The sequence below is a fragment of the Streptomyces sp. col6 genome (assembly GCF_008042035.1).
Lineage (GTDB): Bacteria > Actinomycetota > Actinomycetes > Streptomycetales > Streptomycetaceae > Streptomyces.
This window is the reverse complement of the sequence record NZ_RDBL01000013.1, coordinates 750,865-808,535: the sequence shown is the minus strand read 5'-3', so window position 1 is coordinate 808,535 and position 57,671 is coordinate 750,865. Positions and strand designations below refer to the sequence as shown.

Sequence of the window (57,671 nt, the reverse complement as noted above, 5' to 3'; positions counted from 1 at the left end):
GCCCCGAGCAGGGCGTCCCGCACCCGGCCGGGGTCGTGCTGGGCGAGCAGACGGGCGGCGGTGAGCAGGGTCGCGTGGGCGTCGGGGACGGGTCCGTCGCGCAGGGCGAGCAGGCCCCGGACGAGGTGGGCGGCGGCGTGCTGGGGGTGGCGGTCGTGTCCGGGGCGCCCGGGGTTCTGCCCCGCGTACACGTCGTCGCCGGCACACGCGTCGCAACCGGCACACCCGGGGTGGCGGACGTGTTCGGCGTGAGCGCGGCCCTGCCCCGCGTGCACGGCTTCCCCGGCACACGCGTCGCAACCGGCACACCCGGGGTGGCGGACGTGTTCGGCGTGAGCGCGGCCCTGCCCCGCGTGCACGGCTTCCCCCGCACACGCGGCACCCCGCCCCGCCTGAACTCCGGCCCGCGCCAGCAGGCCGCGGGCCCGCCCCGGCTCCCCCGCGAGCCGCGTCTGCTCCGCCGCCGCCACGTACCGGGCGGCCCGCTCCGCGCCGTCCGGCGTCAGCGCGGCGGCCCGCACGAGGGCGGCGGCGCGCTCCGCGTGCGGGCGGGGCCGTAAGGCGGCGGCCTCCAGCGCGGCGGCGAGCCGGGCATCGGGGCCGGACGCCGCGCAGGCCCGCTGGACGAGGGCGGCGAGGCCGTCCGGGCCGGCCGCCAGACGGTCGGCGAGCAGGTTGTGCACGGCGCGGCGGTGGTGCGGGGGCGCCCGGTGCAGCAGGGCATGGCGCAGCAGCGGGTGGGTGAAGTGGACGCGGTCGCCCGCCCGTTGGAGGACGCCCGCAGCGAGCGGAGCCGGGACGGGAGCGGCCGATGCGGCGGCGCCGCGTACGAGGGCGAGGTCCGCGCCGGTGCCCTCCGGCTCGTGCTCATGGGCGGCGGCGGCGATCAGGAGGAGGGTGCGGGTGCCGGCGGGAAGGTGGCCGACGCCGGCCGCGTGCGCGGCGAGGACGTCGTCGGCGCCGGGCAGCGGGTGCGGCAGCGGAGTCCGTCCGGCGAGCTGGCCGGAGGTGAGCCGGGCGGTGAGATCGGTGAGCAGCCGGGGGTTTCCGGCCGCCTCCCGGATCAGCTCGCCCCGCACCACGGGATCGACCGCCTCGCCCCGCACCACGGGGTCGACGCCTCGGCGCGCACCACCGTCGCCCCCGTGCCCCGTGATCCGGTCGAGCAGCGCGGCGGCCGCGTCGTCGTCGAGGGGCCCGAGCCGCAGCGCGGGCAGCCCGGCGAAGCTCGTCTCGTCCCCGGCACCGATCAGCACGGCGGCCCGGCCGCCCGGCCCGAGCCGGCGGGCGGCGAAGGCAAGGGCGGCACGGGAGTCGGGGTCCCAGAGGTGGGCGTCGTCCACGCAGACCAACAGGGGCCGGCCGGCGCCGAGCCGGCGCAGGAGGCCGAGGAGGGCGGCGGGCGCGAGTCCGTCCCGCAGCACCCGGTCGGGGCCGCCGGGCACCGCCCCTTCCGGCGCCGCGCACAGCAACGCGTGCAGTCCGCTGTACGGCACCCACCGTTCGGCCGGGACACCGGCCGTGTGGAGGACGGGCCCCGCGCCCGGCGAGCGGTGTGCCGCGACGGCGTGGTCCAGGAGGGCGGTGCGGCCGGTGCCGGGCGGGGCGGTCAGGACCAGGGCCCCGCCGTCACCGCGTCGGAGGCGTGTCAGCAGGCTGTCGAGGACGGCGAGTTCGCCGCTGCGGCCGTACGGCCGGAGCGGACGGTGCACGGTCGTGGGGGACGTCACGCCCGGCACGCTAGGCCGGACCCCCCGGGCCCGGAAGGCACGGGTACGGCGAGGGGGCGCCCTCCCAGGGAAGGGCGCCCCCTGTCTGTGCACGCGCACAACCGGGCGTTCAGCGCACCGGGTGTCCGGCCTCCGCGAGCGCGCCCTTGACCTCGGAGATCCGCAGGTCGCCGAAGTGGAAGACGGACGCGGCCAGGACCGCGTCGGCCCCGGCGTCGATGGCCGGCGCGAAGTCCGCGAGCCGGCCGGCGCCGCCGGAGGCGATGACGGGGACGCGGACGTGCTTGCGGACGGCGGCGATCATCTCGGTGTCGTAGCCGTCCTTCGTCCCGTCGGCGTCCATCGAGTTGAGCAGGATCTCGCCCGCGCCCAGCTCGGCGGCGCGGTGGGCCCACTCGACGGCGTCGATGCCGGTGCCCCGGCGGCCGCCGTGCGTGGTGACCTCGAACGAGCCGTCCGGGGTGCGCCGGGCGTCCACGGAGAGCACCAGGACCTGGCGGCCGAAGCGCTCGGCGATCTCCCGGATCAGCTCCGGGCGGGTGATCGCCGCGGTGTTGACGCCGACCTTGTCCGCGCCGGCCCGCAGCAGCTTGTCGACGTCGTCCGGGGTGCGGACGCCGCCGCCGACGGTGAGCGGGATGAAGACCTGCTCGGCGGTGCGGCGCACGATGTCGTAGGTGGTCTCCCGGTCACCGCTGGAGGCGGTGATGTCCAGGAAGGTCAGCTCGTCGGCGCCCTCGGCGTCGTACAGCTTCGCCATCTCGACGGGGTCGCCCGCGTCGCGCAGGTTCTTGAAGTTGACACCCTTGACGACCCGGCCGTCGTCCACGTCGAGGCAGGGGATGACACGTACGGCGAGACTCATCGCGCACCCGCCCGGTAGGCCTCGACCTCGACCTCGACGACCAGGCCCGGGTCGACGAAACCGGAGACCACGACCATGGTGGCGGCGGGGCGCACCGCGTCGAACAGCTCCTTGTGGGCGCGGCCGACCTCGTCGGTGTCCCGGGCGTGCATGACGTACATCCGGGTGCGGACGACGTCCTCGCGGCCCAGGCCCAGCTCCTTCAACGCGTCGAGGGCGACGCCGAAGGCGGTGACGGTCTGCTCGTACGGGCCGCCCGCGGCGATCTCGCCGCCGACCACCGACGTACAACCGGACACCAGCACCAGGCCGTTGGGGAGCTCGACCGCGCGGGAGTAGCCGAACTTCTCCTCCCAGGGGGCGCCGGAGGAGACGCGGCGCACGGATGCGGATCCGGTCATACGGAGACCGCCTCCAGCGCCTCTTCGAGGGTGAACGCCTTCGCGTACAGGGCCTTGCCGACGATCGCGCCCTCGACGCCCGCCGGGACCAGCGAGGCGATGGCCCGCAGGTCGTCCAGCGAGGAGACGCCGCCGGAGGCGACGACGGGCTTGTCGGTGGCGGCGCAGACGTTCTTCAGGAGCTCCAGGTTGGGGCCCTGGAGCGTGCCGTCCTTGGCGATGTCGGTGACGACGTAGCGGGCGCAGCCCTCGGAGTCGAGGCGGGCCAGCGTCTCGTAGAGGTCGCCGCCGTCGCGGGTCCAGCCCCGGCCGCGCAGGGTGGTACCGCGCACGTCGAGGCCGACGGCGATCTTGTCGCCGTGCTCGGCGATGACCTTGGCGACCCACTCGGGGGTCTCCAGGGCGGCGGTGCCGAGGTTGACCCGGCGGCAGCCGGTGGCGAGGGCGGCGGCGAGCGAGGCGTCGTCGCGGATGCCGCCGGACAGCTCGACCTTGATGTCCATGGCACCGGCCACCTCGGCGATGAGGGCGCGGTTGTCACCGGTGCCGAAGGCGGCGTCCAGGTCGACGAGGTGCAGCCACTCGGCGCCGGCGCGCTGCCAGGCGAGTGCGGCCTCCAGCGGGGAGCCGTAGGAGGTCTCGGAGCCGGACTCGCCGTGCACCAGGCGGACCGCCTGGCCGTCGCGGACGTCTACGGCGGGGAGCAGTTCAAGCTTCGGCATTACAGCGTCTCGATCCAGTTGGTCAGCAGCTGGGCGCCGGCATCGCCGGACTTCTCGGGGTGGAACTGGGTGGCCCACAGCGCGCCGTTCTCCACGGCCGCCACGAACCGTTCGCCGTGCGTGGCCCAGGTGACCTTGGGGGCACGGATCTTCGCGTTGGTGACTTCGAGGCTCCAGTCGTGCGCCGCGTAGGAGTGCACGAAGTAGTACCGCGCCTCGGGGTCGAGTCCGGCGAACAGCTGGGAGTCCTCGGGGGCTTCGACGGTGTTCCAGCCCATGTGCGGGACGACATCGGCCTTGAGCGGGCCGACCGTGCCGGGCCACTCGTCGAGCCCCTCGGTCTCCACGCCGTGCTCGATTCCGCGCTCGAACAGGATCTGCATGCCGACGCAGATGCCCATCACGGGGCGTCCGCCGGCCAGCCTGCGGCCGATGACCCACTCGCCGCGGGCCTTCTTCAGTCCCTCCATGCATGCGGAGAACGCGCCGACGCCGGGCACCAGCAGCCCGTCGGCGTTCATCGCCGCGTCGAAGTCGCGGGTGATCTCGACGTCCGCGCCGACGTGGGCGAGGGCGCGCTCGGCGGAGCGGACGTTGCCGAAGCCGTAGTCGAAGACGACGACCTTCTTCTTCGTATCCACGATGTCGCTCCTAGTCCCAGAGTCCCTGGATGCGCAGGACGCCCGCCACCAGGCACATCAGCGACGCGATGGCGAGCAGGACGACGACGCCCTTGGGCATGCCCTGCTTGGCGAAGGAGTAGACCCCGCCGGCCAGGAACAGGCCGACCAGGATCAGGATGGTGTTGAGGCCGGTCACAGGGCGCCCTTCGTGGACGGGAGGATGCCGGCCGCGCGCGGGTCGTGCTCGCTGGCGTAGCGCAGGGCGCGGGCGAGCGCCTTGAACTGGCACTCCACGATGTGGTGCGCGTTGCGTCCGTACGGGACGTGGACGTGCAGGGCGATCTGCGCCTGCGCGACGAAGGACTCCAGGATGTGGCGGGTCATCGTCGTGTCGTACGCGCCGATCATCGGCGCCATGTTCTCGGGCTCGGTGTGCACCAGGTACGGCCGGCCGGAGAGGTCGACGGTGACCTGGGCGAGCGACTCGTCCAGCGGGACGGTGCAGTTGCCGAAGCGGTAGATGCCGACCTTGTCGCCGAGCGCCTGCTTGAAGGCGGCGCCGAGCGCGAGGGCGGTGTCCTCGATGGTGTGGTGCGAGTCGATGTGCAGGTCGCCGTCGGTCTTGACCGTGAGGTCGAAGAGGCCGTGCCGGCCGAGCTGGTCGAGCATGTGGTCGTAGAAGCCGACCCCGGTCGCGACATCGACCTTTCCGGTGCCGTCGAGGTTGATCTCGACCAGCACGGACGTTTCCTTCGTGGTGCGTTCCACGCGGCCTACGCGGGGGCTCATGCGTCGTGCTCCTTCTTCATTTCGCGAACCGCGTCGAGGAACGCGTCGTTCTCTTCCGGGGTCCCCGCGGAGACCCGCAGCCATCCCGGTACGCCGTTGTCCCGGACCAGGACGCCCCGGTCGAGGATCCGCCGCCAGGCGGTGTGGCTGTCGGCGAAGCGGCCGAACTGGACGAAGTTGGCGTCCGATTCGGTGACGTCGAAGCCGGCGGCACGCAGCTCGGTGACGATCCGGTCGCGCTCGCTCTTGAGCTGCGCCACGTACCCGAGGAGCGTATCGGTGTGCTCCAGGGCGGCGAGCGCGGTGGCCTGGGTGACGGAGGACAGGTGGTACGGCAGCCGGACCAGCTGGACCGCGTCGACCACGGCGGGGTCGGCGGCGAGGTACCCGAGGCGGAGACCGGCGGCGCCGAACGCCTTCGACATGGTGCGCGAGAGCACCAGGTGGGGCCGGCCCTCGATCAGCGGGAGCAGCGAGGGGTGGTGGCTGAACTCGCCGTACGCCTCGTCCACGACGACCATCGACGGCTTCGCGGCCTGCGCGGCGTCGTACAGCGCGAGGACGGTGTCCGCGTCGACGGCGGTGCCGGTGGGGTTGTTGGGCGAGGTGATGAAGACGACGTCGGGGCGGCGCTCGGCGATGACCGCGCGGGCGGCGTCGACGTCGATGGTGAAGTCCTCGTTGCGCGGCCCGGAGATCCAGCCGGTCCCGGTGCCCCGGGCGATGAGGGCGTGCATCGAGTACGAGGGCTCGAAGCCGATCGCCGTGCGGCCGGGCCCGCCGAAGGTCTGGAGCAGCTGCTGCAGGACCTCGTTGGAGCCGTTGGCGGCCCAGACGTTGGCGGCCTCGACCCAGTGCCCGGCGGTGCGGGTGAGGTAGCGGGCGAGCTCGGTGCGCAGTTCGACGGCGTTGCGGTCGGGGTAGCGGTTGAGGTCGCGGGCGGCCTCGCGGACCCGTTCGGCGATGCGGTCGACGAGCGCGTCGGGCAGCGGGTAGGGGTTCTCGTTGGTGTTGAGGCGTACGGGGACGTCGAGCTGGGGCGCTCCGTACGGGGACTGGCCGCGCAGTTCGTCGCGCAGGGGCAGGGCGTCCCACGGGTTGGCCGTGGGTCCGCCGGCGTTGCTGTTCGTCACTGCTGGGGAACCTTCCACCCGAACCTGGCCTTGAGCGCGGCGCCGTGGGCGGGGAGGTCCTCCGCCTCGGCGAGGGTCACCACGTGGTGGGTGACCTCGGCGAGCGCGTCGCGCGTGTAGTCGACGATGTGGATGCCGCGCAGGAAGGACTGCACGGACAGGCCCGAGGAGTGGCAGGCGCAGCCGCCGGTGGGCAGGACGTGGTTGGACCCGGCGCAGTAGTCGCCGAGCGAGACCGGCGACCAGGGGCCGACGAAGACCGCGCCGGCGTTGCGGACACGGTCGGCGACGGCGGCGGCGTCGGCGGTCTGGATCTCCAGGTGCTCGGCGGCGTACGCGTTGACGACGGTGAGGCCGTCCTCCAGGTCGTTGACCAGGACGATCGCGGACTGCCGGCCGGCCAGCGCGGGCTCGATGCGGTCCTTGACGTGCTTGGTCGCGGCGACCTGGGGGGCCAGCTCGGCCTCGGTGGCGGCGGCCAGCTCCTCGGAGTCGGTGACCAGCACGGCGGCGGCCATCGGGTCGTGCTCGGCCTGGCTGATCAGGTCGGCGGCGACGTGCACCGGGTCGGCGGTGGCGTCGGCCAGGATGGCGATCTCGGTGGGTCCGGCCTCGGCGTCGATGCCGATCCGGCCCTTGAGGAGGCGCTTGGCGGCGGCGACGTAGATGTTGCCGGGCCCGGTGACCAGGTCGACGGGCAGGCAGTCCTCGGTGCCGTACGCGAACATCGCGACGGCCTGGGCGCCGCCGGCCGCGTACACCTCGTCGACGCCGAGCAGGGCGCAGGCGGCCAGGATCGTGGGGTGCGGCAGGCCGCCGAAGTCCTTCTGCGGCGGCGAGGACACGGCGAGGCCGCGGACGCCCGCCTCCTGGGCCGGGACGACGTTCATCACGACGGAGGACGGGTAGACCGCGCGGCCGCCCGGCACGTAGAGCCCGACGCGGTCGACGGGCACCCACTTCTCGGTGACGGTGCCGCCGGGGACGACCTGGGTGGTGTGCGTGGTGCGGCGCTGGGCGCGGTGGACGAGACGGGCGCGGCGGACGGACTCCTCCAGGGCGGCACGGACGGCCGGATCCAGCTCCTCCAGCGCCCGCGCGAGGACGTCGGCGGACACCCGGACCGACTCGTTCCGGACGCCGTCGAGCTTCTCCCCCCAGTCGATCACTGCCGCCGAGCCACGATGGCGTACGTCCTCGCAGATGGGCCGCACCGTCTCCAGGGCGGCTTCCACGTCGAACTCGGCACGGGGCAGCAGGTCGCGCAGGGCGCCACCCTCGGGGAGGGCATCGCCGCGCAGATCGATTCGAGAGATCACACCGCAATTCTCGCAGACCGCCACGCGCGCCCGGACGGCCGTATCACTGGCTGATACATGCCGCCGCTGTGACGGCTGACTATGTGCGTTCATCCGGTCACTCAGAGGGAATAACGGGAACACGCCTCCGAACGAAAGGGGCACCGGTGACGGAGCGGCACGACGATGATCTCCCGGACGGCCTCAGCGCGGCGGAGCTGGGCATGTGGCAGTCCTTCCGGAACGGCACCACCTACGACCTGCGGGCCCGCGACCGGGTCCGCGACGATCCCTTCGCCCCGCACGAGTGGGGACCCGAGCGCAGCGTGGAGGCCCGGGTCGTCGCCCGGCTGCTGCTGAGCGGCCCGCCGGCCCGGCCGGGCCGGGTGACGGCGCTGAAGCTCTGGGGCGTACGGATCACCGGAAAGCTGGACCTGGCGGGCGGGCGCGTCGATCCGTACGTGGAGCTGACCGGCTGCCGGTTCGACGAGGAGGTGGCCTTCCCGGAGTGCCACTTCACGACCCTGCGGCTGGTGGGCTGCGCGCTGCCGCGGCTGGAGGCGGCGCGGCTGCGCACCGAGGGCGATCTGCATCTGCCGCGCTGCCGGGTGGAGCGGGGCCTCCGGCTGACGGACGCGCAGATCGGCACGGACCTGCTGATCAACCAGATCGAGGCCGGCCCGGACCGGCAGGGCCGGGCCCTGCTCGGGGACGGGCTCACGGTGGCCCAGGACCTCCAGGCCGAGATGGCCGACCTGCTCGGCGAGCTGAGTCTGCGCGGCGCGAAGGTGGGCGGTTCGCTGAGCCTGCGCGGCAGCCGGCTGCGGGCGGTCCAGGGCCGCCGCGCGCTGAACGCCCCGCAGCTCAGCGTGGAGCGGACGCTGTACATGAGCGAGGCGTGGGTCAGCGTGGACACGGGGAACCAGGGCACCACTCCCCCGTACGGCATCGCCACCTCGCCGACCCCGGCGCACGGCACCCGGGCGCAGGTCTTCCGCTGCCGGGGCGGGGTGCGGCTGGACGACGGCAGGTTCGGTGACGCGGTGGACCTGCACAAGGCGGTGTTCGTGCTGGACGCGCACGAGGAGCTGTCGCTGCGCCGGACGGTCACCCCGGAGCTGCGGTTCAACCCGGAGCGCCCGGCGCGCGGCCGGGTGGTGCTCAACGGCGCGAAGGTCGTCACGCTGATCGACGTGTCGACGAGCTGGCCGGGCCCCGGCGGCCTGGCGATGGGCGGGTTCGTGTACGAGAACCTCGTCCCGTACGGGCACTTCCCGCTCTCCCGGCGCCTGGAGTGGGTGGCGGCGGCGACCCCGGAGTACGTGCCGGAGCCGTACGAGCGCCTGGCGGCCGTGCTCCGGGGCAGCGGGGAGGACGCGGACGCCCGGGAGGTGCTGCTCGCCAAGCAGCGCCGCCGTCGCGAGACGCTGCCGCCCGCCGGGAAGCTCTGGGGCTACCTCCAGGACTGGACGGTGGCGTACGGCTACCGGCCGGGGCGGGCCGCGGTGTGGATGGCAGTGCTGTGGGCGGCGGGCACGCTGGCGTTCTCGCGGTACGACCCGGCGTCGATCAAGGGCGGGGAGCATCCCCGGTGGAACGCGGCGCTGTACGCCCTGGATCTGCTCATCCCGGTGATCGATCTCGGCCAGGACGGCTACTGGCGGATGGAGGGCGGCTGGCAGTGGCTGGCGGCCGCGCTGGTCCTGCTGGGGTGGATACTGGCCACCACGGTCGCGGCGGGCGCCTCCCGGCTGCTGCGCCGCGGCTGAGGCGTACACCGCGACGCGAACGGGGTACGCCCCGGCGCACCGGGCCGTTCAGGACCCCGCGGGCGTCGGGGCAGACCACGGACCTTCTGCCCAGCACCCATGAGAATCAGCCAGAATCCGCGCTTTCCTTTACTTCACCTTGACCGACGGCCGGGCAACCCATCCACTCGGCACCAAAGCTTCACAGCACCCCTCTTGGCGCCGCCTCCACCAGCGCTTTTCAATGGTCTGCACCATGCCTTTCCTCCGCGCTCTGCTCCGAACCGCGCGCGTGATCCGGCACACCCCGGCGCTGTCCACCGGGTTGCCCGCGGACCACGCGGTGCTGCTCGACGCCCCCGACGAACGGCTGTCCCCCGCGCTGGTGGCCGCCGCCGCCGGGGAGTACGAACCGGCCGCGAAGCTCCTGGCGACCACCCGGGACGCCGCCGAGTGGGAGAGCCGGGACCGCTATCTGAGACGGCTTGTCGCGTTCGCCCGCAACCGGGACGGCTGGCTGGCGGACTGGCTGGCCGCCGCCCCGCACGACCCGGACGCCCTGCTCGTCAAGGCGCAGCTCGCGGTCGACCGCGCCTGGGAGTCGCCGGCACGGGCGGAGCAGTTGCGCGAGGTGGGGCCGCTGATCACGGCGGCCGCGCTCAGCGATCCGAGGGACCCGGTGCCCTGGCGCCTCGCGCTGGACCACGCCCGGGGCACGCAGGCCACGCACACCACGTTCGAGGAGCTGTGGGAGCAGGCCCTCCAGCGCTCCACGCACCACTACGGCTGCCATGTCGCCGCCCTGCAGTACCTCTCGGCCGCCTGGTACGGCTCGCACCGCGAGTGCTTCGACTTCGCCGAGCGGGCCGCCGAGGACTCGGTCCCCAGCTCCCTGGTCCAGGCGCTGCCGCTGCGCGCGGCCTTCGCGATGCTGACCGAGAGCGCGTGGGACGCCCGGTCGACCTCGGTGCAGGAGGAGCGGATCGACGCGGCGGCGGATCTGGCGATCTCGCTGTCGGCCGCCTTCGCCCCCGGCGACCCGTGGCCGGCCGAGGTCCGCAACCTGCTCGCGTACGTGCTGGTGGTACGGGGCCGGTGGGCCGAGGCGCTGGAGCAGTTCGGCCGGATCGGCCCGCACGCGTCCTCGTTCCCGTGGGCGTCGGTGTCCGGCGATCCGCTGGGCCGCTTCCTCGACGCGCGGGACGGCGCGCGGCTCCGGGTGGCCTCCGCGACGCCGCTGCGACAAGGCTCCGGACGAGGACGGGCGCACGGCCATTACGCTTGACCGCTGTGACCACCGCTCGCCTGCCCCTGTTTCCGCTGAACGCGGTGCTGTTCCCGGGCCTCGTGCTGCCCCTCAACGTCTTCGAGGAGCGCTATCGCGCCATGATGCGCGAGCTTCTGACCATCGACGAGGACGAACCGCGCCGGTTCGCCGTGGTCGCCATCCGTGACGGCCGCGAGACCGCCGTCACGGGTCTCGGCATGCCGGAGGCGGTCCGTACGCCCGTCGAACGCGGCCCGGCGGACGGCTTCGGCGCCGACCCCGCCCAGGCCCTGCACCGGGTGGGCTGCGTCGCCGACGCCGCGACCGTCCGGGAGCGCGCGGACGGCAGCTTCGAGGTCCTGGCCACCGGCACCACCCGGGTCCGGATCCTGTCCGTGGACGCGAGCGGCCCGTTCCTCATGGCCGAGCTGGAGGAGCTGGAGGAGGAGCCGGGCGAGGAGGCGGGCCCGCTCGCCGAGGGCGTCCTGCGCGCCTTCCGCGCCTACCAGAAGCGGCTGGCCGGTGCGAGCGAGCGCTCCCTGACCACGGGCGCGGACCTGCCGGACGACCCGTCGGTCGTCTCGTACCTGGTCGCCTCCACGGTGGTCCTCGACATTCCCGCCAAGCAGCGCCTCCTCCAGGCCCCGGACACCGCGACCCGGCTCCGCGAGGAGCTGCGCATCCTGCGCTCGGAGACCGCGGTCATCCGCCACCTGCCCTCGCTCCCGGCGGTCGACCTGACCGTCGGCCCGACGCACCCCAACTGAGGCCATGGCGAAGAAGCAGAAGAAGTCCCCGTCCGGCGGCACCCCCGCCACGGTCGCCCTGACGACGGCGGGCACGGAGTTCACCGTGCACGCGTACGAGCACGACCCCGCGTCGCCCTCCTACGGCGAGGAGGCGGCCCAGGCCCTGGGCGTCTCCCCCGACCGCGTCTTCAAGACCCTGGTCGCCGACGTGGACGGCCGCCTCACCGTCGCGGTGGTCCCGGTCGCCGGCTCCCTGGACCTGAAGGCCCTGGCCTCGGCGGCCGGCGGCAAACGCGCCACGATGGCGGACCCGGCCGCGGCGGAACGCACCACGGGCTACGTCCGGGGCGGCATCTCCCCCCTGGGCCAGCGCAAGCGCCTCCCCACGGTCCTGGACGCGTCGGCCCGCACCCACCCCACGATCTGCGTCTCGGCGGGCCGCCGGGGCCTGGAGGTGGAACTGTCCCCGGAGGACCTGGCCACCCTGACGGGAGCGGTGTTCGCGGACATCGGACGCGGCTGAGGGGCCGGTCCCTGGCCGGCACGCCGAAACCCAGCCCCGCCGAAACCAAGCCCCGCCGAAAATCCAGCCCCGCCGGCGTTTGAGGCGCGGGGTCCGGGGCGGAGCCCCGGTTTCGGGAAGGGGCGGGGACCCCCACTCCCCCTCGAAGTCCCGCGGCCCCCAAGCCGCGGTGAGCGCCAGATGCACCACCATCGCCGCCAGCCCCCAGGCCAGCAGCACCCCGTGCGCGTGCATCTCCAGCGGCGCGTCGAACACAACCCCCTTGCCGACCTCCCGCGCATGCGCCACCACGTCGTCCGTCGGCCCCAGCCGCGTACCGAGCTGCCACGCCAGCAGCGAACCGAGCACGCTGCCGACCGCGAGGCCCACCGTCAGCCAGATCCCGCCGCGCCGGTGGAACCAGAAGACCAGGCCCGCCGAGACCGCCCCGAACGCCAGCCCGAGCAGGGCGAATGTGCCGTCGGCGCCGATGGCCTGCTCGCCCTCGCTGTTGCTGAGGAAGACCGCCGTGCTGTCGGAGACGAGCGGCACCCTGGGCGCCAGCCACAGCCACAGGAACCCCATCAGGACGCCCGCGACGGTCACCACCGCGGCGACGACGCCCGCCCGGCGCAGATCCGCACGCAGTTCGCCCCGGTCCGTCTCCCGCGCCGGGACCCAGTGGGAGCCCTGGGGGCCGGGGGTCCCGGCGGGCTCACCCCCCGCCGGCGACTTCTGCCAGTCGTGGTGGTCGTCCGATGAGGGCCGGTGCGGCGGCGTCAGAGGTGCGGTCACCGTGCCATCGTGCCAGGCGCCCGCGAGCCGCGCCTCACCGGACCGCCGCCCTGCGGTAGGCCCAGGTGGCCACGGCGAGCGAGACCACTCCGACGACGGCGCAGACCGCCAGGTCGAGGGCGACGACCGCCCAGTCGGGGTGGGCGCCGAAGGACCGGGACAGCGCCTCGACCCCGTACGTGGACGGCAGCAGATCGCGCGCCCAGCCGATCGGCTCCGGCAGCCGGTCGGCCGGCAGGACGCCCAGCAGCAGCGCCGCGGACATGCCCAGCTGCCCGAGCAGCGTGGCGAGTTCCTGGCGCGGGGCGAGGAGGCCGAGCGCGGCCCCGAGGCCGGAGAGCGCCGCCCCGGAGAGGGGCACGACGGCCACGAGGACCCACAGGTGCACCATCGGCAGCCCGAACAGCACGCTGCCGGTCACCGCGGTGACGACGGTGCCGGGCACGGTGAACGAGGCGTACGCCCCGGCCGCGCCGAGCACCACGGCGGCGGGCGGCACGGGCAGGGTGGCGTAGTGGTCGAGCCCGCCGCCCGCCCGGAGCTGGCCGAAGTACTGGGCGAGCAGGTTCAGGGCGACGAAGGCGACGACCAGGACGCTGGACCCGGCGACGACGGCCCGCGCCTCGGAGCCGCCGTCCACCACACCGCGCATCAGGATCATGATCCCGATGGACTGGAAGGTCGCCACGAACAGCAGCGGGATGCGGGCCACCCTGGCCCGGGAGAGCTGGGCGCGGTAGACGGCCGCGAGGGAGGGGAACAGCCGGGCCCGGGGCGCGAGCGTCGCGGCCGCCCCTGGCACCGCACCGATTCCGCTCATGCCTTCACCAGTCCCTTGGTCGCGCCGCCGCCGAGCGCGAGGTAGACGTCCTCCAGGCTCGGCGTCGCCAGGCTGAAGTCGTCGAGCGCGGCGAAGGCCGCGCCGCCGGTCACCGCGGCGACCGCCGCCCGCGCCTCGTCGGGCGCGAGCCGCAGCACCCAGCGGCGCCCGGACTCCTGCGCGACCGCGCGCAGGGCCGCGACCTCGGGCAGCTCCAGCGGGGCGCGCTCGCGCCACACCAGCTCGACCCGGACCTCCCCGGCGACGCGCTCCTTGAGCCCGGCGGGGGTGTCGCAGGCGATGACCTTGCCGCGTTCGATGACGGCGACCCGGTCGAGGACGGTCTCGGCCTCGATGACGTTGTGGGTGACGAGCAGGACCGTCGCGCCGCGCTCGGCGCGCCGCCGGTCGACGGCGGCCCAGACGGCGCGCCGGGCCACCGGGTCCATGCCGGTCGTCGGCTCGTCCAGGACGAGCACCGGCCGCTCCCCGACGAGCGCGGCGGCGACGCAGGCGAGCCGCCGCTGGCCGCCGGAGAGCTTCTTCAGGGGCCGCCCCGCGAGGTCGGCGAGACCGAGTTCGTCCAGGACGGCGTCCCGCTCGGCGCGCGCCTCGCGCACGGGAAGGCCGCGCAGCCGCCCGGTGGTCTCGGCGGCCAGCGCGACGGTCAGCTCGTCGAGCGCGGTGGACTCCTGCCCGAGGTAGCCGATCAGCCGGGAGGCCCGCTCGGGGTGGCGTACGAGGTCGTGGCCGAGCATGTCGACACTGCCGGAATCGGGCCGCATCAGACCGGTGAGCTGCCGTACGAGGGTGGACTTTCCGGCACCGTTGGGCCCGAGCAGTCCGAAGATCTCACCGCAGCGGATGTCGAGGCTGATGCCGTCGGTGGCGCGTACTTCCGGGGTCGCGGGCGTGCCTCGGCGGCCCCGGGCCGGGGGGTAGGTCTTCACCAGATCACGCACCGCGCACACGGTGCCGCTCGCCGTCGGCGCCTGTGCTGTCCCCGTACTCACGAGGTACGAGGGTACGGGGTCCGGGGACCGGCATTACGCCCGGGGCCGCACCGATCGGACATCAACGCGGCAAACGGCGGGCGGGTTGAGCGGCCCTCGGCCGAATGTGGCCTCAGTCTCCGGCCGGGCCCGTTCTCCCGGCCTTCTCCGCCGCCCGCTCGGCCGCCGGGGCGTGGTCGGCCGCGGCCCGTACGTCGATCTCGCGCCAGAAGCCCGCCCGGATCGCGTACCGGTCGTGCTCGTCGATCTGGTCGTCCTTGTGGGCGAGGAGGCCGAAGCGGGCCGCGTACCGCAGCAGCTCGCCGTCGATGCGGTGCGGGATGCGCGGGTAGAGGGTGGAGAGCTTCGGCAGGTGGCCGGCCTCCGGGAGCCGTTCCATCCAGCGCCGGGCGAAGACCTGGCCCACCTCGAAGGGGTCGCCGCCGACCGTGGTGATGTCCTCCTCGCGGTCGGCCCAACGCTGTTCGGCGCTGGTGAGCTGGGCGAGCGTGGGCAGGGACGCGGTCTCCGGGGGTTCGCCGAGCGGGCCGCCGCGCTCCACCCAGCCCCGGTCGGAGGACCAGCGCAGGGTCGCCGCGGGCTGCGGGGCGGGGGGCCGCTCGGTCTGCCCGGCGGGGCCGCGCAGGGTGCCGGCGAGGTCCTTCGGGGTGGGGACGCCCTTGCCGCCGTGGCCGTGCGCGGGCTGGGCGGTGCTCTCGCCGGCCCGGGGGGCCGCCTCCTCACCGGTGTCGGCGGCCTCGGCCTGCGCGGCGGCCCGGGAAGCGCGCTCGGCGGAGGCGGCGAGGGCCGACTCGGGCAGCGGGGCGGAGAGGATCGCGGCGATCTCGGGGCGCGTGGCGGGCGCCGGGGCGCAGGCGCCGCCGGTCTCCTTGGCGCGGACGGCCTGGGTGATCCAGGCCCGGTCCAGGACGCGGCGCTCGTCGGCCTCCGCGACCAGGTCCTCGGACTGGTTGTAGTCGCCGTCGGCGGCCTGGACGGCCCAGAGGTGGACGGCGACGCCGTGCTCCTTGGCGGACATCAGACCGGGCAGCAGGTCGCCGTCGCCGGTCACCAGGACCACGTCGGAGCAGGCGCGGTTGCGGGCCAGCTCGGTGAGCTCGGCGTGCATCGCCGCGTCGACGCCCTTCTGCGCCCAGCGCCCGTCACTGCGGGTGAGGGCTCCCAGGCGGACCGTGACCCGGGGCATGACGCGCAGCCTGCGGTGCTCGGGCTGCGGGACGCGGTCGGGGGCGCCGTCGAACCAGTAGATCCGCAACAGCGGCTGCTCGGTGTCGGCCTCGGCGCGTTCGCGCAGCTGCTGGATGAGGGCCGCGTGGTCGACGGTGATGCGGGACCGGGCGGGCTCTCCTGCCAGCAGACTCGCGGCCGCACCCAGCAGATAGCCGGCGTCCACCAGGACGACGCAACGGTCCACGCACTCCACCCTCTTCCAGGCATTCGGGATCGGGTTTTCTCAAGGTTCCTTCGAGTCTGCCCGACCGCGCCGGGGTTGACGGCCGGAACTCGATCATCGGCGTGGCGGATCACCAAAAGCGCGCATCATACCCCGTCACTACGCACGGTAATGATCCGACATGCGATGTTTATCCGATTATGTGAATCTGACGGTGGTCCTGGCCCCGAGAGTCCTTATAGGAGGAACACCATGGCCAAGAACAAGAACCGCAAGCAGGGCAGCCAGCAGGATCGTGCTTCGCAGGCGGAGCGCGCTTCCGAGCAGTCGCGCTCGACGGCCGCCGAGGCCCAGAGCTCGATGCAGTCGCAGGCCCAGGGCAGCCCTGCCGATGTTGCGCGCAAGCATCAGCGGCGCTTCGGCCACAACTGACCGGACTCCCGGTAAGGCCGGCACACCGAGAGGGGCGACCCCGCGCAGGCGGAGCCGCCCCTCTCGTACGCGTACCGGGACTCAGCCCGCCAGGCAGGACGGGCCGAGCAGCACCTTCAGGTCGCCGAAGAGCGCCGGGTCGGGCTTCACCCGGTGCCGGTCGAGCCGGAGCACCGTGGTCTTGCGGGGCCCCTGGAGCCTGATGCGTACCTCGGTGTCGCCCCGGTGGCTGTTCAGTACCTCGCCGAGCCGGCTGACCATCGGCGGGGTGACCCGGACCGTGGGGATGGTCAGGACGACGGGCGCGTTGGTCCCCGCGTTGGAGATGTCGGGGACCTGCATCTCCATGGCGACCAGGCGCGGCACGTCCTCGCGCTTGTCGAGGCGCCCCTTGACGAAGACGACGGTGTCCTCGACGAGCTGGGTGGAGACCAGCTGATAGGTCGCGGGGAAGAACATGCACTCGATGGAACCGGCAAGGTCCTCGACCGTGGCGATGGCCCAGGCGTTGCCCTGCTTGGTCATCTTGCGCTGGAGGCCGGAGATGATGCCGCCCACGGTGACGATCGCGCCGTCGGCGTGCTCACCGCCGGTGAGCTGCGAGATCGCCGCGTCCGACTTGTCGGACAGGACGTGCTCCAGGCCGAACAGCGGGTGGTCGGAGACGTACAGCCCGAGCATCTCGCGTTCCTGGGCCAGCAGGTAGGACTTCTCCCACTCGACGTCGGAGAACTCCACGTCGAGCCCGAAGCCCGGCTCGTCGCTGTCCTCCTCGCCGCCGCCGAAGAGGTCGAACTGCCCCTCGGCCTCCTTGCGCTTGACCTGCACCACGTTGTCGATCATGGGCTCGTGGTGGGCGACGAGCCCCTTGCGGGTGTGGCCCATCTCGTCGAAGGCGCCGGCCTTGATGAGCGATTCGACGGTCCGCTTGTTGCAGACGACCGCCTCGACCTTGTCCAGGAAGTCGGGGAAGGTGCTGTACTTCCCCTTCGCCTTGCGGCACCGGATGATCGAGTCCACGACGTTCTGGCCGACGTTGCGGACGGCCGTCAGCCCGAACAGGATGACGTCGTCGCCCTGGGCGGCGAAGTTGGACTCCGACTCGTTGACGTTCGGCGGGAGCACCTTGATGCCCATGCGCCGGCACTCGTTCAGATAGACCGCGGACTTGTCCTTGTCGTCCTTGACCGAGGTCAGCAGGGCGGCCATGTACTCGGCGGGGTAGTTCGCCTTGAGGTACGCGGTCCAGTAGGTGACCAGCCCGTACGCGGAGGAGTGCGCCTTGTTGAACGCGTACCCGGCGAACGGGACCAGCACGTCCCAGAGCGCCTTGATCGCCGCGTCCGAGAAGCCCTTCTCCTTGGCGCCCGCCTCGAAGAGGACGAAGTTCTTCGCCAGCTCCTCGGGCTTCTTCTTGCCCATCACGCGGCGCAGGATGTCGGCCTCGCCGAGCGAGTACCCGGCGACGATCTGGGCGGCCTTCTGCACCTGCTCCTGGTACACGATCAGGCCGTAGGTGAGGCCGAGGACCTCCTTGAGGGGCTCCTCCAGCTCCGGGTGGATCGGGGTGATCTCCTGGCGGCCGTTCTTGCGCTCGGCGTAGTTCGTGTGCGAGTTCATGCCCATCGGGCCCGGCCGGTAGAGGGCCGAGACGGCGGAAATGTCCTCGAAGTTGTCGGGCTGCATCTGGCGCAGCAGGGAGCGCATCGGTCCGCCGTCGAACTGGAACACGCCGAGCGTGTCGCCGCGGCAGAGCAGTTCGTACGTCTTGGGGTCGTCGAGCGGGAGGGCCAGCATCTCCAGGTCGATGCCCTTGTTGGACTTCACCATCTTGATGGCGTCGTCCATGATCGTCAGGTTGCGCAGCCCCAGGAAGTCCATCTTCAGCAGGCCGAGCGACTCGCACTGCGGGTAGTCCCACTGCGTGATGGTGACGCCGTCGGTGTGCCGCACCCAGACCGGCGCGTGGTCGACGATCGGCTCGCTGGACATGATGACGCCGGCGGCGTGCACGCCCATCTGCCGGACCAGGCCCTCGACGCCCTTGGCGGTGTCGATGACCTTCTTGACGTCCGGCTCGTTCTCGTACATCCCCCGGATCTCGCCCGCCTCGCTGTAGCGCGGGTGGCTGGGGTCGGTGATGCCGTTGAGGTCGATGCCCTTGCCGAGGACGTCGGCGGGCATGGCCTTGGTGAGGCGGTCGCCCATGGCGTACGGGTAGCCGAGGACGCGGGCGGAGTCCTTGATCGCGTTCTTGGCCTTGATCTTGCCGTAGGTGCCGATCATGGCGACCTTGTCGGCGCCGTACTTCTCCGTCACGTACCGGATGACCTCGACGCGCCTGCGCTCGTCGAAGTCGATGTCGACGTCGGGCATGGAGACGCGCTCGGGGTTGAGGAAGCGCTCGAAGATCAGTCCGTGCTCGATCGGGTCGAGGTCGGTGATGCCCATCGCGTACGAGACGATCGAACCGGCCGCGGAGCCTCGTCCGGGGCCGACCGCGATGCCGTTGTTCTTGGCCCACATGATGAAGTCGGCGACGACCAGGAAGTACCCCGGGAACCCCATCTGGATGATGATGTCCATCTCGTACTCGACCTGCTTCTGCCGGTCCTCGGGGACGCCGTTCGGGAAACGGCGGTTCATCCCGACCCGGACCTCCTCCTGGAACCAGGTGATCTCCGTGTAGCCCTCGGGGATCTCGAACTTCGGCATCAGGTCGCGCTTCTCGAACATCCCGGTGGTGTCGATCTGCTGCGCGACCAGGAGGGTGTTGGCGCATCCCTCCTGCCAGGCGTCGGAGGAGTCGACGCCGTACATCTCGTCGGTGGTCTTGAGGTAGTAGCCGGTGCCGTCGAAGCGGAAGCGGTCCGGGTCGGAGAGGTTCTTGCCGGTCTGGATGCACAGCAGGGCGTCGTGCGCGGTCGCCTCGGAGGCGTACGTGTAGTGCGAGTCGTTCGTGACGAGCGGCGGGATGTTCAGCTTCTTGCCGATTTCGAGCAGCCCGTCGCGGACCCGGCGCTCGATCTCGATGCCGTGGTCCATCAGCTCCAGGAAGTAGCGCCCCTCGCCGAAGATGTCCTTGTAGTCGGAGGCGGCCCGGACCGCCTCGTCGAACTGGCCGAGCCGCAGCCTCGTCTGCACCTCGCCGGAAGGGCAGCCGGTGGAGGCGATCAGGCCCTCGGACCACTGCGAGATGGTCTCCTTGTCCATACGCGGCCACTTCTGGAGCCAGCCCTCGGCGTAGGCGTCGGACGACAGCTTGAAGAGGTTGTGCAGCCCCGTCGCGTTGGCCGCCCAGATCGTCTTGTGGGTGTAACCACCCGAACCGGAGACGTCGTCGCGCTTCTGGTGCGGCTGCCCCCACTGGATCTTCCGCTTGTGCTTGCGCGACTCGGGCGCGACATACGCCTCGATGCCGATGATCGGCGTCACGCCCGCCTTCTGCGCCGAGTGGAAGAAGTCGTACGCCCCGTGCAGGTTGCCGTGGTCCGTCATCGCGATATGGGACATGCCCATCTCGTTGCACGCGTTGAACATGTCCTTGAGCCGCGCGGCACCGTCCAGCAGCGAGTACTGGGTGTGGACGTGAAGGTGCGTGAAGGGCGGCTTGGTCACGGCGCTGTGCCTCCGGAGGAATGGGGACGACGGGACGGGGGTGTCTGGGGGGACAGCGTGGAAGTCTACGTCTCCGGGAAACACGGCGACGGGCACTCCGCGATACGGTCACGCGTTGGAAGGGCGGGACCACCCGTCCCTTTTGTCATGCACGTCATCAGCCAGGCCAGGTACCAGGAGGCACCCAGAGATGTCGGACACGCAGACCGGCGCGGAGCGGCGCGGGGAGCAGATTCTCGAGGTCTTCGACACCGCCTTCGGTGAGCTGCTGGCCGCCGATCCGGCCGCCTTCCGGGTCAAGTTCCGCAAGATGGCGGGCTCGGCCTTCGCGTTCTACCGGGGCACGGCCTGCCTGTTCTACAACGACCTGGAGCGCGAGCGGCACGGCGGCCCCTACCTGGACGAGCGCACCGGCCGGGTCTGGATCCACGGCGACCTGCACGCGGAGAACTTCGGCACCTACATGGACGCCAACGGCCGCCTCGTCTTCAACGTGAACGACTTCGACGAGGCGTACGTGGGCCCCTTCACCTGGGACCTCAAGCGCTTCGCCGCCTCGGTCGCGCTGCTCGGGTACGCGAAGGCGCTGGGCGACGAGCAGATCACCGAGCTGGTCCGGATCTACGCGGCGGCCTACCGGGAGCGCATCCACGCCCTGGCGACGGGCGCCAAGAACGACGAGGTCCCGCCCTTCACCCTGGACACGGCCGAGGGGCCGCTGCTCGGCGCCCTGCGGGTCGCCCGCTCGCTGACCCGGTTCTCGCTGCTCGACTCGATGACCGAGATCCGCGACTTCGAGCGCCGGTTCTCGGAGGGCGGCGGCGCCATCGACCTGGACGCGGCGACGCGGTACAAGGTGCTGGCCGCGTTCGACGGCTATCTGGAGACGCTGCCCGAGTCGAGCCTGACCCGGCCGGACTCCTACCGGGTCAAGGACGTCGTGGGGCGGCGCGGCATCGGTATCGGCTCGGCGGGCCTGCCCTCGTACAACATCCTGCTGGAGGGCAACAGCGACGCCCTGGAGAACGATGTGGTGATCTACCTCAAGCAGGCGCAGACCCCGGCCGTCTCCCGGCACATCACGGACGCGGCCGTCCGCGACTACTTCCAGCACGAGGGCCACCGCACGGTGATCTCGCAGCGCGCCCTCCAGGCCCATGCCGACCCGTGGCTGGGCTGGACCGAGCTGGACGGGGCCGGCCAGCTGGTCGCCGAGGTCTCGCCGTACGCGGTCGACCTGGACTGGTCCGACATCGACGAGCCCGACGAGATCGCGGCGGTCGTCGCCGACCTCGGCCGGGCGACCGCCACCATGCACGCGGCGGCGGACGACGAGAGCGGCCACTCGCTGGTGCCGTTCTCCACGGAGCGGGCGATCGACGCCGCCATCGCGGCCGACGAGGACGGCTTCGGGGAGCTGCTGGTGGACTTCGCGCACAGCTACGGGGCGCGGGCCCGCGCGGACCACCAGATCTTCGTGGACCTCTTCCGCAACGGCCGCATCCCGGGGCTGTAGCGGGAGGCGAACCGGAACCTTTAGGGGTCGCTTACAGGTTCGCATGCGACACTCCTGGGCGATGGACATATCCGGGACGCAGCTCAGAGCGGCACGCGCGGCGCTTTTCACAGCGCTCGTCGTGACGCTCTCCGCCGCGTCCCACGTCCTGCTCTCGCAGGTCCCGCTGCCGTTGGTGCCCGTCGCCGTGCTGGCCGTGGCCGTCTTCGCGGCGGCCTACGCCCTGGCCGGGCGCCAGCGCGGCTTCGGGGCCATCGCCGGGCTCCTCGTCCCGCTGGAGCTGGCCGCCGACACGTTCTTCACCACCGGTCAGCACCTCTGCTACGGGGCGGCGGGCGGCCCCATAGCGGGCCCCCTGCGGTCGGTCGGCGTCGACGTCCTGTGCGGCGGGAGCGACCTCGGCCCCGGCAGCGGGCAGCTCGGCGACGTCGGCACCCCGCTGGCCTCGGTGACCGCGGGCGGCCGGGGCGCCGCCGCGCTGCTCTCCTCCCCCGGCCCGCTGGTCCCCTGGCTGCTGCTGGCCGCCCATGTCACGGTCGGGCTGCTCGCCGCGGCCTGGCTGCACCGCGGTGAGCTGGCGCTCGCCGGGCTGCTGGGGGCGTGCGCGCTGCTGGCGTTCCGGCCGCTGCTGACCGCCGTGGCCGTGGTGGGCTCGGCCTGCCGCTCCGTACACCGCCGGGCGCTCGCGGCCGCGTCCGGGCCGCATCCGCTCGTCCGAGCCCGCCTGCTCACGCACTCCGTCGGACGGAGGGGGCCGCCGCTCCGGGCCTGTGCCGTCTGAGCACACGCGCACCCCGGACCGTACGACCCACCCCGCATTCCACGGAGAACACCACCATGAGCAAGCGCAACAGCCAGGCCAACAAGTCCGCCGCCCGTGAGCGGCTGCGCGCGGAGCGCGAGCGCCAGGCGAAGAAGGACAAGGCCCGCCGGCAGGTCGTCGTCGGTGTCTCGGTCGTGGCCGGCCTCGCCGTCGTCGCGGGCATCAGCTACGCCGTGATGGAGATGAACAAGCCGTCCCACTGGGATTCCCTCAAGGACGAGAAGACGGTGGTCGCGCCCAAGAACACCTCGGGCAAGGACGGCACCACCGTCGTCATCGGCAAGGACAGCGCCAAGAAGACCCTGAAGCTGTACGAGGACTCCCGCTGCCCGATCTGCGCCTCGTTCGAGCAGACCGTCGGCCCGACCGTCACCAAGGACGTCGCGGCCGGCAAGTACAAGATCCAGTACATCGGCGCGTCGTTCATCGACGGTGACAGCCTCGGCGGCGACAAGCCCGTCATCGGCAACCGCGGCGAGGGCTCCAAGAACGCCCTGAGCGCGCTGGGCGCGGCGCTGAACGTGAGCACCGACGCGTTCCTGGAGTACAAGAGCGCCCTGTACTCGGCGGAGTTCCACCCGGACGAGTCCGACGACAAGTTCAAGGACGACAGCTACCTGATCAAGGTGGCCGACTCGGTGAAGGCCCTCAAGGGCAACAAGGAGTTCCAGAAGGCCGTCGAGGACGGCACGTACGACGCCTGGGCCCTGAAGATGTCCAAGAGCTTCGACGAGAACAAGGACGACGTGGAGGGCACGCCGAGCCTGGTCATGGACGGCAAGAAGGTCACCGGCAGCGACGGCAAGAACGCGCCGATGACGGTCGAGGACTACAACACGGCGATGACCGCCGCGCTGAAGGGCTGACCCGTCCCGCGCCTCCCGAAGGGCTCCGCGCGATCCGCGCGGAGCCCTTCGCGCGTCACAGCGTCGCGAGGAATCCGATCGCGACCTTCCAGGCCAGCTCGGCGGCGTCCCGGTCGAAGTCCGGCAGCTCCGGGTCGGTGAACAGATGCCCGGCGCCCGGGTACCGGTAGATCTCCACGTCTGCCCCGGTCCGCTGCATGTCCAGGTACCACGAGTTCAGCCAGTCGTGGGTCTCGTACGGGTCCGGGTCGGCGACGTGCAGCTGGACGGGCAGCTCGTCCACCGTGGCGTTCTCCGCGATGTCCGAGGTGCCGTGGAGGAGCAGCAGCCCGCGCGCCTTCTCGTCGCCGAGCGCCAGGGTCTGGGCGACCGAGGCGCCGAGCGAGAAGCCGGCGTACACCAGGCCCTGGTCGGAGTAGGGTGCGGCGGCCAGCACGGCGCGCTTCAGCAGCTCCTCCTTGCCGGTCTCCTCCCGGAACGCCTCCGCTTCCTCCACCGAATCGAAGGTGTGGCCCTCGAACAGATCGGGCACGCGCACCTCGTGCCCGGCGGCGCGCAGCCGGTCGGCTGCCGCGTGGACCGCGGGGCGCAGACCGTACATCGAGTGGAAAAGCATGATGTTCATGAGGCCCATGGTGCCAGTTGCGTTCGAAGGGATGGAGAGCGACAGCATGGAGAACGTTCTGCGGCCGCTGATCGTCCTCGGCGGGGCGATCGTGATCACCCTGGCGGCGGGCTGGCTGCTCGACCTGCTGCTCAGGCGTGCCGACGCCCGGCACCACGAGACCCCGCTGTGGGGCCTGCTGCGGCGCTGCCGGATACCGTTCCAGCTGGTCATGTGCGCGGCGCTGCTGCGCGGTACGTACGCCCACACCGGACTCGGCGCGGTCCGGGACCACCGGGTGGGCATCGGCCGGCTGCTGACGCTGGTGCTGATCGGCGCGTCGGCCTGGCTGGTGGTGCGGATCGCCGTCGCGGTGGTGGACTCGGTGTACGCGCGCTACGCCGCGGCCCACAACCGGGACCCTGCGCGGGTGCGCCGGGTGCGCACGCAGGTGACGCTGATCCAGCGGGTGGTCGTGGCGGTGGTGGCGACCGTGGCGGTGTCCGCGATGCTGCTGACGTTCCCCGCGATGCAGACGGTCGGCACCTCGATGCTGGCGTCCGCCGGGCTCCTCGGCATCGTCGCCGGTGTCGCCGCCCAGTCCACGCTCGGCAACCTCTTCGCCGGACTGCAGATCGCCTTCGGCGACATGGTGCGGATCGGGGACACGGTGGTGGTGGACGAGGAGTGGGGCACGATCGAGGAGATCACGCTGACCTTCCTCGCGGTGCGTACGTGGGACGAGCGGCGGATCACCATGCCGGTCTCGTACTTCACGGGCAAGCCGTTCGAGAACTGGTCGCGCGGCGGGGTACAGATGACCGGTGCGGTCTTCTTCCACCTGGACCACTCGGCGCCCATCGAGGCGATGCGCGACCGGTTGCGCGACATCCTCGGCGAGTGCGCCGCGTGGGACGGCCGGGACTGGTCGCTCGCGGTCACCGACACCACGCCCACCACGATCCAGGTGCGCGCGGTGGTCACGGCGAAGGACTCGGGCGACCTGTGGACGGCGCGCTGCGCGGTCCGCGAGCAGATGATCGGCTGGCTGCGCGACCACCACCCGTACGCGCTGCCCCGGGTGGCGACGGCTCCCGCGCCGCTCCCGCCCGGCGACACCTGGCCCCCGGTGTCGCTGAACGGCCGGGAGGAGAAGTCCGCGAGCAGCTGGAACCGGACCCCGCGCACGGGGCGCGGCTGACCCCGCTCAGCGCAGACTGCGGACGTCCAGCTGCCGCAGCACCCGGTCGACGACCTCGGGGTCCGAGCCGGGCTCGCTGCGGGCGGCGAGCACCGCGTGGCGGGCGGCCGACATCATCTCGCGCTGGATGCGGCTGACGGCCTGGAACCGCTCGACGCGCTTGGCGTAGGCGTCGCGCCGTTCGTCGTCGACCATCTCGGGGCTGATCCTCGCGCCCACGTCGTAGGCGAGCCGGTGCAGCCGCTCGGTGACCTCCTCGGGGAAGTCCTCGGTGTCCTCGATCTCCTTGAGCCGCTGCCTGGCCGCCTTGGCCGCCCGGATCGCGAGGTCCTTCTCCAGGGCCGCCTCGGCGTCGGTGTCGGCGCGCACCCCGAGCCGCCGCACCAGCCACGGCAGCGTCAGCCCCTGGAAGACCAGAGTCACCATGATCACGGAGAACGCGATGAAGACGATCTCGTCGCGGCCGGGGAACGGCTTGCCGTCGTCCGTCTCCAGCGGGATCGCGAGGGCCAGCGCGACGGAGGCCACCCCGCGCATCCCGGCCCACCACATGATGACGGTCTCCCGCCAGCTGGTCGGGATCTCCTCGCTGACGTCGCGCCGGGTGTGCAGCCGCTTGGCCAGCCAGGTGGCCGGCAGCAGATAGAGGAGCCGTACGCCGACGACGACCGCGACGACGGCGAGGCCCCAGCCGGCCATCTCCAGCTCGCGCCCGTCCGCCGTGCCGAACACGTTGTGCAGTTCGAGGCCGATCAGCCCGAAGGCGATGCCGGTGACGAGGGTGTCGACGATCTCCCAGAAGGTGCGTCCGGTGAGCCGGCCGAGGACGTCGTCGGCGTCCGCGGTGTGCTCGGCGAGGAAGATCGCGGTCATCAGGACGGCGAGCACACCGGAGCCCATCAGCTCCTCGGCGAGCACGTAGCTGACGAACGGCACCAGCAGGGTCAGGCCGACCTGGAGGGTGGCGTCGCCGAGCAGCCCCATGAGCTTGATGGTGAGCCAGCCGAGCGCGATGCCGACCGCGACGGCGACCACGGCGGACAGCGCGAGCAGTCCGAAGGCCTCGGGCAGCGAGAAGGTCCCGCTGACGGCCGCCGCGATGGCCACGTGGTACAGCACGATCGCGGTGACGTCGTTGAAGAGGCCCTCGCCCTCCAGGATGGAGACGAGCCGGCGGGGCAGCCCGACCGAGCCGGCGACGGCGGTGGCGGCGACCGGGTCCGGCGGGGCGACGAGCGCGCCGAGCGCGACGGCGGCCACGAGGGGCAGGCCGGGCACGATCGCGTGGGCCACCGCCGCGACGGCCGCCGTGGTCAGGAAGACCAGCGCGACGGCCAGCAGGAAGATGGGCCGCTTGTTCGCCGCGAACTGCCGCCAGGAGGTCCGCTGCACCGAGGCGTAGAGCAGCGGGGGCAGCAGGGCGGGAAGGATGATCTCCGGCGGGATGTCCACGTTCGGCACGAAGCTGACGAAGGCCAGCACCACACCGAAGAGCGTCATCAGCACCGGCGCCGGCAGCTTCAGCCGGTCCCCGAGCGGAACGGTGACCACGGCTCCGAGCAGCAGCAGGAGCAGGAGTGACATCTGGTCCACGGGGTGCCTTCCGAAGCGCTCCGGCCGGGCCCGGTGTCCGCCCGGCCGATGCCCCTCACCCTGCCATGTGCCCTCGGCGCGCCCGGGTCAGGGGTGCGGCGGGGCGTCAGATCGTCCGGCGCATCGCCCGGTGCGGGATGCCCGCGTCCATGAACTCGGGGCCGTACGGCTCGTAGCCGAGGCGCTCGTAGAAGCGCAGCGCGTGCGTCTGGGCGTGCAGGTCGACGGCGGCCAGGCCGTGGTCCCGGGCGGCGTCCTCGATGGCCCGGACGAGCGCGGCGCCGACGCCGAGGCCGCGCGCCTCCTTGCCCACCGCGAGCCGGCCCAGCGAGCCGACCGTGCGGTCGGCGCCGGTGTGCGCCACGGCGGCGGGGCCGTGCAGCAGCCGGCCGGTACCGAGGGTGGTGCCGTCGGCCGCGACGGCCATGACGTGCACCGCCTCCGCGTCGTAGGCGTCGTACTCCAGCTCCTCGGGCACGTTCTGTTCGCGGACGAAGACGTCCTTGCGCAACCGGAAGCAGGCCGCGAGGTCCCGCTCACCGGTGACGGTACGGGTGGTGTACGCGGGGGCCGGGGCCGTCACTGGCTCTCCGCCGCGATCCGGTCCAGCGCCTGCTGCAGGTCGTCGGGGTAGGAGCTGGTGAACTCCACCCAGCTCCCGTCCGAGGGGTGCTCGAAGCCCAGCTTGACCGCGTGCAGCCACTGTCGGGTCAGGCCGAGGCGCTTGGCCATGGTCGGGTCGGCGCCGTAGGTGAGGTCGCCGACGCAGGGGTGGCGGTGGGCGGACATGTGCACCCGGATCTGGTGGGTGCGGCCGGTCTCCAGCTTGATGTCGAGGAGGCTGGCGGCCCGGTACGCCTCGATGAGGTCGTAGTGCGTCACCGAGGCCTTGCCGTCCGCGACGACCGCCCACTTGTAGTCGTGGTTGGGGTGGCGGCCGATGGGGGCGTCGATGGTGCCGCTCATCGGGTCCGGGTGGCCCTGGACCAGCGCGTTGTACTTCTTCTCGACGACCCGGTCGCGGAACTGGGCCTTCAGCGAGGTGTAGGCGCGCTCGGATTTGGCGACGACCATCAGGCCGGAGGTGCCGACGTCGAGCCGGTGGACGATGCCCTGGCGCTCGGCGGCGCCGGAGGTCGAGATCCGGTACCCGGCCGCGGCGAGGCCGCCGATGACGGTGGTACCGGTCCAGCCGGGGCTGGGGTGCGCGGCGACGCCGACCGGCTTGGCGATCACCACGATGTCGTCGTCGTCGTGCACGATCTCCATGCCCTCGACGGGCTCGGCGACGATCTGCACCGGCGCGGCCGCCTGCGGCATCTCCACCTCGAGCCAGGCACCGCCGTGCACCCGCTCGGACTTCCCGACCACCGAGCCGTCCACCTGCACCTTGCCGGCGGCGGCCAGATCGGCGGCCTTGGTGCGGGAGAACCCGAACATCCGGGAGATGGCGGCGTCGACGCGCTCGCCCTCCAGACCATCGGGGACGGGCAGGGTGCGGACCTCGGGTTGCGTACTCACCAGTCGAGTATGCCTTGCGCGCGTCGGTCCTTGCGCCCCGCTAGTCCTTGTGCACGGTGCCGTCGGGGTCCAGGCCCTTGAAGGAGAGGAGGACGATCAGGATGCCGCCGCACACGATCGCGGAGTCGGCCAGGTTGAAGACGGCGAAGTGGGCGGGGGCGATGAAGTCCACCACCGCACCCTCGAAGACGCCCGGCGCACGGAAGATCCGGTCGGTGAGGTTGCCCAGCGCCCCACCGAGCAGCAGGCCGAGGGCGATGGCCCAGGGCAGGCTGTACAGCTTGCGCGCGAGCCGCGCGATCACCACGATGACGGTCGCCGCGATCACCGTGAAGATGATCGTGAACGCCTCGCCGAACCCGAAGGCGGCACCCGCGTTGCGGATGGCGTCGAGCTTGAGCCAGTCGCCGATGAGCTCGATCGGCTCCTGGTGCTCCAGCTTGGCCACCACGAGCATCTTGCTGCCCAGGTCGAGCAGGTAGGCGACGAGCGCGACGCAGAACAGCAGGATGATGCGGCGCCGGCGGGTGGCCGGCGACCGGTCGACCGCCGCCTCCGCCTCGGCTTCCGCGTCGGCAGCGGTCGCGCCGGTGTCCTGCCCGTCCGCCGCACCGGCTTCCGGGGAAGCGGCCGCGCCGTCCGGCCCGGTCTCGCCGCTTCCCTCAGCCCCGGTGATGTCCGGCGTACCGATGATGCGCTCCGCCTCTGCCACGTGAGTCCCTCAACCTAGTTCCCGATTGAGAACGAGGGTACGGCACAGGTGTGCGGATCAGCCTCGTCGTTCCTGCTTCTGTTTGTCCTCGACACACAGCGTGGCCCGGGGAAACGCCTGCATCCGCGCCTTGCCGATCGGCTTGCCGCAGACCTCGCAGAGTCCGTACGTACCGGCCTCCAGCCGGGCCAGGGCCCGCTCGGTCTGGTCCAGCATCTCCTGGGCGTTGGCGGCGAGCTGCATCTCGTGCTCACGGGTGATGTTCTTGGTGCCGGTGTCGGCCTCGTCGTCGCCCGCCCCGTCGCCGGAGTCCCGCATCAGCCCGGCCAGCGCCAGTCCCGAGGCCTCCAGCTCGTTGCGGAGCCGGGTGCTCTCGCCGGTCAGCTCGTCGCGCGCGGCCGCGACCTCCTCCGGCGTCCAGGGGTCCTCGCCCGGCCGTACGGCCAGCTCTCCCGGCGCCGTGGCGACCCGGGCGGGCGGCACGGGTGCCGTGTCCTCGTCCACGGTCCGGGTCCTGGCCGCGCTCTTCTTGGCTACCACTGTGTGGGCTCCCGTCTGCTCGGCGGCCTCGGCCGCCCCCGTGGTCTCCGGGGCCTCGGCGGCCCCGGTCTTCTTCGGCGCGGTCCGGCCGCTCGCCGCCTTCTTCGCTGCGGACGCCGTCTTCTTCGCCGCGGCCTTCTTCGCCGGCGCCTTCTTCCCGGGCGCCTTCTTCTCCACCATGGCCGCGGCCCCTTCACGCAGTGTGATCTTGCTCGCGAGTCGTGCTGGGACGATAAGTCGACCCCGGCCCCGCGGCAACGGGGCACGCCGCCGCATCGCCCCTCCCCGTTCCCGGATCACCGCGTGCCTGCATCCGTTGTGCCCAGCTCCCCGCCGGGTAATCCGGCTTTCCGCCGCGCGCCGGGCCGCGCCCCGGCCCCGTACGGCCCGTATGGCCATTCGGGTCACGCGCCGGCCCTCCGTATGCCGGTAGGACGCCGTGCGCGTGGGGCCCCCGTAGACTGGCCCCAGCGAGAGGCGTGGATGGGACGAGTAGCGTCGTACGCAGCCGGCAGCGACCCGGGGACGGTGGGAGCCCGGGGGCGAGCGCGTCGTGAAGATCAACCCCAAAGCCGCCGGAAGAAAGCCCCGAGGGGCCAGTAGAACCGGCATCGCACCCCATGAAGGGCCCGGGGCGCACGCCCGGGGCCGAGGAGGGTGGTACCGCGGGGACCGGCGTCGGTTCTCGTCCCTGCGACGGAAGTGGAAGACGTCCGCCGGAGGAGGCACGCACATGACATCGCCGCAGTACCGCCAGGTACCCGCCCAGGTCGACCTGCCCGCGCTCGAGCACGCCGTGCTCGACTTCTGGCGCGACAACAAGGTCTTCGACAAGAGCCTCGACCAGTCCGAGGGCCGCCCCGAGTGGGTGTTCTACGAGGGCCCGCCGACCGCCAACGGCATGCCCGGCGCCCACCACATCGAGGCCCGCGTCTTCAAGGACGTCTTCCCCCGCTTCCGGACCATGCAGGGCTACCACGTGGGCCGCAAGGCCGGCTGGGACTGTCACGGCCTGCCGGTCGAGCTGGCGGTCGAGAAGGAGCTGGGCTTCAACGGCAAGAAGGACATCGAGGCGTACGGCATCGCCGAGTTCAACGCCAGGTGCCGCGCATCCGTGACCCGGCACACCGACGCCTTCACCGAGCTGACGACCCGCATGGGCTACTGGCTCGACCTCGACAACGCGTACCGCACCATGGACCCCGAGTACGTCGAGTCCGTGTGGTGGTCGCTGAAGGAGATCTTCAACAAGGGCCTGCTGGTCCAGGACCACCGCGTCGCCCCCTGGTGCCCGCGCTGCGGCACCGGCCTGTCCGACCACGAGCTGGCGCAGGGCTACGAGACGGTCGTCGACCCCTCGGTCTTCGTGCGCTTCCCGCTCACCTCCGGCCCGCTGGCCGGCGAGGCGGCGCTCCTGGTCTGGACGACGACCCCGTGGACCCTGGTCTCCAACACCGCCGTGGCCGCGCACCCGGACGTGACCTACGTCGTCGCGACGAACGGCGAGGAGAAGCTCGTCGTCGCGCAGCCGCTGGCCGAGAAGGCGCTCGGCGAGGGCTGGGAGCTCACCGGCCAGTCGTTCACGGGCCGCGAGATGGAGCGCTGGACCTACGAGCGCCCGTTCGCCCTGGTGGACTTCCCCGCGCCCGCGCACTACGTCGTCAACGCCGCGTACGTGACGACCGAGGACGGTACGGGTCTGGTTCACCAGTCCCCCGCCTTCGGCGCCGACGACCTGCTGGTCTGCAAGGCGTACGGGCTGCCGGTGGTGAACCCGGTCCGCCCCGACGGCACCTTCGAGGAGGACCTGCCGCTGGTCGGCGGCGTCTTCTTCAAGAAGGCCGACGAGGCCCTGACCGAGGACCTGAACGACCGCGGCCTGCTCTTCCGCCACGTCCCCTACGAGCACAGCTACCCGCACTGCTGGCGCTGCCACACGGCCCTGCTGTACTACGCGCAGCCGTCCTGGTACATCCGCACCACGGTGGTCAAGGAGCGGATGCTCCAGGAGAACGAGAAGACCAACTGGTTCCCGGACTCGGTCAAGCACGGCCGCTTCGGCGACTGGCTGACCAACAACGTCGACTGGGCGCTGTCCCGCAACCGCTACTGGGGCACCCCGCTGCCGATCTGGCGCTGCGAGGACGGCCACCTCACCTGCGTGGGCTCCCGCGCCGAGCTGGGCGAGCTCACCGGCACCGACCTCTCGGGCCTCGACCCGCACCGGCCGTTCATCGACGAGATCACGTTCACCTGCACGCAGGAGAGCTGCCAACTGGAGGCGTACCGGGTCCCGGAGGTCATCGACGCCTGGTACGACTCGGGCTCGATGCCGTTCGCGCAGTGGGGCTACCCGTACAAGAACAAGGAGGTCTTCGAGAGCCGCTACCCTGCGCAGTTCATCTCGGAGGCCATCGACCAGACCCGCGGCTGGTTCTACACGCTGATGGCGATCGGCACCCTGGTCTTCGACAAGTCGTCCTACGAGAACGTCGTCTGCCTGGGTCACATCCTCGCCGAGGACGGCCGGAAGATGTCCAAGCACCTGGGCAACGTCCTCCAGCCGATCCCGCTCATGGACCAGCACGGCGCCGACGCGGTCCGCTGGTTCATGGCGGCCGGCGGCTCCCCCTGGGCGGCCCGCCGCGTGGGCCACGGCACGATCCAGGAGGTCGTCCGCAAGACGCTCCTCACCTACTGGAACACGGTCGCCTTCCAGGCCCTGTACGCCCGTACGTCCGGCTGGGCGCCCTCGGCCGCGGACCCGGCGCCCGCCGACCGCACGGTCCTGGACCGCTGGCTGCTCGGCGAGCTGAACACCCTGGTCGACGAGGCCACGCAGGCGCTGGAGGGCTACGACACCCAGCGCGCCGGCAAGCTGCTCTCCGCGTTCGTCGACGACCTGTCCAACTGGTACGTGCGCCGCTCCCGCCGCCGCTTCTGGCAGGGCGACAAGGCGGCGCTGCGCACGCTGCACGAGGTCGTCGAGACGGTGACCCGGCTGATGGCCCCGCTGACCCCGTTCATCACCGAGCGGGTCTGGCAGGACCTGGTCGTGCCGGTCACCCCGGGCGCCCCGGAGTCCGTCCACCTGTCCTCCTGGCCGAAGGCGGACCCGTCGGCGGCCGACCCGGCCCTCTCGGCGCAGATGGCGCTCGTGCGGCGCCTGGTGGAGCTGGGGCGGGCCACGCGGGCCGAGTCGGGGGTCAAGACCCGTCAGCCGCTCTCCCGCGCCCTGGTCGCGGCCTCGGGCTTCGAGGCCCTCTCCCCGGAGCTGCGCGCCCAGATCACGGAGGAGCTGAACGTCTCCTCGCTGGCCTCCCTCTCCGAGGTGGGCGGCTCGCTCGTCGACACCACGGCCAAGGCGAACTTCCGGACGCTCGGCAAGCGCTTCGGCAAGGGCGTCCAGGCGGTGGCCAAGGCGGTGGCGAACGCGGACGCGGCGGCGCTTTCCCTGGCCCTGCGTGAGGGCACGGCCTCGGTGGAGGTCGACGGCGAGCAGGTCACCCTCTCCCCCGACGAGGTCATCATCACGGAGACCCCGCGCGAGGGCTGGTCGGTCGCCTCCGACTCGGGCGCGACGGTCGCCCTGGACCTGGAGATCACGCCGGAGCTTCGGCGCGCGGGCCTGGCCCGTGACGCGATCCGCCTGATCCAGGAGGCCCGCAAGAACAGCGGCCTGGACGTCGCGGACCGCATCGCCGTCCGCTGGACCTCCACGTCGCCCGCGACGGCGGAGGCCCTGGCCGAGCACGCGGCCCTGATCGCGGACGAGGTCCTGGCCCCGGACTACGCACAGGGCGAGGCGGACGCCGCGTACGGTGCCCCGTTCGAGGACGAGGGCCTGTCCCTGACGTTCCGCCTCCGCAAGGCGTAGCCGCAACCCGAGGGGCCCGGCCGGAGAACGTTCCGGCCGGGCCCTTTGCTGTTCCCCACCGGGGGGCTTGATCCGGCCGCGCCGCAACCTTCAGCCTCGCCGGCGTTTGAGGCGCGGGGTCCGGGGCGGAGCCCCAGTTTCGGGAAGGGGCGAGTAGGGGACAAGCCCCGCGCAGCGGCCACGCAAAAGGGCCGGGCCCCGGGGAAACCCCGGGGCCCGGCCCTCAGCCTGCCGACGGCTACGCGCTCAACGAGCGCGCCCCGCTCAGTTGTCGTCCTCGTCGATCAGAAAGCCCCGCATCGGCGACGGCGCCTGCTGCATCGGCTGCGGCGCCTGCGGCCGCACCGGCGCCATCGGCTGCGTCATCGCCGGGGACATCTGCTGCTGACCGCCGTAGGACGGGCCACCGCCCATGGACGGGTTGCCGCCGCCCATCGACGGGTTGCCGTGACCGCCGTGGTTGCCGCCCATGGTGTGCCCCATGGCCCCCGCACCGGCCGGAGCCAGCGAGGGCGACGGCGGCAGCGACGCGGCGGCCGGGGTGCGCGGCGGAGCCAGCGAGTCGTCCGCCTGGGTCTCCAGCTGACGCAGCTGGCTCTCCAGGTAGGACTTCAGACGGGTCCGGTACTCGCGCTCGAAGCCGCGCAGGTCCTCGACCTTGCGCTCCAGCGTCGCGCGGGCCGACTCCAGCGAGCCCATCGCCACGCGGTGCTTCTCCTGCGCGTCCCGCTCCAGCGCGTCCGCCTTGGCGCGGGCGTCCCGCTCCAGGCCCTCGGCACGGCTGCGCGCCTCGCCGACGATCTTGTTGGCCTCGGAACGGGCCTCCGCGATCGCCTGGTCGGCGGTCTGCTGGGCCAGGGACAGGACACGGGCGGCGCTGTCGCCACCGGGGCCCTGCTGCTGCATCTGCGGCGGCTGCTGCATCTGCTGCATCTGCTGCTGCGGGTTGTGACCGCCCATGGGGCCGCCCATCGGTCCGCCCATGGGACCACCCTGCATCGGGCCGGGGCCGTGGGGGCCCTGCGGACCGGGACCGTGCGGGCCCTGGGGGCCGTGGCCGCTGGGACCGGCGGGCAGCTGCGGAGCACCACCGGGCAGCTGGGGGGGACCCATCTGCGGGGGCTGCTGCTGGACCGGCGGGCCCGATATGGCGGCGGGCACCGGCGCACCGGGCCGGTCCTGCTGCTCCGGCGGCTTGCGCATACCCTGCTGCTGGTTCTGCGCGGCGGCACGCGTGGCGGCGGCCAGCTTGGCGCGCAGGTCCTCGTTCTCACGGAGCAGGCGGGTCAGCTCCGACTCGACCTCGTCGAGGAAGGCATCGACCTCGTCCTCGTCGTAGCCCTCTCGGAGGCGGACCGTCGTGAACTGCTTGTTCCGCACGTCCTCGGGAGTCAGCGGCATCTCTTCTTCACCTCTACGTAGTCGTCGGCAGTCGGCAAGACCGTATCGCTCACAGCCTGACCACGATGCTGATCAGGATGGAAACGATGATCATCAGAACGAAGAAGGACAGGTCGAGTGCCACGCCCCCTAGACGCAGCGGCGGGATGAACCGCCGCAGGAGCTTGAGCGGTGGATCGGTGACCGTGTAGGTCGTCTCCAGGACGACCACCATCGGCTTGCCCGGCTGCCATGAACGCGCGAACTGGAAGACGTAGTCCATGACGAGCCGGAAGATCAGCACGATGAGGAAACACATCAACGCGATGTAGACAACACTTTGTGCGACGCCCATCTCTCGCGCTTCCCTCTCCCCTGGCTCTCGTAGCTCCGGCCTCGCGGCCGGGTTGTTCCCGGTGTCGTGTTCTCAGCTCTGGTTGAAGAATCCGCCCTCTGCGATGCGGGCCTTGTCCTCCGCCGTGACATCGACGTTAGCAGGCGACAACAGGAACACCTTCTGTGTCACTCGCTCAATGCTGCCATGGAGACCGAAGACGAGTCCCGCGGCAAAGTCGACAAGTCGCTTTGCGTCCGTATCGTCCATCTCCGTGAGATTCATGATCACCGGAGTGCCCTCACGGAAGTGTTCCCCGATGGTACGGGCCTCGTTGTAGGTCCTGGGGTGCAGCGTGGTGATCCGGTAGGGCTCCCGCTCGGACACGACCTTGGGCATGATCACCGGTGCGTTCTTCTCCATGTTCGGACGTTCAGGTGTGATGGATGCCACGGGTGCGATCCGGGCGGGTCGCTCGCGCTCCGCGGGGATCTGGACGGGCTCCCGCTGCGCCGGCGGCTGCACCGCTCGTACCGGTTCGTCCCGCTCCCGGTCGCGCTCGACCTGATGGGCGGGCTGGTGCCGGCGCCGGTCGCGCTCGGGCTCCGGCTCGGGTTCGAATTCGTCGTCGGGGTCGAACCCCGGACCGTCGTACCCATCGTCCTCCACGAGGCCGAGGTAGACCGCCATCTTGCGCATCGCGCCGGCCATGCTCTGAGTCCTCCGCTCTGTGGTGGATCGGCATCTGTCACCAAGTGCCCGCGATCCACTCCGGCCTGCCCGCCCTGGGCGGTAATGACCATATTTTCTGCTGTGGTCCGACTTGCTTGGCGACGTTACCCGAGCCCAGGTCGGACTCCGAGTACCGCAGTACCGACGCGCACATGTGTCGCTCCGGCCGCGATCGCGTCCTCGAGGTCCGCACTCATCCCTGCGGAGACCATGTTCGCAGCCGGATGGTTCCCGCGCAGCCGGGATGAGAATTCCATCAGCCGGTCGAACGCGGCCCGTTGCCGCCCCGCGAACGGCCCGACGAGCGGCGCGACGGTCATCAGCCCGTCCAGCCGCAGTCCGGGCGCGGCGGCGACCGCGTCCGCCAACTCCTCGATCCCGTCCGGGGCCACGCCACCCCGGGCACCCCGCTCGCCGCTCTCCGCGTCGAGCGCGACCTGGATGAGGCAGCCGAGTTCGCGGCCGCCCCGGCCGGCCGCCGACGAGAGGGCGGTCACCAGCTTCGTACGGTCCACCGACTGCACGACATCGGCGTAACCGGCCACCGAACGAACCTTGTTGGTCTGCAATTGACCGACAAAGTGCCAGGAGAGGGACAGATCCGCACATGCGGCCGCCTTGGGGGCCGCGTCCTGGTCACGGTTCTCCGCGACCTGACGCACACCGAGTCCGTGCAGGATCCGCACATCGCTCGCGGGGTAGGTCTTGGTGACCACGATGAGGGTCACCTCGTCCCGCGCGCGCCCGGCCGCGGCGCAGGCCGAGGCGATCCGCTCCTCCACCCGCGCCAGATTGGCGGCGAGTTGTTCCTTGCGTTCCGTCATGCCCTATCAGTCCAGCCAGACATATCCGGCGAGCCGCCCGGTGGTGCGGTCGCGTCGGTACGAGAAGTGGTCGCCCGATTCCAGGGTGCAGAAGGGCGAGGCGTGCCGGTCGGTGACTCCGAGTTCCGCCAGCTGGGCGTGGACCCCGCCGGTGACGTCCACCGCCGGAGTGCCCCAGCTGGTCTCGGAAAACGAACCGGGCACGCGCGCGGCGACCTCGTCCCGCATCGTCGCCGGCACCTCGTAGCACCGCCCGCAGACGGCCGGTCCGGTACGGGCGGTGATCCGGGAGACCTCCGCGCCGAGCCGCACCATGGCCTCGACCGCGGCCGGCACCACGCCGGCGACCAGCCCCGGCCGGCCCGCGTGCGCCGCGGCGACGACGCCCGCCTCCGGGTCGGCGAGCAGGACGGGCGTGCAGTCGGCGGTCAGCACGGCGAGGGCGAGTCCGCGCCGCGCCGTCACCACCGCGTCGACGGCGGGAATCTCCCGGGCGTCGCCCCAGGGCCCGTCGACCACGGCCACGTCACGGCCGTGGACCTGGTTCATCCAGACGACCCGCGCCGGGTCGAGCCCCCGGGCCCGCGCGGCGCGCTTCCGGTTGGCCAGAACGGCGGCGGGGTCGTCACCGACCGCGCCGCCGAGGTTGAGCTCCGCGTACGGAGCGGCGCTCACTCCGCCCCACCTGTCGGTGAAGGAGAAGTGAGCGCCGCCCCGCGAAAAGACAGAAACCTTCGAGCTCACTGCGTCGTGCGGACCTATCACTTCAAGAAGTCCGGTACGTCCAGCTCCTCGGCCTGGGAGTCCGAGTAGGGACGGGCCGGCGGAACGTGCGGCGGAGAGACGACCGGCGGAAGGTGGGTCTCGCCCGACACCGGAGCCGGCTCGGCGTGCGGCGACGGCTCCTCGCGCGGCGGCACGGAACCCAGCCCGCCCGACTGACGCACCGGCTCGGCGGCGGCCCTGACCGGCGTCGGGGCCGGCTCCTCGCGCTTGGCGGTGTTGCCGCCGAGTGCGATCTCCCGCCGGGCCGGCGGCTGTCCGCCGTCGAAGCCCGCCGCGATGACGGTGACCCGCACCTCGTCGCCGAGGGCGTCGTCGATGACCGCGCCGAAGATGATGTTCGCCTCGGGGTGCGCCGCCTCGCTCACCAGCTGGGCGGCCTCGTTGATCTCGAAGAGACCGAGGTCGCTGCCGCCGGAGATGGAGAGCAGGACGCCGCGGGCGCCGTCGATGGACGCTTCCAGGAGCGGCGAGGAGATCGCCATCTCCGCGGCGGCCACCGCGCGGTCGTCGCCGCGGGCGGAACCGATGCCCATGAGCGCCGACCCGGCCTCCGACATGACCGACTTGACGTCGGCGAAGTCGAGGTTGATCAGGCCCGGAGTGGTGATCAGGTCGGTGATGCCCTGGACGCCCGAGAGCAGGACCTGGTCCGCCGACTTGAACGCGTCGAGCACGCTGACCTGGCGGTCCGAGATGGACAACAGCCGGTCGTTGGGGATGACGATGAGGGTGTCGACCTCTTCGCGGAGTTCGGCGATGCCGTCTTCCGCCTGATTCGCGCGACGCCGGCCCTCGAAGGTGAACGGGCGGGTGACCACACCGATCGTCAGGGCGCCGAGCGAGCGCGCGATGTTGGCGACGACGGGGGCGCCACCGGTGCCGGTGCCGCCGCCTTCGCCTGCGGTGACGAAGACCATGTCGGCCCCCTTGAGGACCTCCTCGATCTCCTCACGGTGGTCCTCTGCCGCCTTACGACCGACGGCCGGGTTCGCCCCGGCGCCGAGGCCACGGGTGAGTTCGCGGCCGACGTCGAGCTTGACGTCGGCGTCGCTCATCAACAGGGCTTGCGCATCCGTGTTGATCGCGATGAACTCGACGCCCTTGAGACCGACCTCGATCATTCGGTTGATGGCATTGACACCACCGCCGCCGACACCGATGACCTTGATGACTGCGAGGTAGTTCTGCGGTGCTGCCACGTCGAAGGCCTCTCGCCTCGAGTTACGTGTCGTCGCTTCGCGGTGATCCCGCCGCGACGACGGATGCCGATTGGGACGGTCCGAACGCCGACCCAAACCCTAACGTTCAAGTTTAGGGTTACCAGTGTGTCTGCTTCATGGACTCTTCCGAACAGGACACTAAGTCGACAAGTGGCGCACGTTCAACGAACACGCCGAACCTCCCGTTTTTCTTTTCACCCTATGTGATCACCCGTAGCGCTGACCAACCAGGGTGCTGGCCAGGCCGTATGTGCGTCAACTGCCCGACGCCGCAGGAGCGGTGGGTGCACTCACGTCGAAGTGTCCCGCTTTGGGTGCGGCCTTCATGAGAGCGGTGAGAACTCTCGCCTTCACCGCGCCCGCTTCGCCGCTTCCCCACATCACCGTGCGATCCCCGCTGAGCTCCAGGGAGATGGCGTCGTACGAGGCGACCCGGACGACCCGGGTGTCCTCGGCGACACCGTCCGGGAGGTCGCCCGCGACCCGGACCGCTTCCCGCACCAGCCGGTCGCTGCCGAAACGGCGGAGACTCGCGGAGCGGGCCGAGGCCAGTTCCAGCAGAGGCACCCGCCCCGGCGCCTTGTCCACCGTGGCGAAGCGCACGCCCTCGGCGTCCACTTCGATGAACTTCGCGCCCTTTTTCACCAACAGGACCGGCCGTCGTTCGGTCACTTTAAGTCCGATCCCGTGCGGCCATGACCGTACGACATCCACCGAATCGATACGAGGCAACTTCTGGCGCAACCTCTTCTCGATCGCGCCGGTGTCCACGGAGACGAGCGGGGAGCCCATGGGCACCTCCGCCGCGCGCTCCACCTCGGCCGGGGCGAGCACCCGCACCCCGGTGATCCTGACCTGTTCGACTCTCAGCCAGGAGGAGCCGTACAGCGCCCACACGACGCCGGAGCCGAGCAGCAGCACGGCCGCGGCGATCAGGACCAGCAGCCGGCGGCGGGACAGGCGGCGCCCCTCGGGACGTGAGGGCGGCGGCCGGTCCGGGGCGTCCTCCTGCTTCCCTGCACCGCGCTGGGCGGTCGTCGGTCCGGCCACGCTCGCTCCTTATGCCGGGTCCGGGGGCCACCGCCCCCGGACCCGTCCGCCTCACGCGTTACGGCGTGCGGCAATCGCCTCGTACACCATGCCGACCAGCAGATCGTCGGCGTCCCGCCGGCCGAACTCGGCGGCGGCGCGGGACATTTCATACAACCGGTGCGGATCGGCCAGCACCGGGAGGACGTTGCCCTGCACCCACTCGGGAGTGAGCGCGGCGTCGTCCACCAGCAGACCGCCTCCGGCGTTGACCACCGGCTGGGCGTTCAGCCGCTGTTCACCGTTGCCGATGGGCAACGGGACATAGGCGGCGGGCAGTCCGACGGCGGAGAGTTCGGCGACGGTCATCGCGCCCGCGCGGCAGAGCATCATGTCGGCCGCGGCGTACGCGAGATCCATCCGGTCCACGTACGGTACCGGGATATAGGGGGGCATCCCGGGCATGTTGTCCACGCGCGGCAATTCGTTCTTCGGTCCGACCACGTGCAGGATCTGGATGCCGGAGCGCTGGAGCAGCGGAGCGACGCGCTGCACCACCTCGTTGAGGTGGCGGGCGCCCTGCGAGCCGCCGGAGACCAGCAGCGTCGGCAGGTTGGGGTCGAGACCGAACGCGTCGCGCGCCTCGGGGCGGACGCGGGCCCGGTCGAGGGTGGCGATCGTACGGCGGAGCGGGATGCCGATGTAGCGGGCGCCGCGCAGCTTGCTGTCGGGCGTGGAGACGGCGACGCCGTGCGCGTACCGCGAGCCGATCTTGTTGGCCAGGCCGGGCCTCGCGTTGGCCTCGTGGACCACGATCGGGACGCCGGCCCGCTTGGCGGCCAGATACCCCGGCAGGGCCACGTAACCGCCGAAGCCCACCACGCAGTCGGCCCGGGTGCGTTCGAGGATCTGCTCGGCGGCCTTGATGGTGCCGCGCAGCCGGCCGGGGACGGTGATGAGTTCGGGCGTGGGCTTGCGCGGCAGCGGTACGGCCGGGATCAGGGCGAGCTCGTACCCCCGCTCGGGTACGAGCCTGGTCTCGAGTCCGCGCTCCGTGCCGAGAGCGGTGATCCCCACGCTCGGGTCCTGCCTGCGCAGGGCGTCCGCGAGGGCAAGCGCGGGCTCGATGTGGCCGGCGGTCCCCCCGCCGGCGAGTACGACATGCACCGAATTTCACCGCTCTCCGGACGGACGCTTCTTGACGCGCCGTCTCATCGACTTCCATCTCACCCCTGGCCTCCGCACGGCCAGGGCCGCCTTCGCGGCGGGCTCGTCCCGCGCGAACGCGATCAGCAGCCCGACGGCGAACATGGTCGGCAGCAGGGCCGACCCCCCGTAGGAGAACAGCGGAAGCGGGACACCGGCGATCGGCAGCAGGCCGAGCACCGCACCGATGTTGATCACGGCCTGCGCCGTGATCCAGGTGGTCACACCTCCCGCTGCGTACCTCACGAAGGGGTCCTCCGTGCGTCCGGCCACGCGGATACCCGCATAGCCTAGAGCCGCGAAGAGGGCGAGCACCGACAGCGTCCCCGCCAACCCCAGTTCCTCCCCGGTGATGGCGAAGATGAAGTCGGTGTGAGGTTCGGGGAGTTGGCCCCATTTTTCCACACTTGCACCGAGGCCCGATCCGAACCATCCGCCCGACGCCAGAGCATAGATGCCGTGCACGGCCTGCCAGCAGGAGCCACCGGGGCCGGGCTCGCTGGCTCCCATGCAGTCCAGCCTGGACATGCGGTTGGGGCTGGTCTTGATCAGCAGGAAGCCGATGAGGCCGGCGGTGGCGAGCACTCCGGCGAACAGCCGTGTGGGGGCACCGGCCAGCCAGAGCAGGCCGAACAGGATGGCCGTGAGAATGATCGCAGTGCCCATGTCACCGCCGAGCATGATGAGTCCGAGCAGCATGAAGGCGACCGGCACCAGCGGGACCAGCATGTGCTTCCACTGGGTCAGCAGCCGCTTGTCCTGTTTACGGGCGAGCAGGTCGGCCCCCCACAGGACGAGGGCCAGCTTGCCGAACTCGCTGGGCTGGAGCTGGAAGGGCCCGCCCAGGTAGAGCCAGTTGCGGTTGCCGTTCACCGACATCCCTATCCCCGGCACCTGGACCAGAACCATCAGGAAGACGGCGCCCATGAGCAGCGGGTAGGACAGCGCGCGGTGCAGCTTGACCGGCATCCGGGCGGCGACCGCCATCAGCCCGGCCCCGATCACGGCGGCCAGGAACTGCTTGCGGAAGAAGTAGGTACCGGGCTTGCCCAGCTCCAGCGCCTTGATCATCGAGGCGGAGTAGACCATCACCAGGCCCAGCACGGTGATCAGCAGACCGGCGCCCAGGATCACGTAGTACGCCGTCAGCGGGCGGTCCCAGGCCCGCCGTGCCCGCTCGTACAGCCGCCGCACACCGCCGCCTCGCGGACTGCGGGGGCCGCCCGTGCTCCGGGCCCGCACCGCCGCGGGCCGCCGGGCCTTGGCAGCGGGCCGTACCCGCACGCTCTCTTCGGCCGGCATGTCCCTGTCCCCTCCACTGCTCGTGCCCGGGGCTCCTGTGCCGGGGCCCCGCCCCGGCACGGCCGTGCGCGCCCCGGTACGCCGGGACGGTACGGCGCGGTGGCCGGGCCCGTCAGGCGCTCTCGGAGGCGCGTGCGCGGACGGCGTCCGCGAAGGCCTCGCCCCGCTTGTTGTAGTTGACGAACATGTCCATGGAGGCGCAGGCCGGGGCCATCAGTACGGTGTCTCCCGGCCGGGCGAGCCGTGCCGCCTCGCGGACCGCCTCGGACATCGCCCCAGTGTCGGTCCGGTCGAGGTCGACCACAGGGACCTCGGGCGCGTGTCGCGTGAGGGCTTCGCGGATCAGGGCCCGGTCCGCGCCCATGAGTACGACGCCCCGCAGCCGCTTGGCGCAGCCGGTCACCAGCTCGTCGAACGTGGCGCCCTTGGCCAGGCCGCCGGCGATCCAGACGATGGGGTCGTAGGCGGCGAGGGAGGCCTCGGCGGCGTGGGTGTTGGTGGCCTTGGAGTCGTCCACGTAGGAGACCCCGTCGACGTCCGCGACGTGCTCGATGCGGTGCGGGTCGGGGCGGAAGGCGCGCAGCCCGTCGCGCACGGCGGCGGGCTCGACGCCGAAGGCGCGGGCCAGGGCGGCGGCTGCCAGGGCGTTGGCGATGTTGTGCGGGGCCGGCGGATTGACGTCCGCGACCTCGGCCAGCTCCTGGGCCTGCTTCTGGCGGTTCTGCACGAACGCCCGGTCGACCAGGATGCCGTCCACGACGCCGAGCTGCGAGGGCCCCGGCGTGCCGAGCGTGAAGCCGATGGCCCGGCAGCCCTCCTCGACGTCCGCCGCCCGCACCAGGTCCTCGGTGGCCGGGTCGGCGGCGTTGTACACGCAGGCGACGCGGTTGCCCTCGTAGATCCGTCCCTTGTCGGCGGCGTACGCCTCCATGGAGCCGTGCCAGTCGAGGTGGTCGGGGGCCAGGTTGAGCACGGCGGCGGAGTGGGCGCGCAGCGAGGGTGCCCAGTGCAGCTGGTAGCTGGAGAGTTCGACGGCGAGCACGTCGTACGTCTCCTCGCCGAGGACGGCGTCCAGCAGGGAGACGCCGATGTTGCCGACGGCGGCGGTGCGCAGCCCGGCGGCCTCCAGGATGGAGGCGAGCATCCGTACGGTCGTGGTCTTGCCGTTGGTGCCGGTGACCGCGAGCCAGGGCGCCGGCTCCCGGCCGTCCCGGCCGCGCAGCCGCCAGGCGAGTTCGACATCGCCCCAGACCGGGACGCCCGCCTCGGCGGCCGCGGCGAACAGCGGCTTGCCGGGCTTCCAGCCGGGGGCGGTGACGACAAGTTCGGTGGACGTGGGCAGGGTGTCGCCGTCGCCGAGGCGCACGGCGATGCCCTGCGCCTCCAGCTCGGCGGCCTGGGCGCGGGAGCGCTCGTCGTCGCCGTCGTTCACCACGGTGACGACGGCGCCGAGGCCGTACAGGACACGGGCCGCCGGGATTCCGGAGACCCCGAGTCCGGCGACCGTGACGCGCTTGCCCTGCCAGTCCACGTTGCTCACTTCTTGGCTGCCCATCCTGCGTAGAAGAGGCCGAGTCCGACGATCACGCACATGCCCTGGATGATCCAGAAGCGGACCACGACAAGGACTTCGGACCACCCCTTGAGTTCGAAGTGGTGCTGGAGCGGCGCCATGCGGAAGACGCGCTTGCCGGTCATCTTGAACGAGCCGACCTGGATGACGACGGACATCGTGATCATCACGAAGAGGCCGCCGAGGATGGCCATCAGGAATTCGGTGCGGGAGCAGATCGCGAGGCCGGCGAGCGCGCCGCCGAGGGCGAGCGAGCCGGTGTCCCCCATGAAGATCTTGGCCGGCGAGGTGTTCCACCACAGGAAGCCGAAGCAGGAACCCATCAGGGCGGAGGCCACGACCGCGAGGTCGAGCGGATCACGCACTTCGAAACAGGCGCTCGGGTTCGTGAGGGTGCCGGCGTTGGCGCAGGACTCCTGGAACTGCCAGAGCCCGATGAAGGTGTACGCACCGAAGACCATCACCGACGCGCCGGTGGCCAGGCCGTCCAGACCGTCCGTCAGGTTCACGCCGTTGGACATGGCGAGAATCATGAACAGCGCCCAGACGACGAAGAGCACCGGGCCGATCGACCAGCCGAAGTCCTCGACGAACGAGAGCTTGTCGGACGCCGGGGTGTTGCCGCGGGCGTCGGCGAACTGGAGCGAGAGCACCGCGAAGGCGATCCCGACTATCAGCTGGCCGGCCATCTTCGCCTTGGCCCGCAGACCGAGCGAGCGCTGCTTGACGATCTTGATGTAGTCGTCGAGGAAGCCGACGAGTCCCATGCCTGCCATCAGGAAGAGGACCAGCACACCGGAGAAGCGCATCTCCTCGCCGGTGATCACCTTCGCCAGGAAGTACGCGATGAGCGTCGCCAGGATGAAGGCGATACCGCCCATCGTGGGCGTGCCCTTCTTGGACCCGTGGGTGCGCGGGCCGTCGTCCCGGATGAACTGCCCGTATCCCTTGCGGGCCAGGAGCTTGATCAGCAGCGGTGTGCCGACCAGGGTCAGGAAGAGCCCGATGGCTCCCGCGAAGAGGATCTGCCTCATCGGCCCGCGACCTCGCCCTCGGTCGCGTTCTCCAGCAGTGCTGTGACGACCTGCTCCAGGCCGACCGACCGGGACGCCTTCACCAGCACGACGTCTCCCGGGCGCAGTTCCCTGCGCAACAGGTCGACGGCAGCCTGCGCGTCGGACACGTGCACCGACTCCTCACCCCACGAACCCTCGTTGTATGCGCCCAGTTGCAGCCAGGAGGCTTCTCTGCCCCCGACCGCGACGAGCTTGCTGACGTTGAGCCGGACGGCGAGCCGTCCGACCGCGTCGTGCTCGGCGAGCGAGGCGTCGCCGAGCTCGGCCATCAGGCCGAGCACCGCCCACGTACGACGCCCCTTCCCCATGGCGACCAGCGCGCGGAGCGCGGCCTTCATGGATTCGGGGTTCGCGTTGTAGGCGTCATTGACGAACGTCACGCCGTCCGGACGCTCGGTGACCTCCATGCGCCAGCGGGAGAGGGTGCCCGCCTCGGAGAGCGCCTCGGCGATCTCGTCTGCGGACAGGCCCAGCTCATGGGCGACGGCGGCCGCGGCGAGCGCGTTCGACACGTGGTGCTCACCGTACAGGCGCATGGTCACATCGCTGCACCCGGTGGGTGTGTGGAGACGGAACGCGGGGCGTCCGTCGTCGGTGAGGCGCACGTCTTCACCCCGTACGTCCGCATCCGCGGCTTCCCCGAACAGGACCACCCGGGCCTTGGTACGGGAGGACATGGCGCGGACGAGGGGGTCGTCGGCGTTGAGCACGGCGACGCCGTCCTCGGGCAGCGACTCGACCATCTCGCCCTTGGCCTGGGCGATCTGCTCCTTGCCGCCGAACTCGCCGATGTGCGCGCTGCCCACGTTCAGCACGAGGCCGATGCGCGGCGGGACAAGTCCGGTGAGGTAGCGGATGTCCCCGATGTAGCGGGCGCCCATTTCGAGGACCAGGTGCCTGGTCTCGTCGGTGGCGCGCAGCGCGGTGAGCGGCAGGCCGATCTCGTTGTTGAGGTTGCCCTCCGGGTAGACGGTGGGCCCCTTGCGCTCCAGGAGCTGCGCGATGAGGTCCTTGGTGGAGGTCTTGCCCGCGGAGCCGGTGAGGGCGACGACGGTGGCCCCGAGGCGGCGGACGACGGCGCGGGAGAGCGCGCCGAGGGCGGCCACGACGTCGTCGACCACGATCGCGGGCACCCCGACGGGGCGGGTGGCCAGAACGAGGGCCGCGCCCGCCTCGACGGCGCGCCCGGCGTAGTCGTGGCCGTCGGCCCGTTCGCCGGCGAAGGCGACGAACAGGCTGCCGGGCGTCACCTTGCGGGAGTCGATGACGACCGGTCCGCTGACGGTCACTGCCGGATCCGGTATGTCGTGCGTCTGCCCGCCGACGATTTCGGCGATCTCGGCGAGGGAAAGGGCGATCACTTGGTCATCCCTGACTGTTGTTCTCGTGGTGGGAGGCACGGGGGTCGGCGCCGTTGTGCCCCAGGGAGCGCTCGATGGCCTCGCGCAGGACCACTCGGTCGTCGAAGGGTCGGACGACGCCGTGGATGTCCTGGCCCTGCTCGTGGCCCTTGCCGGCGACGAGCACGGTGTCGCCGGGCTCGGCACGGGCCACCGCGGCGGCGACGGCCGCGGCGCGGTCGGCGTCGACGAGGACGTCGCCGCGTTCGTGGACGGGGACCTCGGCGGCGCCGGCCAGCATGGCGGCGAGGATGCCGAGGGGGTCCTCGGAGCGGGGGTTGTCGGAGGTCAGGACGGCGGTGTCGGCGAGCCGGGCCGCCGCCGCGCCCATCGGGCCGCGCTTGGTGGTGTCGCGGTCGCCGCCGCAGCCGAGGACGATGTGCACCTTGCCCTTGGTGACCTTGCGCAGGGAGCGCAGCACGGACTCGACGGCGTCGGTCTTGTGCGCGTAGTCGACGAGCGCGAGGTACGGCTGTCCGGCGTCGATCCGCTCCAGCCGCCCGGGGACCCCGGGGACGCTCGCGATGCCGTCGGCCGCGGTCTGCGGGTCGATGCCCGCGACGGCGAGGGTGACGATCGCGGCCAGGGTGTTGGCGACGTTGAACGGGCCGGGCAGCGGGGCCTTGGCACCGGCCCGCTCGCCCTGGGGGCCGACGACGGTGAACGTGGAGCCGAGCTGGCCGACGACAACGTCCTCGGCACGCCAGTCGGCGTCGGGGTGGCCCTCGGCGGAGAAGGTCGTGATGGGCACGGAGGCCTCGGTGACGAGCCTGCGGCCGTACTCGTCGTCGTAGTTGACGACACCGCGCTTGCTGCGCCGCGGCGTGAACAGCTGGGCCTTGGCCTGGAAGTAGTCCTCCATGCCGGAGTGGAACTCCATGTGTTCCGGGCTGAGGTTGTTGAAGACGGCGACGTCGAAGACGCAGCCGTCGACCCGGCCGAGGACCAGCGCGTGGCTGGAGACCTCCATGGTGACGGCGTCCACGCCGCGTTCGCGCATGACGGCGAACAGGGCCTGGAGATCGGTGGCTTCGGGCGTGGTGCGCTCGGACTTGATGCGCTCGTCGCCGATCCGCATCTCCACCGTGCCGATGAGCCCGGTGGGGCGTCCGGCGCCGCGGAAGCCGCCCTCGACGAGGTAGGCGGTGGTGGTCTTGCCGGACGTGCCGGTGATGCCGATCTGGAGGAGGTCCGCACCGGGGCGGCCGTAGATCTCGGCGGCGAGTTCGCCCATCCGGCCGCGCGGGTTCTCGGTGACCAGCACCGGGATCCCGGTGGCGCGGGCGCGTTCGGCGCCGGACGGGTCGGTGAGGATGGCCGCCGCGCCGAGGCCGGCCGCCTGGGCGGCGAAGTCGGCGCCGTGCAGGCGGGCGCCCGGCAGGGCCGCGTACAGGTCCCCGGGGCGCACGGCCCGGGAGTCGTGGGTGATGCCGGTGACGTCGCCGGTGCCCGGCGGTTCGGCTCCCAGCCGTTCTGCCAGCGTGGCCAGGGACGTCGGCCGCAGCCGGTCCGGGCGGGGCGCTCCCGGGTAGTTCACAGGCGCGTCCTTCTGGGTCGTTCGGGACTGTTCAGCGTGGGGCACGGCGGTGAGCGTACCGGGCGCACCCGCCCTCTCGCGAAGTGAGGGGCCGGAGGAACGGACGTTCTGATTCCGGTTCCCGGGGTCGGGGGTGATGGTGGTCACTGGGGGTCTCCGCGAGTTCACTCGCCGGTTCCGAAGAACACCGGCAGCTTGGCCGACGGGCGGCCGGACGGGGGTGTCTGGAGCGTCTTGAGGGCGAATTCCATGACCTGCTTGTAGATGGGTCCGCAGGTCTGGCCGCCGAAGTGGCTGCCCTTGGTGGGGTTCTGGATCGCGCAGTAGACGGTCACCTGGGGGTCGTCGGCGGGCGCGAAGCCGGCGAAGGACGCCGTGTAGCCGTGGTAGCCGCCGCGCACCGGGTCGACGCGGTTGGCGGTACCGGTCTTGCCCGCGACCCGGTAGCCGGGGATCTGGGCCTTCGTGCCGGTGCCCTCCTGGTCGCTGACCACCGATTCGAGCATGGTGGCGAGCGTCTTGGCGGTCTTCTCGCTGACGACCCGCCTCTGTTCGGGCGCCTCGGCCGGGGTGAAGCGGCCGTCCGGACCCCTGGTGCCGCGTACGAGGGTCGGCTCGATCCGTACGCCGCCGTTGGCGACCGTCGAGTAGATCGAGGCGGCCTGCATGGCGTTGAGGGAGAGGCCCTGGCCGAACGGGATCGTGTACTGCTGCGAGGTCGACCAGTCCTGCGGCTTGGCGAGCAGGCCGGGCGTCTCGCCGGGGTAGCCGAGCCCGGTGGGCGATCCGATGCCGAATTTCCTCAGATAGGAGTACAGCACCTTGTTCGCCTGCGTCTGCGTCTTCCCCAGCTGGCCGGTGGCCATGATGGTGCCGATGTTGCTGGACTTGGCGAGGACGCCGTTGAGCGTCAGCTGCCAGGTGGGGTGTTCGATGTCGTCCTTGAAGAGGCGGTCGCCCCGGTGCAGCCGGTTGGGGACCGTGACGTGCGTACGGGGGGTGGCGACGCCCTCCTCCAGCACGGCGGCCATGGACATCACCTTGCTGGTGGAGCCGGGCTCGTAGACGTCCTGGAGGGCCGCGTTGCCCAGCGAGGCGGCGTCGGCCTGCGAGAGGTCGTTGGGGTCGAAGCCCGGGGCGTTGGCCATGGCGAGGACCTCGCCGGTGCGGGTGTTCTGCACGATGACGTAACCACGGTCGGCCCCGGACTTCGCCACCTGGTCGGAGATGGCCTTCTGGGCGGCCCACTGGATGTCGCGGTCGATGGTCAGCTCGATGTCGGAGCCGGCGACCGCCGGAACCTCCTTGGTGCCGGCCGTGGGCACCCGCCGGCCGCCGGACTGGGCGTACTTGATCGTGCCGTCCTCGCCCGCGAGCTGCTTGTCCAGCTGGGACTCGAGACCGCCGGCGCCCTTGCCCTCGGCGTTGACGTAACCCAGTATCCCGGCGGCCAGCGAACCGTTGGGGTAGATCCGCTTGGTGGTGGCCTCCTGGAAGACGCCGGCCAGCACGTTCGCGCCGGGTCCGCCGGCCGCCTTGTCCTTCGCCGCCTTCTCGGCGAAGACGGACTTGAGGTCCTTGATCTGCTTCCAGACCTGCGGGGTCTGCCTGCGGGCCAGGACCGCGTACCGGCTCTTCGGCTTGGAGAGCTTCTTGACCAGTCCGTCCGCGTCGACGCCGAGGATGGGCGCGAGCAGGGCTGCGGCCTGCTGGGGGGCGTCGGGCGCCTTGCTGTCGGCCGGCGTGAACATCTTGGGGTCGGCCGTGATGTCGTACGCGTCCACGCTGGTGGCCAGCGCGATGCCGCTGCGGTCGGTGATCTCACCGCGCTCGGCGGCGACCGTGTAGCTCAGGTAGCGGTTCGTCTCGGCCTTCGCGGCGTACGCGTGGGCGTCGACGGCCTGGACCTGGAGGAGTCGCACGACGAACGCGATCATGACGAGCGTCAGGGCGAGGCTGACCAGCCGCAGCCTCGGGCGCGGGCTGCCCAGCCGCAGCGGCCGCCCGGAGCGGCCGCGCGGCGCCCGTCCGCGCGGCGCGGCGGACGGGGGGCGCCGTCGCTGCTGGGGGCGGGGCCGGCCGGACCCGGCGGCGTTACGGGGACGCGCGGGGCCGGGGACCCGGCGGCGCGGTGGTTCCTTCGAGGGCACTGCGTCACCTGCCGGGACTCGTGGAGGGCTGTGCTGCCGGTGTGCCGGAGGCCGTGGACCCGCCGGGTCCGGCCGCGGCGGTGCCGGGCGCCGGGGTGGTGGCCGCGGCCCCCGTGGGGGTGGGCGGTCGGCGGAGGTGCGACGACCGGGGCCGGCGGCGCCTTGGACGGGACGCCCCTGACCGTGCCGTCCGGGTCGAGGAAGGCGGGGCCGCCGCCGGGGACCATGCCCAGCTCACGGGCGCGGCGCGCCAGGGCGTCGGGCTCGAAGGACGCGTCGACGTCACGCTGGAGGGCCTGCTGTTCGTCGGTCAGCTCGGTGGTCCGCTTCTTCAGCTCGCTCAGCTCGAAGGAGCCTTCGTTGAGTGCGGAGTTGAGCAGCAGCAGGGTGATCAGGCCGCCGCCCAGGAGCAGGACGACCAGCAGGACGAACGGGGTCCGGGCCGCGGTACTCGGCCCGGCGGGCATCAGCCGGGTCAGCCGTGCGGCGCGCCCTTTGAGCTGCCCGGCCGGTTTGCTCACCGCACCGCTCCGTCCCCGGCGGGCGCGGCCGTGCGCCGGCGGCTCACCGCTCGTCCTCGCGGATGCGCTGGGCGCCGCGCAGCCGGGCGGGGGCGGCGCGGCGGTTCTCGGCGACCTCCTCCTCGGTGGGGAGTTCGGCGCCGCGGGTGAGCAGCTTCAGCCGGGGCTGGTAGCGCTCGGGGACGACGGGCAGGCCGGGCGGGGCGGTGTTGGCGGCGCCCGCCGCGAGCACCTGCTTGACCAGCCGGTCCTCCAAGGACTGGTACGCGAGGACCGCGATGCGCCCGCCGACGGCGAGGGAGGCCACGGCGGCCGGAATGGCCCGCTCCAGGACCGTGAGCTCGCCGTTGACCTCGATGCGCAGTGCCTGGAAGGTGCGCTTGGCGGGGTTGCCTCCGGTGCGCATGGCGGCCTGCGGCAGGGCCTCGCGGATCAGCTCGACGAGCCGGGCGCTGTTGGTGAAGGGTTCCTTCTCGCGTTCGCGGACGACGGCGGAGACGATGCGCTTCGCCTGCTTCTCCTCGCCGTACGCGCGCAGGATGCGCACCAGTTCGCCCGGCGGGTAGGTGTTGAGGACCTCGGCGGCGCTTATGCCGGTCGTCTGGTCCATGCGCATGTCGAGCGGTGCGTCGCGGGCATAGGCGAAGCCCCGGTCGGACTCGTCCAGCTGCATCGAGGAGACGCCGAGGTCGAACAGGACGCCCTGCACCTTGGGGATGCCGAGCCGGTCGAGCACCTCGGGCAGTTCGTCGTAGACGGCGTGCACGAGGGTCGCGCGGTCGCCGTAGGGGGCGAGCCGCTCGCCGGAGAGGCGCAGGGCCTCCTTGTCCCGGTCCAGGGCGATCAGCCGGGCGGTGGGGAACGCGGCGAGCAGTGCCTCGCTGTGGCCGCCCAGGCCGAGGGTGCAGTCGACGACTACGGGGGGCTGGGGGCCGGGCGCCTCCAGAGCCGGTGCCAACAGGTCCAGGCATCGCTGGAGCATCACCGGGACGTGTCGGGTCTGGCTCATGCGCCCTCTCAGGCTCAGCTCCCGGTGGCGGGACGTACGGCCTGGTCCCCGCCCGCTCGCGAAGGGGAGGTCCGCCGGCGCCGGGGAAGGGGCGTCAGCCGACCGGCGAGCGGGAGAGGGCCGGGCCGTACGTACGCCGCGCACACGGGTAAAAGTTCGAAATGTGCAGGGTGTCGGTAACTTCCCGTCACTTTAGTCCACCCTGCCACTCGATCGATTCCCGATCAATCAACCCGGCAGCGCGTCGGGCATCGCCCGTTCACTCGCGCGGGCGACTGGAGAGAGGCTTGTGGATTACCTCACAACAAGCACTGTTGACGTTTTTTGTCCGCTTCCCCCTCGTACCGGGGCGGGGGGCGGGGGCTACCGTCTTGACCATGTCGACTTCCGCGCACTCCCCCGCCGAGCCCGCCGCCACGGTCACCGACCGCCTGGTCGAGGCGAACGGCCGCTACGCCTCAGAGTTCAAGGACCCCGGGATGGACGCCAAGCCGGTGCTCCAGGTCGCCGTGGTCGCCTGCATGGACGCCCGGCTCGACCTGCACAAGGCCCTCGGCCTGTCGCTGGGCGACTGTCACACCATCCGTAACGCGGGCGGTGTGGTCACCGACGACGTCATCCGTTCGCTGGCGATCAGTCAGCGGGCGCTGGGCACGCGCAGCATCGTCCTGATCCACCACACGGGCTGCGGCATGGAGTCGATCACGGAGGACTTCCGCCAGGAGCTGGAGCACGAGGTCGGGCAGCGGCCGTCGTGGGCCGTGGAGGCCTACACCGACGCCGACCAGGACGTGCGGCAGTCGATGCAGCGGGCCCGCACCTCTCCGTTCCTCAAGTACACCGATGATGTACGCGGTTTCGTCTTCGACGTGACCACCGGCAAGCTGCGCGAGGTCCTGCCGGTCTCCTGACCCCTGCCCGCAGGGGCGGATGACCACCTTCCGGTGACGAAATCCTCACCCAATCCGACATATCACCCCTGGTTGTCCACAGGCGAGTGACACGAAGCGGTAACGGCAACAAGAATGCGTGAGTGACACCCCGTCGGACTCCGTCCGGCGCGGTGTCCGCATTTCGGGGTGGGCCGGGCCGCACGAGGGCGCCGGCCCGTGAATGGGGATTCCCACGCTCCTGGTGAGCGTGGGGCAGGGCCGAGGAGGGCCGGGTGACCACCTATGACGATCGAGCGAGCCTCACAGATCTGACCACCACCGTCGAGCGGGTGCGCAGGTCGGTGGAGAGCGTGATCGAGGGCAAGCCCGAGGTCGTCCGGCTTTCGCTGACCGTGCTGCTCGCGGAGGGGCACCTCCTGATCGAGGACGTCCCGGGCGTGGGCAAGACCATGCTGGCGAAGGCCCTGGCCCGGTCCGTCGACTGTTCGGTGCGGCGCATCCAGTTCACGCCCGACCTGCTGCCCTCGGACATCACCGGGGTCTCCATCTACGACCAGCAGCGCCGCGACTTCGAGTTCAAGCCCGGCGCGATCTTCGCCCAGATCGTGATCGGCGACGAGATCAACCGCGCCTCCCCCAAGACCCAGTCCGCGCTGCTGGAGTCGATGGAGGAGCGCCAGGTCACCATCGACGGGCACAGCTACGAGCTGCCCGACCCCTTCATGGTCGTGGCGACGCAGAACCCGGTGGAGATGGAGGGCACGTACCCGCTGCCCGAGGCCCAGCGCGACCGGTTCATGGCCCGGGTGTCGATCGGCTACCCCAGCGCGGAGGCCGAGCTCAAGATGCTCGACGTGCACGGCGGGGTCTCCCCGCTCGACGACCTCCAGCCCGTGGCGCACGCGCACGACATCGTGAAGCTCATCGACGCGGTGCGCGCGGTGCATGTCGCCGAGGCCGTCCGCGCCTACGCGGTCCAGCTCGTCGCGGCCACCCGCAGCCACCCCGACCTGCGGCTCGGCGCCTCGCCGCGTGCCACGCTGCATCTGCTGCGCGCCGCCAAGGCGTCCGCCGCGCTGGCCGGCCGGGACTACTGCCTGCCGGACGACGTGCAGGCCCTGGCCGTCGCGGTGCTCGCCCACCGGCTGCTGCCCACCGCGCAGGCCCAGCTCAACCGCCGCAGCGCCGAACAGGTGGTGCTGGAGATCCTCCAGCACACCCCGGTGCCCACGGCCGCGGGCGGCGCCGCCTCCATGCCCCCGTACCAGGCGGGTCCGGCGTACGGCGGCCCGCAGCAGCCCGGCGTACGGCGTCCGTGATGGCCCCGGAGGGGCCCGCCTCGGTGGACGGCGACGACAGGGGGGGTGTACGGGCCGCGCTCGGCGGGATGACCACCCGCGGGCGGTCCTTCCTCGCGGCCGGGATCGCCGCGGCGGTGTGTGCCTATGTGCTGGGCCAGGCGGATCTGCTGCGGGTCGGGCTGCTGCTCGCCGTGCTGCCCCTGGTGTGTGTGACGGTGCTCTACCGGACCCGCTACCGGGTCACGGGCACCCGCAAGCTCTCCCCGTCACGCGTCCCGGCCGGCTCCGAGGCCCGCGTCCACCTGCGCATGGACAACGTCTCGCGGCTGCCGACCGGGCTGCTGATGCTCCAGGACCGGGTGCCGTACGTGCTCGGGCCCCGGCCCCGGTTCGTCCTGGACCGGGTGGAGGCGGGCGGGCGGCGCGAGGTGTCCTACCGGGTCCGGTCCGATCTGCGCGGGCGCTACCCGCTCGGCCCGCTGCAACTGCGGCTGAGCGACCCCTTCGGGATGTGCGAGCTGACGCGTTCGTTCAGCGCCTACGACACCCTGGTCGTGGTCCCGCGCACCGAGCCGCTGCCGCCCGTGCGGCCGGCGGGCGAGGCCTCCGGCTACGGCGAGGGCCGCCAGCGCTCCCTGGCGCTGGCCGGTGAGGACGACGTGATCCCGCGCGGCTACCGCTACGGGGACGATCTGCGCCGGGTGCACTGGCGCTCCACCGCCCGCTACGGCGAGCTGATGGTGCGCCGCGAGGAACAGCCCCAGCGCGCCCGGTGCACGGTCCTGCTCGACACCCGCCGGACCGCCTACCGGGGGACGGGGCCGGACTCCGCGTTCGAGTGGGCCGTCTCCGGGGCGGCCTCGGTGCTGACGCACATGCTGGAGCGCGGCTTCGCGGTCCGGCTGCTGACGGACGCGGGGAACGCGGTGCCGGGCGAGGGCGAGGGCGGTTTCGCCGGCGCCACCCAGGCCACCGCCGAGTCGGCCGGACTGATGATGGACACGCTCGCGGAGATCGACCACTCCGACGGCGGGGGCCTCTCGCGCGCCTATGACGTGCTGCGCGGGGGCGGCGAGGGACTGCTGATCGCCTTCCTGGGCGATCTGGACGAGGAACAGACCGGTGTGGCCACCCGGATGCGGCAGCGCAGCGGCGGGGCCGTGGCCTTCGTCCTGGACAGCGCCGCCTGGGTGAACGGCGAATCGCCCGCCACCCGGGAGGCGGCGGAGCGGAGGCTTCGGCTGCTGCGCGAGGCGGGGTGGACGGTAGTGCCGGTGGAACCCGGCGCGCGGCTGGCCGCGCTGTGGCAGCTGGCGGGCCCGCACGGTGCGCCGGCCGGGTCCGCCGCGGCCGGGCCGACGGGATCGGCCGGGGGCCGGGGATGAGAGTGCTGGGCATTAGGGGGCGGTCATGAGCGGTCACGGTCGGCTGGCGCTGGGCGCCTTCGCGGCGACGCTGATGGCGGCCTGCGCGATGCTGCCGCTGGTGGACCCGGTCACCTGGGTCGTGCAGGCGGCGTTCCTGCTCGCCATGCAGTGCGGGGTGGGCGCCCTGGGACGCCGGGTGCCGCTCCCCCGGCTGCTGACGGTCACCGCCCAGGCGCTGGTCATGGTGGTGCTGCTGACCGTGGCGTTCGCCCGGGAACAGGCGGTGGCGGGCGTGCTGCCCGGACCGCAGGCCGTGCGGCACCTCGCGGACCTGCTGTCGGCGGGCGGGGACGATGTCGGGCAGTACGCGATTCCGGCGCCGGCCACCCCGGGCATCAGGCTGATGCTGGTGGGCGGTGTCCTGCTGGTCGGGCTGCTGGTGGACACGCTCGCGGTGACCTTCCGCAGCGCGGCGCCCGCCGGGCTGCCCCTGCTGGCGCTCTACTCGGTCGCCGCCGGGCTGGCGGACGGTGCCGCGGACTGGCTGTGGTTCGTGCTCGCCGCCTGCGGCTATCTGCTGCTCCTGCTGGCCGAGGGCCGCGACCGGCTCTCCCAGTGGGGCCGGGTCTTCGCCGGAGCGGCGCGATCCCGGGGCGGTTCGTCCGGCGGGCTCGACGCCACGGGCGGCAGGGCGCTCGCGCCGGTGCGGACGGGGCGGCGCATCGGTGTGCTGGCACTCGGGATCGCGCTGGTCGTGCCCGCAGCGCTGCCCGCGCTCGACGGCGGCCTGCTGGGCGGTACGGGCAGCGGAGGCGGCAAGGGGGGCGGGGGCGGCACCATCTCCGCGGTGAACCCGCTGGTCTCGCTCCAGGACAACCTCAACCAGCCGGACAACCGGCAGGTGATCTCGTACCGCACCGACGCCAAGAGCCCCGGCGACTTCTATCTGCGCATCCTGGCCCTGGACCGGTTCAACGGGAACGAGTGGCGTGCCTCGACGCGCGGGCTGCGGGACGTGCCGAAACGGCTCCCGACGCCCGCCGGTCTCTCCGGCTCCGTCTCCGTGACGGAGGTCAGGTCGACCTTCTCGGCGTCCTCCTCGTACCGGCAGACCTATCTGCCGCTCCCCTATCCGGCGGCCGAGGTGCGGATCGGCGGCCGGTGGCGCTACGAGCCGGAGGGACGCACGCTCGTCGGCGACGACGGGGAGACCACCGGCGGCGCTCAGTACACGGTGACCAGCCTCGACGTGCAGCCGACGGCCGAGCAGCTCGCCCGCGCGGGCGCGGTGCCGGCGGCGCTGCTGCGCGAGTACACCGAGGTGCCCGAGTCCCTGCCCGAGGTGGTGGCGCAGAGGGCCGAGGAGGTCACGAAGGGGGCCTCCAACCCGTACGAGCGGGCGGTGAAGCTCCAGGACTACTTCGCCTCCAACGGCGGGTTCACCTACGACACCTCGGTCGACTCGGGTACCGGAACCTCGGCGATCTCCCGCTTCCTGAAGGACCGGCGGGGCTTCTGCGTCCACTTCTCGTTCACGATGGCCGCGATGGCCCGGACGCTGGGCATTCCGGCCCGGGTCGCGGTGGGCTTCACGCCGGGCACCGCGCAGGCGGACGGCTCGTACTCGGTCGGGCTGCGCGACGCGCATGCCTGGCCCGAGCTGTACTTCGAGGGGATCGGCTGGACGCGCTTCGAGCCGACGCCGACGCGTGGCTCGGTGCCGACGTACACCCTGCCGGACGCGCCGTCCGACGACACGGCGGACCCGGCCCGCCCGGAGGCGGACGCCTCGGCGCCGGTGGCCCCCGCTCCGTCCGCTTCGGACAGCTGCCCCGCGCAGATGCGCAAGCAGGGCGAGTGCGGTCAGTCGGCCGTCCCCGGGGTGGCCGCGCCGACGGACCCGGGGACACCTACGGGCACCCTGTTCGGCGTGGCCGTCGCGGTCGTGCTCGTTCTCCTGCTGCCCCTGCTGCCGATGTACTGGCGGCTGCGGGTACGGGCGCGCAGGCTGGGCTCCGCCGGCCGCACCGCCGCCGATACGACGGCGCGGTCGCTTGCGGTGTGGCAGGAGATCAACGACACGGCGTGGGACCATGGCATCCCCCCGGACGAAGCGCTGACCCCGCGCCGGGCGGCCGAGCGGCTGGCGCGCCTGGGCCGGCTGGACACGGAGGCGGCGGACGCGGTGCACCGGGTCGCGGGAGCGGTGGAGCAGGTGCTCTACGCCCCGGAGCCGCGCCCGGTGCCGGGTCTCGTCGAGGACGCGCGGGCGGTACGGGCCGGCCTGGGCCTGGCGGCCGGCCGGTCCGCCCGGCTCCGCGCGCTGGTGGCGCCACGCTCGGCCGTCCGGGTGGTCTGGGCGCTCTCGAAGCGCCGGGCGGCCCTGAGCGGCCGCTTCCGCCTGCCGTCCCGCCCGGCCTGGGCCCGCCGCCCGTCCCGCCAGGAGGGCTGAGGGGCGGGCCCCCGGCCCCCGCGCGTGGGCCGGGGCGGGCGGCCGAGCCGTGCGCCGTGCCCACCGCGCGGACCGTCTGCGGGGCCACTACGGCGTACCGCGCCCTCGCGCCGGCGCCGGACGACACGTATACGTGCTCTGTGTCTACTGTCCCTGCTCGTCACGGCGGCGCTGCCACCGCTGTTCGATCCGGTTCATCACGGACCGGCGCTGGCGGGACTGTCGGCGCTCACCCGCACCGCCGGTGCGCACCGCCTGCTGCTCGCCCGGCTTGGGCGCCTTGCGCCATCCCGTGACCGCGAGCACCGCGCAGCCCAGCATGACGAGGAAACCCACCACGCTGATCCAGATCTGCTGAGCGACCATTCCGGCCATGAGGAGCGCGATACCCACCAGAAAGCCAGCAACTGCCTGGTAGACCCGTCGCC

49 protein-coding genes and 1 pseudogene (1 of these 50 running past the window's edge) are annotated in these 57,671 nt (G+C 72.1%); 14 read left to right on the top strand and 36 right to left on the bottom strand.

Features of this window, described 5'->3' with window-relative positions:
• From EAO73_RS20280 to hisD, 9 genes are all read right to left on the bottom strand, one after another.
• Window positions 1–1,730 carry the 5' portion of a helix-turn-helix transcriptional regulator gene (locus EAO73_RS20280; protein ID WP_191134154.1) on the bottom strand. Its footprint begins 1,360 nt before the window's first position, so 1,730 of the gene's 3,090 nt are visible here — the first part of the coding sequence; the start codon lies at window positions 1,728–1,730; its stop codon lies off the left edge, out of view.
• A 109-nt stretch (window positions 1,731–1,839) separates the two neighbouring features.
• Complete coding sequence (hisF, locus tag EAO73_RS20275) at window positions 1,840–2,595, bottom strand: imidazole glycerol phosphate synthase subunit HisF (protein ID WP_147972923.1); 756 nt, start codon at window positions 2,593–2,595, stop codon at window positions 1,840–1,842.
• Complete coding sequence (locus EAO73_RS20270; protein ID WP_147972922.1) at window positions 2,592–2,996, bottom strand: RidA family protein; 405 nt, start codon at window positions 2,994–2,996, stop codon at window positions 2,592–2,594. Before EAO73_RS20270 ends, hisF begins: the two co-directional genes overlap by 4 nt.
• Window positions 2,993–3,718, bottom strand: coding sequence for a bifunctional 1-(5-phosphoribosyl)-5-((5-phosphoribosylamino)methylideneamino)imidazole-4-carboxamide isomerase/phosphoribosylanthranilate isomerase PriA (priA, locus tag EAO73_RS20265; protein WP_147972921.1), 726 nt, complete (start codon window positions 3,716–3,718; stop codon window positions 2,993–2,995). Before priA ends, EAO73_RS20270 begins: the two co-directional genes overlap by 4 nt.
• On the bottom strand, window positions 3,718–4,362 hold the full coding sequence (gene hisH, locus EAO73_RS20260; protein ID WP_147972920.1) for an imidazole glycerol phosphate synthase subunit HisH: 645 nt from the start codon (window positions 4,360–4,362) through the stop codon (window positions 3,718–3,720). Before hisH ends, priA begins: the two co-directional genes overlap by 1 nt.
• Before the next feature lie 7 nt (window positions 4,363–4,369).
• A complete protein-coding gene (locus EAO73_RS36040) occupies window positions 4,370–4,537 on the bottom strand; it encodes a hypothetical protein (RefSeq protein ID WP_191134153.1) in 168 nt (55 codons plus the stop codon).
• Complete coding sequence (hisB, locus tag EAO73_RS20255; protein WP_037786278.1) at window positions 4,534–5,130, bottom strand: imidazoleglycerol-phosphate dehydratase HisB; 597 nt, start codon at window positions 5,128–5,130, stop codon at window positions 4,534–4,536. The genes EAO73_RS36040 and hisB overlap by 4 nt, the downstream gene beginning before the upstream one ends.
• Window positions 5,127–6,263, bottom strand: coding sequence for a histidinol-phosphate transaminase (locus tag EAO73_RS20250; protein WP_147972919.1), 1,137 nt, complete (start codon window positions 6,261–6,263; stop codon window positions 5,127–5,129). Before EAO73_RS20250 ends, hisB begins: the two co-directional genes overlap by 4 nt.
• Window positions 6,260–7,582 (bottom strand): histidinol dehydrogenase, encoded by a 1,323-nt coding sequence (gene hisD, locus EAO73_RS20245; protein WP_147972918.1) that lies wholly within the window; start codon window positions 7,580–7,582, stop codon window positions 6,260–6,262. The genes EAO73_RS20250 and hisD overlap by 4 nt, the downstream gene beginning before the upstream one ends.
• Before the next feature lie 146 nt (window positions 7,583–7,728).
• Here hisD and EAO73_RS20240 point away from each other — a divergent pair, with 146 nt between their 5' ends.
• From EAO73_RS20240 to ybaK, 4 genes are all read left to right on the top strand, one after another.
• Window positions 7,729–9,330, top strand: a complete 1,602-nt coding sequence (locus EAO73_RS20240; protein ID WP_147972917.1) for an oxidoreductase — start codon at window positions 7,729–7,731, stop codon at window positions 9,328–9,330.
• A 223-nt stretch (window positions 9,331–9,553) separates the two neighbouring features.
• Entirely contained in the window at window positions 9,554–10,594 is a 1,041-nt protein-coding gene (locus tag EAO73_RS20235) for a hypothetical protein (protein WP_147972916.1), read from the top strand.
• Window positions 10,595–10,599: 5 nt separating this feature from the next.
• A complete protein-coding gene (locus tag EAO73_RS20230; RefSeq protein ID WP_147972915.1) occupies window positions 10,600–11,343 on the top strand; it encodes an LON peptidase substrate-binding domain-containing protein in 744 nt (247 codons plus the stop codon).
• Window positions 11,344–11,347: 4 nt separating this feature from the next.
• Window positions 11,348–11,848, top strand: a complete 501-nt coding sequence (ybaK, locus tag EAO73_RS20225) for a Cys-tRNA(Pro) deacylase (protein WP_147972914.1) — start codon at window positions 11,348–11,350, stop codon at window positions 11,846–11,848.
• A gap of 808 nt (window positions 11,849–12,656) precedes the next feature.
• Here ybaK and EAO73_RS20215 read toward each other — a convergent pair.
• The 3 genes from EAO73_RS20215 to EAO73_RS20205 form a co-directional block, all read right to left on the bottom strand.
• A complete protein-coding gene (locus EAO73_RS20215) occupies window positions 12,657–13,442 on the bottom strand; it encodes an ABC transporter permease (RefSeq protein WP_147972913.1) in 786 nt (261 codons plus the stop codon).
• The gene (locus tag EAO73_RS20210) at window positions 13,439–14,413 is read right to left on the bottom strand and encodes an ABC transporter ATP-binding protein (protein WP_147973558.1); all 975 of its coding nucleotides are present in this window, start codon (window positions 14,411–14,413) and stop codon (window positions 13,439–13,441) included. The genes EAO73_RS20215 and EAO73_RS20210 overlap by 4 nt, the downstream gene beginning before the upstream one ends.
• Before the next feature lie 154 nt (window positions 14,414–14,567).
• Complete coding sequence (locus tag EAO73_RS20205) at window positions 14,568–15,878, bottom strand: NYN domain-containing protein (protein ID WP_147972912.1); 1,311 nt, start codon at window positions 15,876–15,878, stop codon at window positions 14,568–14,570.
• A gap of 222 nt (window positions 15,879–16,100) precedes the next feature.
• Between EAO73_RS20205 and EAO73_RS20200 the strand changes: the two genes are divergently transcribed.
• Complete coding sequence (locus EAO73_RS20200; protein WP_147972911.1) at window positions 16,101–16,280, top strand: hypothetical protein; 180 nt, start codon at window positions 16,101–16,103, stop codon at window positions 16,278–16,280.
• Window positions 16,281–16,361: 81 nt separating this feature from the next.
• On the opposite strand, the gene dnaE is transcribed toward EAO73_RS20200, so the two are convergent.
• Window positions 16,362–19,898 (bottom strand): DNA polymerase III subunit alpha, encoded by a 3,537-nt coding sequence (gene dnaE / locus EAO73_RS20195; RefSeq protein WP_147972910.1) that lies wholly within the window; start codon window positions 19,896–19,898, stop codon window positions 16,362–16,364.
• 190 nt (window positions 19,899–20,088) lie between these two features.
• Between dnaE and EAO73_RS20190 the strand changes: the two genes are divergently transcribed.
• From EAO73_RS20190 to EAO73_RS20180, 3 genes are all read left to right on the top strand, one after another.
• Window positions 20,089–21,414, top strand: coding sequence for a DUF2252 domain-containing protein (locus EAO73_RS20190; RefSeq protein WP_147972909.1), 1,326 nt, complete (start codon window positions 20,089–20,091; stop codon window positions 21,412–21,414).
• A gap of 61 nt (window positions 21,415–21,475) precedes the next feature.
• On the top strand, window positions 21,476–22,195 hold the full coding sequence (locus EAO73_RS20185) for a hypothetical protein (protein WP_191134195.1): 720 nt from the start codon (window positions 21,476–21,478) through the stop codon (window positions 22,193–22,195).
• Window positions 22,196–22,251: 56 nt separating this feature from the next.
• Window positions 22,252–23,103: a thioredoxin domain-containing protein gene (locus tag EAO73_RS20180; protein ID WP_147972907.1), complete on the top strand. Its 852-nt coding sequence runs from the start codon at window positions 22,252–22,254 to the stop codon at window positions 23,101–23,103.
• Window positions 23,104–23,158: 55 nt separating this feature from the next.
• Here the strand turns inward: EAO73_RS20180 and EAO73_RS20175 are convergent, their stop codons facing one another.
• The gene (locus tag EAO73_RS20175) at window positions 23,159–23,737 is read right to left on the bottom strand and encodes a dienelactone hydrolase family protein (protein ID WP_147972906.1); all 579 of its coding nucleotides are present in this window, start codon (window positions 23,735–23,737) and stop codon (window positions 23,159–23,161) included.
• A 37-nt stretch (window positions 23,738–23,774) separates the two neighbouring features.
• On the opposite strand from EAO73_RS20175, the gene EAO73_RS20170 reads away from it, so the two are divergent.
• Window positions 23,775–24,908 (top strand): mechanosensitive ion channel family protein, encoded by a 1,134-nt coding sequence (locus EAO73_RS20170; RefSeq protein WP_147972905.1) that lies wholly within the window; start codon window positions 23,775–23,777, stop codon window positions 24,906–24,908.
• Window positions 24,909–24,914: 6 nt separating this feature from the next.
• On the opposite strand, the gene EAO73_RS20165 is transcribed toward EAO73_RS20170, so the two are convergent.
• From EAO73_RS20165 to EAO73_RS20145, 5 genes are all read right to left on the bottom strand, one after another.
• Complete coding sequence (locus EAO73_RS20165; protein WP_147972904.1) at window positions 24,915–26,501, bottom strand: Na+/H+ antiporter; 1,587 nt, start codon at window positions 26,499–26,501, stop codon at window positions 24,915–24,917.
• Window positions 26,502–26,607: 106 nt separating this feature from the next.
• The gene (locus EAO73_RS20160) at window positions 26,608–27,084 is read right to left on the bottom strand and encodes a GNAT family N-acetyltransferase (RefSeq protein WP_147972903.1); all 477 of its coding nucleotides are present in this window, start codon (window positions 27,082–27,084) and stop codon (window positions 26,608–26,610) included.
• Window positions 27,081–28,022: an RluA family pseudouridine synthase gene (locus EAO73_RS20155; RefSeq protein WP_147972902.1), complete on the bottom strand. Its 942-nt coding sequence runs from the start codon at window positions 28,020–28,022 to the stop codon at window positions 27,081–27,083. Before EAO73_RS20155 ends, EAO73_RS20160 begins: the two co-directional genes overlap by 4 nt.
• 40 nt (window positions 28,023–28,062) lie before the next feature.
• A complete protein-coding gene (lspA, locus tag EAO73_RS20150) occupies window positions 28,063–28,734 on the bottom strand; it encodes a signal peptidase II (protein ID WP_147972901.1) in 672 nt (223 codons plus the stop codon).
• A 57-nt stretch (window positions 28,735–28,791) separates the two neighbouring features.
• Window positions 28,792–29,454, bottom strand: a complete 663-nt coding sequence (locus EAO73_RS20145) for a TraR/DksA family transcriptional regulator (protein WP_147972900.1) — start codon at window positions 29,452–29,454, stop codon at window positions 28,792–28,794.
• A 553-nt stretch (window positions 29,455–30,007) separates the two neighbouring features.
• Here EAO73_RS20145 and ileS point away from each other — a divergent pair.
• Complete coding sequence (gene ileS, locus EAO73_RS20135; protein WP_147972899.1) at window positions 30,008–33,151, top strand: isoleucine--tRNA ligase; 3,144 nt, start codon at window positions 30,008–30,010, stop codon at window positions 33,149–33,151.
• Window positions 33,152–33,415: 264 nt separating this feature from the next.
• Here ileS and EAO73_RS20130 read toward each other — a convergent pair whose 3' ends face one another.
• The 16 genes and pseudogenes from EAO73_RS20130 to rsmH form a co-directional block, all read right to left on the bottom strand.
• Window positions 33,416–34,552: a DivIVA domain-containing protein gene (locus tag EAO73_RS20130; protein ID WP_147972898.1), complete on the bottom strand. Its 1,137-nt coding sequence runs from the start codon at window positions 34,550–34,552 to the stop codon at window positions 33,416–33,418.
• A gap of 49 nt (window positions 34,553–34,601) precedes the next feature.
• A complete protein-coding gene (locus EAO73_RS20125; protein WP_018104460.1) occupies window positions 34,602–34,886 on the bottom strand; it encodes a YggT family protein in 285 nt (94 codons plus the stop codon).
• A 72-nt stretch (window positions 34,887–34,958) separates the two neighbouring features.
• The gene (locus tag EAO73_RS20120) at window positions 34,959–35,576 is read right to left on the bottom strand and encodes a cell division protein SepF (protein WP_018104459.1); all 618 of its coding nucleotides are present in this window, start codon (window positions 35,574–35,576) and stop codon (window positions 34,959–34,961) included.
• Between the two features lie 125 nt (window positions 35,577–35,701).
• Window positions 35,702–36,421: a YggS family pyridoxal phosphate-dependent enzyme gene (locus tag EAO73_RS20115; RefSeq protein WP_147972897.1), complete on the bottom strand. Its 720-nt coding sequence runs from the start codon at window positions 36,419–36,421 to the stop codon at window positions 35,702–35,704.
• Between the two features lie 6 nt (window positions 36,422–36,427).
• Window positions 36,428–37,186, bottom strand: coding sequence for a peptidoglycan editing factor PgeF (pgeF, locus tag EAO73_RS20110; protein ID WP_191134152.1), 759 nt, complete (start codon window positions 37,184–37,186; stop codon window positions 36,428–36,430).
• Window positions 37,183–38,406 carry a cell division protein FtsZ gene (gene ftsZ / locus EAO73_RS20105; RefSeq protein ID WP_147972895.1) on the bottom strand — a complete coding sequence of 408 codons (1,224 nt, stop codon included), beginning with the start codon at window positions 38,404–38,406 and terminating at the stop codon, window positions 37,183–37,185. Before ftsZ ends, pgeF begins: the two co-directional genes overlap by 4 nt.
• A gap of 276 nt (window positions 38,407–38,682) precedes the next feature.
• Window positions 38,683–39,477 carry a cell division protein FtsQ/DivIB gene (locus EAO73_RS20100; RefSeq protein WP_147972894.1) on the bottom strand — a complete coding sequence of 265 codons (795 nt, stop codon included), beginning with the start codon at window positions 39,475–39,477 and terminating at the stop codon, window positions 38,683–38,685.
• Window positions 39,478–39,528: 51 nt separating this feature from the next.
• Window positions 39,529–40,623: an undecaprenyldiphospho-muramoylpentapeptide beta-N-acetylglucosaminyltransferase gene (gene murG / locus EAO73_RS20095; RefSeq protein ID WP_147972893.1), complete on the bottom strand. Its 1,095-nt coding sequence runs from the start codon at window positions 40,621–40,623 to the stop codon at window positions 39,529–39,531.
• A gap of 6 nt (window positions 40,624–40,629) precedes the next feature.
• Complete coding sequence (gene ftsW / locus EAO73_RS20090) at window positions 40,630–41,964, bottom strand: putative lipid II flippase FtsW (RefSeq protein ID WP_147972892.1); 1,335 nt, start codon at window positions 41,962–41,964, stop codon at window positions 40,630–40,632.
• Window positions 41,965–42,076: 112 nt separating this feature from the next.
• On the bottom strand, window positions 42,077–43,504 hold the full coding sequence (murD, locus tag EAO73_RS20085; protein WP_147973557.1) for a UDP-N-acetylmuramoyl-L-alanine--D-glutamate ligase: 1,428 nt from the start codon (window positions 43,502–43,504) through the stop codon (window positions 42,077–42,079).
• Window positions 43,501–44,571 (bottom strand): phospho-N-acetylmuramoyl-pentapeptide-transferase, encoded by a 1,071-nt coding sequence (gene mraY, locus EAO73_RS20080; RefSeq protein ID WP_073968191.1) that lies wholly within the window; start codon window positions 44,569–44,571, stop codon window positions 43,501–43,503. Before mraY ends, murD begins: the two co-directional genes overlap by 4 nt.
• Window positions 44,568–45,974: a UDP-N-acetylmuramoyl-tripeptide--D-alanyl-D-alanine ligase gene (locus EAO73_RS20075; RefSeq protein ID WP_147972891.1), complete on the bottom strand. Its 1,407-nt coding sequence runs from the start codon at window positions 45,972–45,974 to the stop codon at window positions 44,568–44,570. The genes mraY and EAO73_RS20075 overlap by 4 nt, the downstream gene beginning before the upstream one ends.
• Before the next feature lie 4 nt (window positions 45,975–45,978).
• Complete coding sequence (locus tag EAO73_RS20070) at window positions 45,979–47,697, bottom strand: UDP-N-acetylmuramoyl-L-alanyl-D-glutamate--2,6-diaminopimelate ligase (protein WP_147972890.1); 1,719 nt, start codon at window positions 47,695–47,697, stop codon at window positions 45,979–45,981.
• A 17-nt stretch (window positions 47,698–47,714) separates the two neighbouring features.
• The gene (locus EAO73_RS20065) at window positions 47,715–49,700 is read right to left on the bottom strand and encodes a peptidoglycan D,D-transpeptidase FtsI family protein (RefSeq protein ID WP_147972889.1); all 1,986 of its coding nucleotides are present in this window, start codon (window positions 49,698–49,700) and stop codon (window positions 47,715–47,717) included.
• A 4-nt stretch (window positions 49,701–49,704) separates the two neighbouring features.
• Window positions 49,705–50,167, bottom strand: a pseudogene (locus EAO73_RS20060) (FtsB family cell division protein).
• 97 nt (window positions 50,168–50,264) lie between these two features.
• Window positions 50,265–51,230, bottom strand: a complete 966-nt coding sequence (rsmH, locus tag EAO73_RS20055; RefSeq protein ID WP_147972888.1) for a 16S rRNA (cytosine(1402)-N(4))-methyltransferase RsmH — start codon at window positions 51,228–51,230, stop codon at window positions 50,265–50,267.
• Between the two features lie 377 nt (window positions 51,231–51,607).
• Between rsmH and EAO73_RS20050 the strand changes: the two genes are divergently transcribed.
• From EAO73_RS20050 to EAO73_RS20035, 4 genes are all read left to right on the top strand, one after another.
• Complete coding sequence (locus tag EAO73_RS20050) at window positions 51,608–52,141, top strand: beta-class carbonic anhydrase (RefSeq protein ID WP_147972887.1); 534 nt, start codon at window positions 51,608–51,610, stop codon at window positions 52,139–52,141.
• A gap of 254 nt (window positions 52,142–52,395) precedes the next feature.
• The gene (locus EAO73_RS20045) at window positions 52,396–53,442 is read left to right on the top strand and encodes an AAA family ATPase (protein WP_147972886.1); all 1,047 of its coding nucleotides are present in this window, start codon (window positions 52,396–52,398) and stop codon (window positions 53,440–53,442) included.
• Window positions 53,442–54,809, top strand: coding sequence for a DUF58 domain-containing protein (locus EAO73_RS20040; protein WP_147972885.1), 1,368 nt, complete (start codon window positions 53,442–53,444; stop codon window positions 54,807–54,809). Before EAO73_RS20045 ends, EAO73_RS20040 begins: the two co-directional genes overlap by 1 nt.
• A 25-nt stretch (window positions 54,810–54,834) precedes the next feature.
• Window positions 54,835–57,243 (top strand): DUF3488 and DUF4129 domain-containing transglutaminase family protein, encoded by a 2,409-nt coding sequence (locus EAO73_RS20035; protein WP_147972884.1) that lies wholly within the window; start codon window positions 54,835–54,837, stop codon window positions 57,241–57,243.
• 144 nt (window positions 57,244–57,387) lie between these two features.
• Here EAO73_RS20035 and EAO73_RS20030 read toward each other — a convergent pair.
• Window positions 57,388–57,671, bottom strand: a 284-nt coding sequence (locus EAO73_RS20030) for a DUF3040 domain-containing protein (RefSeq protein ID WP_147973556.1), incomplete at its 5' end; no start/stop codon positions are given.

Bases quoted from the DNA above. Each gene is read 5' to 3' on its own strand.
- hisF (WP_147972923.1), bottom strand. From the start codon at position 2,595: ATGAGTCTCGCCGTACGTGTCATCCCCTGCCTCGACGTGGACGACGGC.
- EAO73_RS20270 (WP_147972922.1), bottom strand. From the start codon at position 2,996: ATGACCGGATCCGCATCCGTGCGCCGCGTCTCCTCCGGCGCCCCCTGG.
- priA (WP_147972921.1), bottom strand. From the start codon at position 3,718: ATGCCGAAGCTTGAACTGCTCCCCGCCGTAGACGTCCGCGACGGCCAG.
- hisB (WP_037786278.1), bottom strand. From the start codon at position 5,130: ATGAGCCCCCGCGTAGGCCGCGTGGAACGCACCACGAAGGAAACGTCC.
- EAO73_RS20235 (WP_147972916.1), top strand. From the start codon at position 9,554: ATGGTCTGCACCATGCCTTTCCTCCGCGCTCTGCTCCGAACCGCGCGC.
- ybaK (WP_147972914.1), top strand. From the start codon at position 11,348: ATGGCGAAGAAGCAGAAGAAGTCCCCGTCCGGCGGCACCCCCGCCACG.
- EAO73_RS20215 (WP_147972913.1), bottom strand. From the start codon at position 13,442: ATGAGCGGAATCGGTGCGGTGCCAGGGGCGGCCGCGACGCTCGCGCCC.
- EAO73_RS20200 (WP_147972911.1), top strand. From the start codon at position 16,101: ATGGCCAAGAACAAGAACCGCAAGCAGGGCAGCCAGCAGGATCGTGCT.
- EAO73_RS20190 (WP_147972909.1), top strand. From the start codon at position 20,089: ATGTCGGACACGCAGACCGGCGCGGAGCGGCGCGGGGAGCAGATTCTC.
- EAO73_RS20185 (WP_191134195.1), top strand. From the start codon at position 21,476: ATGGACATATCCGGGACGCAGCTCAGAGCGGCACGCGCGGCGCTTTTC.
- EAO73_RS20180 (WP_147972907.1), top strand. From the start codon at position 22,252: ATGAGCAAGCGCAACAGCCAGGCCAACAAGTCCGCCGCCCGTGAGCGG.
- EAO73_RS20175 (WP_147972906.1), bottom strand. From the start codon at position 23,737: ATGGGCCTCATGAACATCATGCTTTTCCACTCGATGTACGGTCTGCGC.
- EAO73_RS20170 (WP_147972905.1), top strand. From the start codon at position 23,775: ATGGAGAACGTTCTGCGGCCGCTGATCGTCCTCGGCGGGGCGATCGTG.
- EAO73_RS20145 (WP_147972900.1), bottom strand. From the start codon at position 29,454: ATGGTGGAGAAGAAGGCGCCCGGGAAGAAGGCGCCGGCGAAGAAGGCC.
- ileS (WP_147972899.1), top strand. From the start codon at position 30,008: ATGACATCGCCGCAGTACCGCCAGGTACCCGCCCAGGTCGACCTGCCC.
- EAO73_RS20130 (WP_147972898.1), bottom strand. From the start codon at position 34,552: ATGCCGCTGACTCCCGAGGACGTGCGGAACAAGCAGTTCACGACGGTC.
- EAO73_RS20125 (WP_018104460.1), bottom strand. From the start codon at position 34,886: ATGGGCGTCGCACAAAGTGTTGTCTACATCGCGTTGATGTGTTTCCTC.
- EAO73_RS20120 (WP_018104459.1), bottom strand. From the start codon at position 35,576: ATGGCCGGCGCGATGCGCAAGATGGCGGTCTACCTCGGCCTCGTGGAG.
- EAO73_RS20115 (WP_147972897.1), bottom strand. From the start codon at position 36,421: ATGACGGAACGCAAGGAACAACTCGCCGCCAATCTGGCGCGGGTGGAG.
- ftsW (WP_147972892.1), bottom strand. From the start codon at position 41,964: ATGCCGGCCGAAGAGAGCGTGCGGGTACGGCCCGCTGCCAAGGCCCGG.
- mraY (WP_073968191.1), bottom strand. From the start codon at position 44,571: ATGAGGCAGATCCTCTTCGCGGGAGCCATCGGGCTCTTCCTGACCCTG.
- rsmH (WP_147972888.1), bottom strand. From the start codon at position 51,230: ATGAGCCAGACCCGACACGTCCCGGTGATGCTCCAGCGATGCCTGGAC.
- EAO73_RS20050 (WP_147972887.1), top strand. From the start codon at position 51,608: ATGTCGACTTCCGCGCACTCCCCCGCCGAGCCCGCCGCCACGGTCACC.
- EAO73_RS20040 (WP_147972885.1), top strand. From the start codon at position 53,442: ATGGCCCCGGAGGGGCCCGCCTCGGTGGACGGCGACGACAGGGGGGGT.
- EAO73_RS20035 (WP_147972884.1), top strand. From the start codon at position 54,835: ATGAGCGGTCACGGTCGGCTGGCGCTGGGCGCCTTCGCGGCGACGCTG.